Below are 52862 nucleotides of genomic sequence, written 5' to 3'. Positions count from 1 at the left end.
GGCAGGAAATGGCAGTCGCTCCTTCGCTCAACTGCCTCTCCAAAGAATCCTTTCTCAGCCTAAACTCAACCCCAAAATCGCCATATGCGATTCCCCTGCCCTCAAGGGGGAGATCGGCTCGTCATCGCCGCTTTCGTGAATTTCCACCGTCGCAGGAGGAGCGGAGCATCGAAGCTGCCAATCTCCCCCCTCGTGGGGGAGATGTCCGGCAGGACAGAGGGGGGCGCTGTCCCGGGCGCTGTCCCGCCAACATCCGAAATACCTAATGCCTCCGCATCACCTTCGGCGCATGGCCATGCTCCTCCCGAAACGCCCGCGCAAAACTCGACATCGAGGCGAAGCCGCAGGCCAGCGCCACGTCGCGCACCATCAGCGTCGAATGCGCCAGGAGGTCGGCGGCACGCTTCAGCCGCAGGCGGCGGTAATAGCCGTTGGGCGAGATACTGAGTTCGGAGCGGAAATTGCGTTCGAGCTTATCGGAGGAGATACCAAGTCGCCCCGCCAGTTCCGCCATGCCGAGCCGCTCCTCCACCGCATCCTCCATGATGGCGATGGCCGACAGCACCAGTTCGTTCTGCACGCCGGTCCGCAGCCTGAGCGGCATCAGCTTGCGGTCGACGCTGGAGCGTAGCGGGCTGTGCACAAACCATTCGGCGACGCCGGCGGCCAGTTCGGCGCCATAATCGCCGGTGATGATCTCCAGCATCATGTCGAGGCTGCCGACGCCACCGGCCGAAGTGAAGCGCTTGCGGTCGATGACATAGAGATCGCGCCTCAGCTCGATGTCCGGAAACGCTTCGGTGAAGGCAGCCTGGCTGGTCCAGTGCAAGGTGCAGGCATGACCGTCGAGCAGGCCGGCCCGAGCCAGGAAGAAGGCGGCATCCGCCACCGCACCGATATGGGCGCCGTCGCGCAGGCTCCTGCGGATCCAGCTCACCGCATCGTGTGCGACGAGATGATCGGCATCACCGCCCGAGCAGACGACGACGCGATCGACCTTCGGCGCGTCATGGGCGGCAAAGCCGGGCTGGATGATGACGCCGTTCGAGGCCTCCACCGGGCCTTCGGCGGCGCCGACGATGATCCAGCGGTAGCAGTTGCGCTTCGCCAGCACGTTCGCCGCGCGCAACGGCTCGATGACCGAGCTGAACGCCATCATCGGAAAGCCGGGGAAGACGAGGATGGCGAAGGTGAGCGGGGTATCGCTTGCCGTCGGTTGGTTGCGTTGTCGGTTGTTCATAGCTTCCGGAGCCAGGCAGCAAGGTGGATCAGGAAGCTACAATTCTGCCAGATGGCGCCAAGGTCAACGGAATAGAATGTAAGACACATGGATATGGATGCAGAATAAGCGCCGCTCGTTCGTGATCCTTCACGCCCCCTCTGTCCTGCCGGACATCTCCCCCACAAGCGGGGAGACGGCAGCTTCGCCGTCCCGTCCGTGTTTCAGCGTTGGAGGTTGGCGAAAGCGCAAGATGACGGCCAAATTCCCCCCTCGTGGCCGAGATGCCCGGTAGGGCGGAGGGGGGCGCTGTCCCGCCGACGTCTCGCTATCCGGCTCAACTGGCCAGCGCCTGATCCAGATCCGCGATCAGATCGTCGCCATCCTCGATCCCGGCCGACAGCCTTACCAGCGAATCCGAAATCCCGATCTCGGCGCGTTTTTTCGCCGGGATCGAGCCGTGCGTCATCAGCGCCGGGTGCTCGATCAGGCTTTCGACGCCGCCGAGGCTTTCGGCCAGCGTGAACAGTTGCGTATGTTCGAGGAAGCGTTTGGTGCCGGCGAGGTCGCGGTCGAGCTCGACCGTGATCATGCCGCCGAAGGCGTGCATCTGCCGCCTGGCGATGGCGTGCTGCGGGTGGCTGGGCAGGCCGGGATAGATGACACGGCGGATGTCGGGACGGCTTTCCAGCCAGTGCGCGATCTTCTGGCCGTTCGACGAATGACGCTCCATCCTCAGCGCCAGCGTCTTCAGTCCGCGCAGCGCCAGGAAACTGTCGAACGGCCCGGAAATGGCGCCGATGGCGTTCTGCAGAAATTTCAGCCGGTCGGCGAGATCCTTGTTGTCGCCGACCACGGCGACGCCGCCGACCATGTCGGAATGGCCGTTGAGGTATTTTGTCGTCGAATGGACCACGATGTCGATGCCGAGCTCCAGCGGCCGCTGCAGATAGGGGCTGCAGAAAGTGTTGTCGGCGACTGAGAGCACGCCTTTGCGCCTGGCAAGTGCTGCGACGCCTTCGAGGTCGACGACACGCAGCAGCGGGTTGGTCGGCGTCTCGACCCAGAGCATTTTGGTTTCCGGGCGGATCGCCGCCTCGACCGCGGCAAGATCGGTGAAGTCAACGAAGTCGACCTGGAGGTTGGCGGAGCGCTTGCGCACCCGCTCGAGCAGCCGAAACGTGCCGCCATAGATGTCGTCGGTGGCGACGATGTGGGTGCCGGAATCGAGCAGTTCGAAAATAGTGGCGATCGCCGCCAGCCCCGAAGCGAAGGCGAAGGCGGCTGTGCCGCTTTCGAGATCGGCCACAGCGCGTTCGAAGGCGAAGCGGGTCGGGTTCTGGCTGCGGGCATATTCAAAGCCCTTGTGCACGCCCGGGCTCTGCTGACCGTAGGTCGAAGTGGCATAGATCGGTACCATCACCGCGCCCGTCGTCGGGTCGTGGCTCTGGCCGCCATGGATGGTGCGCGTCGAAAAGGCGAGGCGGTTTTTGCCCGATACGGTGGCTTTGACGGTCATCGGGCGCGCCTCAGATGGTTGATCAGGTCGATGCGTGTTATCAGCCCGATGAATTCGTCGCCGTCGAAGACGATGGCGACCTCGTTGCGATCAAACACCGGCAGCAACGCGTCCAGCGTCTGGCTGGCTTGCAGCGTGTGCAGGGTAGAGGTCATGGCCGTACTGACCGGAGCCTTGAAGCGGTCCCAGCGGCTGTCATAGGGGCCTTCGACCTTGGCGAGGATATCGCTTTCGTCGATGATGCCGACGAGCTTGCCCTCGTCCAGCACCGGCAGCTGCGAGACGTCCGAGCGGCGCATACGGCCATAGGCGTTGAGCAGGCTTTCGTCCGGACCGACATACACGGTGTCACCGGTGCGGTGCGAACGCATCACCAGATCGCGCAAATCACCATGCTGCTCCTGCTCGGCAAGGCCCTGCTCGGCCAGCCAGAAGTCGTCGAACACTTTCGACAGGTACTTGTTGCCGCTGTCGCAGACGAAGGTGACGACGCGCTTCGGCACGGTCTGCTCGCGGCAATAGCGGAGCGCTGCCGAAAGCAACGTGCCGGACGACGAGCCGGCGAGGATGCCTTCCTTCGAAAGCAGGTCGCGCACCGCCAGCATGCTCTGCTTGTCGGGGATGGAATAGGCCTTCCTGACCAGCGACAGATCGGCATTGGGCGGGACGAAATCCTCGCCGATGCCTTCGACGGTCCAGCTCCCGGCCTCTATCATCTTGCCGGTCTTGATCAACGGCGCCAGCACCGAGCCGACCGGATCGGCCAAAATCATCTCGGTCTTTGGCGAGACTTTCGCAAAGTAGCGGCCGAGCCCGGTCAGCGTGCCGCCGGAGCCGACGCCGACGACAACCGCATCGACGTCGCCTTCGAGCTGTTGGAAGATTTCCGGTCCGGTCGTGGTTTCATGAGCCAGCGGATTGGCCGGGTTGGCAAACTGGTTGGCATAGAAGGCGCCGGGCAGCTCGGCGGCGATCTTTTCGGCCATGTCCTGATAATATTCGGCATGACCCTTGCCGACATCGGAACGCGTCATCCGCACCTCCGCGCCGAGCGCCCGCAAATGCTGGATCTTTTCGCGCGACATCTTGTCGGGGACGACCAGGATGATGCGGTAGCCCTTGGGGATGCCGACCTGGGCGAGACCAAGACCGGTGTTGCCGGCGGTCGCCTCCACAATCGTCCCGCCGCGCTTCAGTTTGCCCTGTTTTTCGGCGGCGGCAATCATCGACAGCGCGATGCGGTCCTTGATCGAGCCGCCGGGATTCTGGCTTTCGAGCTTGATGAACAGCCGGCACTTGCCGATGTCGAATTTGGTCAGCTCGACGACCGGCGTCTGCCCGATCAGGTCGAGAACCGAGGCATAAGGCGGGCGCAGGCGGGACGATGCATCGTCCGATGCCACGATCTTGTGCTTGCTCATGTCAGATGCTCCGTTGCCAGAATGAGCAACCGCCCTGGAAGACGGCAACCTACCGTCTTTTCCAGCCGTTTGCAGTTGGAAAGAAGATAGATCGTGCCAATCCGGCCGCCAGCAGGGGAATGGAATTTCGTGAAAGCTTCGTCGGCCTGCAGGCAGGGGCAAAAGATTTGCAGAACCCGCTTAGGGTTCAGGCGATCGCGGCCTGGGCTTCGATCTCGATCAGAAAATCCGGATTGCCGAGGCCGGCGACGCGCAGCACCTTGATGATCGGCGGCGCGCCACGGTTTGCCAGAACGCCATCCAGGCGCCGAAGGCCGGCCCTATGTCCAGGTCGCCGGCGATATAGACCGAGAGGCTGACGAGGTCTTCAGGCTTTGCCCCACCGGCTTCCAGCACCTTTGCCAGGTTGGAAAGCGCCTGAGCGGTCTGCGCAGGGAGATCGTCCCTGGCGACGATCCGGCCTTGCGCGTCGACGCCATTCTGGCCGCCGACCAGCACGATGCGCGCGGATGCCGGCAGCGACACGCCTTGTGAATAGGCCGGATTGCTGTGCATGCCCTCGGGGTTCAGCCTTTCGATGGTCACCGCACTTTTTCCTCCTCTTCAGCAAAAATTATCCCGCGGCCGCCCATAGGATCAACGGCAATCGTGCGGGCGTTTCAACGCACCATCTCGTTCGTTGCAGCCGCCGATTCGGCCATGCTACCCGGCGCTGGGCGAACAGCAATACAAGGAACGGCCGATGAAGATTCTTGCCTATGACAATTTCAAGCCCGGCGTCACGCTCGACGATTTGCGGCCTTATCTGCGCGACGAAGTGTCGAATGTCTGGCGGCTCTGGAAGGCGGGGATCGTGCGCGAGAATTATGCGCGCGCCGATATTGGCGGCGTCATCATCGTCTTCGAGCTCGACAGCGTCGCGGAAGCGCGGCGCTACACCGAGGACTTCCCGCTGTCCAAGGCCGGGCTGCTAGAATGGCACTTCATCGCCTTCGACGCGCCATTGCCGCTGGAATTCCTGTTCGATCCGACGGTCGATATCGCCAAGCCATGGGACCGGACTGCGGCATGATCCGGTCGAGCGACGGGATCGAAATCCCGGCCAGCCTGGCTGAGTGGTGCGATCCGCGCCGCACGGCGCTGGTGGTCTACGACATGCAGGTCGGCATCTGCCGGCAGGTGGCCGGCGCCGCGACCATCGTCGAGCGTACCGGCACGGTGCTGGAAGCGGCGCGCGGGGCCGGAATGCGGGTGGCGTTCACGCGCCACCTGTCGCTGCCGCGCAAATGGATGGGCGCGACGCAGCTGCGCACCGCCATGGCCTGGCAGCGGCGCGACAGCCCCGACACGGTCGAGCCGTGGTTCCCGCGCGACGCCGAAGCGACGCGGATCGTGCCCGAGCTGGACCCCCGCGCGGACGAGGCGGTATTCGACAAGCTCACGATGTCGGCCTTCGATTCCACCGCGCTCGGCTTTGCCTTGCGCGATTGCGGCGTGCGCACGATAGCGCTCGCTGGCATCGCCATGGAGATCGGCATCGAGCCGACCGTTCGCCAGGCGACCGACAATGGCTTTGTCGCCGTGGTAATCGAGGATGCCTGTGGCTTCGGCAACCGCGAAGCGCGCGACCGCTCGATGGCAACGCTACGCTTCCTCGGCGAAGCCGTCGTCACCGATGTCGCAAGCTTCTGCAGCGCGCTTGCCGGCGCGGGTTGAGCAATCGGCTTGCCGCGCGACCCACCGTTTCACGGCAACGCCGAACCGCTCCATCGCTTTGTCTTCACACATTGCGGACGGAAAACCGCTCCGCGCTTTTCCCGGAATTGATCTAGGTGGTGGCTGCGCTGTCGGTGCGAAAACGCACGCCCTCGGCGCGGCCGTGCACGCTGCCCCAGTCGTAGAGCGCCTGGAGCGCGGCGGCGAGACCTTCGCCGCGCCCGGTCAAGGCGTAGCGCCCCTTGCCGTCGGGCGACGTCTGGAGCGTGACGAAGCCGATCTCGACAAGCTCGGCCAGGCGCTGCGTCAGCATCTTGTCCGAGAGTGAGGGAATCAGCCGGCGCAGGTCGGAATAGCGCATCGGCTGTTCCTTGATGCGCGCCAGGATCACCGTCTTCCATTTGCCCCCGAGCGCGTCGAGCGCGAACTCGACCGGACAGCCGTAGAGTCTTCCGCGTTGGGTCATGCGCCATGGTAGGCAAGGCACGGTGACGACGAAAGCAGAATTTGCCCGGCCATCTGGCCAGGGTCGCGGCTCACGGCCTCGCCGACTACAAAATCCATGGAGGAGAACGAAGACGAGCGTGCGCGACATCAATCCGGTCGATGCGAGACGGCCGAAACGTGTGGCGTCATCGCCTGGCTGTCTCGACCACCACAGGCTGCTGGTCGGCTCTGGTGGAGCGAGCTCCCGCACCCCTGGTTCGCCTTCACCGAACGCGGCTATGCGGTCGAGATCTTTTCACCCGGCGACAGCGGTCTTGCATCCGAGATCGCGTCAAGACAGAGGCGGCCTCATCCGAGCAAGCGCTTGCTCAGCCGCGCGCACTGCACGCGAATATCGGGAATGGCGTCGATTTCGAAGAAGGTGCCGCGCGTCAGTGGCCCGACGGCGAGGATATTGGCGAATACCGTGCCGTCGCCGGCGATGACCTCGCAGTTCGCGGTCACGTCGAGGCCGAGGCGCAGCGGATCCGGCCGTGACAGTCCACGCTCGACCAGCGACCGCACCACGCTGTTCGAGGTGGTCGAGATGTCCCTGGCGATGCCTGTGCAATCATAGATGCGGGTGACGTCGAACCTTTCGAGCTGCTGCGTGTGGCGCGACTGGACCTGTACGCTGAAGCCGTCGCCGGCGGCGATCTCGACGACGCGGCCGGCGACAAGGCGGATGCGGCCCGCTTGCACCGCCTCGGCAACGCGGGCGTAGACTTCCGGCGCCATGCGATGGCGGTGGATGTCCCACCAGGCCTTGGTGTGCTCGACGAAGCGGCGCTTGGCCGAGGACGGCCAGTTCTGCCAGATCTTCTGGTTGAAGGGTCTCAGACCGTCGACGACGTCGCGCCAGTCGATGCCGGCCTTCTGGTTTTCCCGGATCAGGTCGCGGAACCAGCCGACGAAATAGGAAAGCTGGGTGCCGAGCGGAATGTCGGCAACGTCGAGCTTGATCGGATTGCCCTTGCGATGCGGCGAAGGCAGCAGGCCGCGCCGCGACACCGCGACGATCGCGCCGCGGTGGCCGCGCTGCTCGAGCGACAGGAAGGCATCGACCATGCTCAAGCCGGTACCCAGCACCAGGACTCGGGCTTCGGGGTCGAGCGCAGTGTCCGCCTCGGATCCCATCCTGATCGCATGCCCCTGCCCCGCCCCCGGCTCTTCGTCGTGGCCGGTGGCGAGCACGGCAAGATGCGCAACCACGCTGGTGCCGTTGGCCAGCGCCACTTCGACGCCTGACGCGGTCGGCGAGATCGACAGGCTCTCCTCGCGGATCAAGCGCAGCCGGCCCGTCTGCTGCTCACGCGCCTCGAGCTCGTCGAGCAACTCCTTGAGATAGCGGGCGTAGACGCTGCGCGGCGCATAGACCGGCGCCTGTTCCGGCGTTGCCAGGCCGCGTTGAAGCAGCCAGCGCGAGAAATTGCCGGGATCGTCGGCATAGGCGCTCATGCCCGACGCGCTGACATTCAGCACATGCGCCGACAGCAGCGTTGAATAGGCCATGCCTTGCCCAAAATGCGGGCGTTTTTCGATCAGGCTGACACGTAGATCGGGATTGGGCGACTTCAGCAGATGCGCGGCAAGCACGACGCCGCTGGCACCGCCGCCGACAATGATGATCGAACTTGGCGTAGCGCGCACGGTCATGCGCACACCAGCTGTCCTGGCGATCGTCGCCGGCTCAGGAGAGATTGGTTCAGGCCTGGATTTTCAACGCCGCCGAAAAATCCTCGTCGCCGGCGATGTCGCGCATTTCGGCGAGGCTGCGCTGGTCCAGCACCTCGGCGATGGCCTGCCGGACCTCCAGCATCAGGTGTCGGACTTGGCATGTCGCCTCGTTGCAGTCTTCGCAGCGCTGATACTGGGTGCGGCTGGCGCAAGGAATGGGGGCAAGCGGTCCGTCGAGCACGCGCACGACGTGGCCGACCTTGATCTCGTCCGCTGGGCGTGCCAGCCGGTAGCCGCCTTCCTTGCCCTTGCGGCTCTGAACGAAACCGGCATTGCGCAATTCGCCAAGGATGGCATCGAGGAACTTCTTCGGAATATTGTTTCCTGTGGCGATGTCGTTGACGAAGGCGAGCTGTCCAACCGGCAGGCGCGCCAGATGGACGAGCGCCTTGAGGCCGTATTTACCTTTTTTCGTGAGCATAACCCGCACGTTTCTCTGTCATGCGATGGCGCAAGGCCACCGGTTGCGAAACGCCTGGCGTGCCTCCCCGCCGCGTCCAAGCTGTCACTACAGATAAATTCTAGTGACATGATATACAAGCCGAGAAACGTTGATTTTGCTTCGTTTTCACGCCGCAATGGCCATTTTGGCCGGGGCCTGTGCTCTTGCGAGCACAGGAGCCACCGCGAATGACACACCGGCAAACTGGCCGGCGGCAGGAATGTCCCGATCGGCGAGAATACCGACAGCAGCTTCTGCACCTGAATTTGAAGGCCAAAGCATGCCGCGCGCGGCAACAAGGAGGGTGGCGTCGCTCATCGTCCTCTCCAATCCTTCAATGTCGATAAGGATACTAGACTTAACCGCGAACACAGGGAACTTGTTTCCAATTTCTTGGCTATCCACAGCATGGATTTGCCGATGCAGCCGCGAAAACGGGAAAATCCTTGTTGCGCGCAAGGACGACGTGGAAGAGGTTCCCGGGCAAGGACGATGGTTCTCACCCGAGCCGTCACCCAAAAGCGCGCGAACTGCCATAGCCAGATGACTTTTTCTAACAAGACCGCACCGATTGGAAGGATTTAACTCTACAAGAACGATAGAGTTAGATGACTATGAAACGCAATCCTGGTTTTCCTCGTTTCCAAGGAGCGTTTCATGTCCACCATTTCGCGACGTATCGTTCTCTTGTCCTCGGCGGCCTTGGCTGGCGCCGCCTTTCTCGGCCCAGCCGATGCGCAGGACCTCAAGATCACTATCGGCTACCAGACGGTCGTCGAGCCCTCGAAGGTGCCGCAGGCCGACGGCGCCTATGAGAGCGCGACCAAGGCGGCAATCGACTGGCGGAAATTCGATTCCGGCGCCGACGTGATCGCCGCCATCGCTTCCGGTTCGGTCGACATCGGCTATGTCGGCTCGAGCCCGCTGGCGGCGGCGGCGAGCCGCGAGCTACCAATCCAGACAATCTTCATTGTCGGGCTGATCGGCGAATCCGAGGCCCTTGTCGCCCGCAACGGCGCCGGCATCGAGAAGGCCGCCGACCTTGCCGGCAGGAAGGTGGCGGTGCCCTTCGTTTCGACGACGCATTACAGCCTGCTTGCCGCGCTGAAGCATGAGGGTGTCGACCCGAAGTCGGTCGATATTCTCAATTTGCGGCCACCGGAGATCGCGGCGGCATGGGCGCGCGGCGACATCGACGCCGCCTATGTCTGGGATCCGGCACTCGGCCAGATCAAGACTTCGGGCAAGGTCGTGCTGGATTCCTCGCAGGTCGCCGCCTGGGGCGCGCCGACCTTCGACGCCTGGATCGTGCGCACCGATTTCGCCGAAAGGAACCCGGAAGCGGTGCGCGACTTCGTCAAGGTGACGGGCGCGGTCTATGCCGAGTTCCTGGCCAAGCCGGACGCCTGGTCGGTGACGTCGCCGCAAGCGGCGAAGATCGCCACGATCACCGGGGCCAAGCTGGAGGACGTGCCGCAACTATTGAGGGGCTATGTCTTCCCGACGCTCGAGGAGCAAGCCTCGGACAAGTTCCTCGGTGGCGGCACGGTCAAGGCGGTCGAGGCGACATCGGCCTTCCTCAAGGAGCAGGGCAAGATTGATGCCGTGTTGCCGGATTATTCGAAATACGTGTCGTCGAAATATGTCAGCGAAGCGCTTGCCTCGAACTGACGCCAACGCGCGCGGTTCTCCTTCCCTGACGCCGCGTGCTCCCTGCCCCGAACCGCTTGCGAGGAGCGGCTTCGGGGCAGACAGATTCGGAATATCGGCGAGGTTCCCATGACGCATCTCGTGCTCGACAAGGTCTCGGTCCACTATGACGGTCAGCCGGCGCCGGCGGTCGAAAATGTGTCGATTGAGATCGCCAAGGATGACTTCGTTGTCCTGGTCGGCCGCTCCGGCTGCGGCAAGACCTCGTTGCTCAACGTCGCTGCGGGCCTGGTCGAGCCTGTGCGCGGACGCGCCACGATTGGCGGCCGGCCGATCACGGCGCCAGGCTCTGACCGCGCCGTCGTGTTCCAGAACGACGCGCTGTTTCCGTGGCTGACCGCGCGGGAAAATGTCGCCTTTGCGCTCAGGCTGCGCGGTGTCAGGGCCGCGGAACGGGCGCGGACTGCCGACGACCTTCTGGCGCTGGTGAAACTCGACGGCGCCGGCGACAAGCGCATCTGGGAGCTTTCCGGCGGCATGCGCCAGCGGGTCGGCCTGGCCCGGGCGCTGGCGGCCGAGCCGCAATTCCTGCTGCTCGACGAGCCGCTGGGCGCGCTCGATGCGCTGACACGCGAACGCATGCAGACAACGCTGCTCGATCTGTGGACGGCGAGCCAGGTCGGCGTGCTGATGGTCACGCACGGCATCGAGGAAGCCCTGGTGCTGGCAACCCGTATCATTGTGCTCGCTCCCGGCCCTGGCCGGGTGGTGTGGAGCTTCGAGACCGGCTTCAGCCGGCGCTATGCAGCCGGCGAGGCCATTCGCAGCATCAAGGCCGATCCCGCCTTCGCCGCAGCGCGCGGCGAGCTGACCGACGCGATCTTCGAAGGGGAGGCAGCATGACCGTTACCTCCTATACCGAGCGGCCGCAGCGCAAGGTCGACGACGGAGCCGACGCGCTGTCGGTGCCATGGTCGCGGCCGCGGCCGAGACGCAGCCGCGTTTCGGCCCGCGTGGTTAGCGCGATCACCATTCTGATGATGCTGGCGGCGTGGACGGCATCGGCCCGCCTGCAATTGGTGTCGCCGGTTTTCCTGCCGTCGCCTGTGGCAGTCTGGAACAAATTTGTCGTCGTCGCCCGTGACGGCTTTGTCGACGCAACGCTGCTCCAGCATATCGCCGCCAGCCTGTGGCGGGTGTTTGCGGCGCTGGTCGCGGCCGTTTTCGTCGGCGTTCCCATCGGGCTGGCTATCGGCATCAGCACGATCGGGCGCGGCATCTTCGATCCGCTGCTCGAATTCCTGCGGCCGATCCCGCCGCTCGCCTATCTGCCGCTGATCATTATCTGGTTCGGCATTGGCGAGCCGTCCAAGATCCTGGTGATTGCCATTGCCATGCTGGCGCCGGTTGCGCTGTCGACGGTATCGGGTGTTCGCGGCGTCTCGCAGGAGCGCATCAATGCAGCGCGCTCGCTTGGCGCCACGCAGCGCCAGGTGATCAGGCACGTCATCCTGCCCAGCGCGCTGCCCTCGATCCTGACCGGGCTGCGCATCGCGCTCGGCGCCGGCTGGTCGACGCTGGTCGCCGCCGAGCTGGTGGCCGCGACGCGCGGGCTTGGATTCATGATCCAGTCCGCTGCCCAGTTCCTCGTCACCGACGTGGTGGTGATGGGCATACTGGTGATCGCTGCCATTGCCTTCGTGCTCGAATTCATCATCCGCAGTATCGAGCGGGTTCTCGTCCCGTGGGCGGGGCGGGAGTAACCGGACCGGAGACGTGACGATGCCCCATTCCACCGCTGTACTGTTTGCGCATTTCGGCCATTGGCTCCGCCTGATCAAGGCCGGAGACAAACAGCCGCCTGACGGCGAACGCAAAACGCCGACACCGGTGCATCTGGACGCCGAGCGCAACCGCCTGCCGCCGCGCGACGAAAGTTTCTACTGGGGCTGGCAGTACTGGTCGCGGTGAGCGGCCGCCACGGGTCCGCTGTGTGCTGCTCCGGCGGGCGCCTGAGGATCGACGCCTGTTCAACCACGCGAGCGGTTTGCCCAGGCCAGGCCGACCAAGCCGACCAGCACGGTCACGATGCCGGCATAGAGCCATTGCGACTGGCCGGTCATGAAGCTGCCCTGGACCCAACCGATGCCTTGCAATGACCACAGCACGCCGATCGCGAGCACAATCAAGGCCAGCAGATTTTTGATCAATCTCATCGCTAGAACTCCTCTCCAAGTCGATCATCAGCCGCATTCCGGCCGAAATGGAACAGCTAAAAGAAGCAGCCCAATCACGCCAACTTCTACTTAGATGCTAACCTCTGATCCTGCGCAAGACATGCGGAGATCGGTGGAAAGATCATCAAGGAAGCTGTGCCGCGCTGCGGGAAATCTCTGACAAATTGTTTCGCGTCGACTCCAAACGTGTAACATTGCCATGGAACCGACAGATCATTGCCGCATTTGCTGCCTCATTCGTCCCTAACCGCTGCGGGTCTGTCAACGGAGCCAGTCCCCAACACATGAACAAAAGCAACCAGACCGCGCTTGTCGCGGCCACGATCGCGGCTGGCCTGATGGTCGGCGCATCCACTGCCAGCGCCGCCGCGCAGTGCGGCCGTGCCTCCTGGTACTCACTGCATTCCAGAACCGCTTCCGGCGAACGCATGAACCCGTCGGCGCTGACCGCCGCGCACCGCAGCCTGCCGTTCGGCACCAAGCTGAAGGTGACCAATCGCAACAATGGCCGCAGTGTCGTCGTGCGCATCAACGACCGCGGCCCGTTCATCAAGGGGCGGATGCTCGATCTGTCGAAGGGCGCCGCCAGTCAGCTTGGCTTCATCAGCTCGGGCCATACGGCCGTCTGCATGGCACGGGTCTAACGGCCGCCACGGCCGGACACCGCCTCCGACGCTCGTCCCAATAGCCGTGCTGCCTGCCTGGCCTTCGCAGGTGCACATTGAGCCGGCTGTTGCCGTTCCAGGCGGATTCTCAACGCCTTGGACGAAAGAACGAGCCTAAATCACGCAAGTTGACGTATTGCATCGCAGCAGATTGTTGCTAACTTCCCCGCAAGGCATTCAAGGCTCGGCGCTGCTCGTCGGCCCTTCGATCGCAGTCGGCAGCGGGGTTCTCGATGTTCTACCAGCTCTACGAACTGAACCACGCCGCCTTGCAGCCGGCGCGCCTCTATGCCGATGCGGTGCGCCTGTTCTACTCCAATCCGCTCAACCCGGTCTCACACACGTCCTGGGGTCGCTCGGTTGCGGCAACGGCCGAACTGTTCGAGCGCACGACGCGCCGCTACGGCAAGCCGCAATTCGGCCTGACCAAGACCGTGGTCGACTGGAAAACCGTCGAGGTCAGCGAACATACCGTCTGGTCGCGGCCGTTCTGCAACCTGGTCCGTTTCGAGCGGGCGGTTCCTGCTGGGCGCCGACCGGATCCGAAACTGTTGATCGTCGCGCCGATGTCTGGCCACTACGCGACGCTGCTGCGCGGCACGGTTGAGGCGATGCTGCCCTATGCCGACGTGCATATCACCGACTGGGTCGACGCCCGCATGGTGCCGCTGGCCGACGGCAGCTTCGATCTTGACGACTATATCGACTACATCGTCGACATGCTGCATGCGCTGGGTCCCGACACCCATGTGATGGCGGTGTGCCAGCCTTCGGTGCCGGTGCTGGCGGCGGCGGCGCTGATGGAAGCCAAGGGTGATCCGTTCGTGCCCTCGACGATGACGCTGATGGGCGGGCCGATCGACACGCGCCGCAATCCGACGGCGGTCAATCTGCTGGCGCAAGAAAAGGGCATCGACTGGTTCCGCGACAACGTCATCATGCGCGCGCCCTGGCCGGTGCCGGGCTTCGGCCGCGAGGTCTATCCTGGCTTCCTGCAGCTTTCGGGGTTCATGAGCATGAACCTCGACCGCCACATCATCGCCCACAAGGACTTTTTCATGCATCTGGTGAAGCATGACGGCGACAATGCCGAGAAGCACCGCGAGTTCTACGATGAATATCTGGCGGTGATGGATCTGACGGCGGAATTCTACCTGCAGACCGTCGACACCGTGTTTGTCCGCCAGGCCTTGCCCAAGGGCACGATGACGCATCGCGGCGTGGCGGTCGACCCTTCGGTGATCCGCAATGTCGCCCTGTTCACGGTCGAGGGCGAGAACGACGACATCTCCGGCCTCGGCCAGACCAAGGCTGCGCACGACCTGTGCATCAACATCCCGGCCGACAGGCACGCCCATTACATGCAGCCGGCGGTCGGCCATTATGGTGTGTTCAACGGCTCGCGCTTCCGCTCCGAAATCGTGCCGCGCATCGTCGACTTCATTACCAGCTACGGCCGTCAGAACCGTGTTGCGGTCAAGCCCAAGCTGGTCAGGGCCGGCAAGAAATAGGCGACCAGTGATGATGCCCGTCAATCCGCATCAGGTCGGTCAATGCCAAAATCATCGGTTGGCGGGGCCGTGCGGCCGGTCGACCTGTTGCACAATAGTCGCGTTGGCGCCACGCGGGTAACCATGCCGCAAAAATCAATCCATCCTCATAATTGACACGGACTGTAAATACCCCTTAACGTTTCGTTAACAACAAGGGACAAGCGGGGACAATGATTTCCTCACCAATGGCGAGAACGCTGCGCCTGTGTGCGCTGGCCGGACTTACTGTGGCGGCAGGTTGGGCCGGTTCGGCCTCGGCAGCCAGCCCGATGATAACAGGTGGCCCGACCTCGCAGCCGATCGGCCATTATGATTTCTGCAAGAGCTACGCGTCCGAATGTTCGATCCGCCCGAAGGATCTGTCGCCCGCCAGCCTGACCGGCTCGCTGTGGCGCAAGCTGCTCAGCGTCACGACAAGGGTCAACGCCGCCGTCAAGCCGGAGAGCGACTTCGACATCTACGGCAAGGACGAGGTCTGGGCCTATCCCGACAAGGGCGTCGGCGATTGCGAGGACTATGTCCTGGAAAAGCGCCGTGAGCTGAACCGGCTGGGCGTCTCGTTTTCCGATCTGCTGATGACCGTCGTGCGCAAGCCGGATGGCGAAGGCCACGCCGTGCTGACGGTGCGCACCGACAAGGGCGACTACATCCTCGACAATCTGACCGACCAGGTCCGTTCCTGGGACCAGACCGGCTATCGTTTCCTCAAGCGGCAGGCGATCGACAATACCGGCCGCTGGGTCTCGATCCGCGGCGGCCAGCAGGTGCTGGTCGGCTCTGTCCAGTAACAAGGCAGCTCATTTCGGTCGTGCCAGTGCGGCGCGGAGCGACGCAATGATGCGGCGAAGCTCGGCTTCGTCAAGCTTTTCGATGTTGTCGGCCAGGAGATTGGCAAGCTCGGTCGCCGCAGGGCTAAGACCCGACGTGTCGAGCTTGACGCGCGGATGCGAGGTTTCGGCCAACCGCGCCAGTTCCTCGGCCTCGTCCCAGATGATGTTGAAATAGCCGATGATCTTCTGGATCAGCGTCCAGCTCGGCGCACCGCGGCGGCCGTGTTCCAGCGCCGAGAGATAGGCTGCGCTGACGCCGATCGCCTTGGCCATGTCCTTCTGGCTGACGCCGCGCTCGTTTCGCAGCACGCGAAGCTTTTCGCCGAACGGGGTCACAAGCGCACCTTCATGGGTGCATCCTCATAGGTGCGTCCCTCATCGGCGTTTCCTCATGAGCGCGCCCGCCGCAAGCGGATATAGAGCGCACCCGAGCCGCCATGTTTGCGGGCGGCATGGTCGTGGCTGGAGACGAGGGGCCGGAAGGCGGGTGTCGACAGCCATGACGGCACGGCGCGCCGCAAGACGCCATCGCCGCCCGACGAAGAGCCCTTGCCGGTGATCACGAGGACGTAGCGGATGCCGCCGGCATGCGCCCGGTGCAGAAAGGAAAACAGCAGCGAATAGGCTTCGTCCTGCGTCAGGCCATGCAGGTCGACGCGGCCCTCGATCGGCAGCCGGCCCTTCGACAGCTTGTCCAGCGTCGGTTCGTCGAGTGCGTGGGAGACATGCTGCGCCTTCGGCTTTGCGGCCGTGGCAGCATTGCCCGCGACCTGTGCCCGCGGCGGCGCCTGCCTGGTCTCGTCGGTCTCCGGCCCGACGTGCGGAATTTCGACGGCGGTTCTGCCCTTCAGCGGTTTTGCCGTGTGCGCCACCAGGTTCCACAGCACCCGGTCGTCCTCGCTCAGCCTGTCGATGCGCCGGGTCATCGGCCTGCTCCTGAAACCAGCGGCCGGGGGATCAGCGCATAAAAATCTGCGGCGTTGCGGATAACGCCGGCGATCTCGCCGGCAGCATCGCCCGACCCGGCAAACAGATCGCCGCGGGCCGGCCCGGTGATCGCCGAGCCGGTGTCCTGCGCGATCATCAGCCGCCGGAACGGTTTTCCGTCGAAAGCGGTCAGCGACGGCGCATCGATATGGAAGGGCGTGCCGAACGTGTGCAGCAGTCGGTCGACGGCGATCGAGCGGCCGGGGGTCAGCGCCACCTTGGCGGCAGCGATCGGGCCGAGCTCTGAGTCGTCGACGCCCATCTCGCGGAAGAAGATGTAGGAGCGGTTGCGCCAAAGGATCTCGTCGACGCGTTCCGGATGCGCCTTGAACCAGGCACGGATCGACTGCATCGTCACTTTCTCCAGCGGGATCTCGCCTTCCTCGCTCAAGATCTTGCCCGGTCCGGTAAAGCGCTGGCCGGATTTGGCGGCATAGGTGATGCGGCGAAGCCTGCCGTCGGTCATCTTGAGGCGTGCCGCGCCCTGCACGTGAATGAAGAAGGCGTCGACCTTGTCGGCGAGCCAGGCGATTTCCAGCCTTTTTCCGGCAAGCGCGCCGCGTTCGATCTCGCCGCGGTCGAAATATTCGACCGGGCCGTTCGGCGCCGCACGAGCAAAGGCGAGATAAGGATCCAAGGCTGAAGGACGATTGCCGTCGTCGATGTCGACTAGGTCGGCCGGGCACGCCAGCAACGGCACCGAAAACCGTTGCGTGCGTACCGGCGAGGCTTCGACCTCCGGCTCATAAAAGCCGGTGACCAGGCCGGGACCACCATCTTCGGCATCGATACGGGCCGGAACGAAATGGCGCTCGAAAAAGCTTCGAGCCTGCGACCGATTCGCCGGCGAAACGGTGCGCGCTTCGGCATAGGCGTCGGCAAAGCCATTGTAGTCGACGCCGAGCGCGCCGGAGCGGTAGGGTTTGCTCAGGATATGAAAGGCTGAGCGGCGAAAGGCGTCAAAGGCAGGGAGATGGTCGTCCTCACCCCAGCCCGGCAATTCGCCAAAGGATTTTTCGCTGAAGGCTCGAGAAAGCGACACGACAGCCTCCGCCGCCGTCCAGTTCAGTCTTCTTCTTCGGTGGCGACGAGCTTCCAGTTCGGATCGCGCGAGCGCGCGTCACGAGCGAAGGTCCAGACATCCTTGACCTCGGCGACGGTTTCGGGATCGCCGTCGATGACGGCGCCGGCCTTGTCGCGGGTCGCCGAAATCAGTTCGCTGACAATGCGCAGCGTGATGTGGGCCTCGCTGCCCTTCATCTCGGCCGAAACGATGTCGGCCTTGTCGATGCCGACGAAGGAGGACTGGATCTTTTCGGCTTTCGCCTCACGGTCGCCGATGGCCGCGACGAAGCCGTCATAGACCTCGCGCGACAAAAGGTTCTTCAGCGTTTTGCGGTCGCCATCGGCGTAGGCCATGACGATCATCTCGTAGGGCATCTTGGCGCCGTCGACGAAGGTCTTCGGGTCGAAGGTCGGATCATTGTCCTTGATCGCCCGCAGGCCCCGGTTGAGATCGGTGTCCGGCTTGGCAAAGGCATCGATCGCCACATAGGCATCGGCCGCCGGCTCTCCCGCCAGGCGCTTGCGCGGCAGCGAGACCACGTTCTCGGGTTTCTGGGCGGCATCCTTGTCGTTTTTGCGCGCTGCCGTATATGGATCGAAGGGTGGGCGCTCGTTGCCCGTGCGTCGGCCAAGCACGTTGCGCAGCTGGAAGAAGATCACCACCGCCGCAATCAGAAAGAAAATCGTGCCGAAGTCGAAGAAGCCCATATCTTGCGCCAATCAATCCCTGCTTTGGCCGGACCAGCGGCCAAGCAAGGGCCGCGATCACATAGCGTTCAGTATCCAAAGCATATAGAACGCATGGCGCAATCATTCAAATCAAAGGCAGCCATACCTATCTAACAGCTCTGGTGCCAGCGGCGATTGCTCGCCGGCCGGCAAAACATCGAAAACGATCGGTCAAGATTTGCGTATCTCGCTGCTTCCCCTGTTCATTCTCGCGCTTCCGCTGCTGGAGATAGCCGGTTTCGTTATTGTCGGCCGCCAGGTCGGCGCGCTGGCGACAGTCGGCTTGGTGATGGCCTCGAGTGTCGCCGGCGCCCTGCTGCTGCGGCACCAGGGTTTTGGCGTCATGGCCAGGGTCCGTGCCGAAATGGATGCCGGGCGTGATCCGAGCGGCCAGCTTGCGCATGGCGCCATGATCGTGCTGGCAGCGATCCTTTTGATCATCCCCGGCTTCATCTCGGATATTTTCGGCCTTCTGCTGTTCCTGCCGCCGGTGCGCGATCTTGCCTGGCGGATGCTGAAAGGCCGCATCGTGCTGGCCACCGATTTCAGCAGTGGTTTGCGGGCAAGGCAACGCGGCAAGACCATCGATCTCGACGACGGCGACTATTCGCGGGCCGACGACCATACGCGCGGACCGGGTTCTCCCTGGCGCCGCCTCAAGGACGAGTAGCTGCAAGGCAACCGGTGTCTTTTGCAAACTTGTCTTGTCGGGCCGGCCATGATAGCGAACGCCCGAATTTCAATCCGGTCAGCAACGCTGCCCAGGCAAAAGGACCACAGCTTATGGCCAGCAACGACGACGCGCCGACCGGCGCAGCCAACGGTAATGGAAATGCGGCGCAGCCTTCGCTCAACGTGCTTGCGCAATATGTGAAGGACCTGTCCTTCGAAAGCCCCGGCGCACCGAACTCGTTGCGCGGCCGCGACAAGGCTCCGGGCATCGCCATCAATGTCAACGTCAACGCCAACCCGCTTTCGGACAAGCAGTTCGACGTCAATTTGACGCTGAACGCAAAAGCGTCGTTCGACCAGGAAGTGCTGTTCAACGTCGAGCTGGTCTATGGCGGCGTCTTCTCCATCAGCGGCTTCCCGCAGGAGCACATGCTGCCGATCCTGTTCATCGAATGCCCGCGGCTGCTGTTCCCGTTCGCCCGGCAGATCATCGCCGAGGCAACACGCAACGGCGGCTTCCCGCCGCTGATGCTAGACCCGATCGATTTCGCGCAGATGTTCCAGCAGAAGCTGACCGAGGACCAGGCTGCCGCCGCCAAGGTCAAGGTGAGCTGAGGCTGGTTGGCTCGCAGCGTTTGAAAAACCCGGCGCGAAGCCGGGTTTTTTGTTTGAGACGCCGGCGGGGCAGTACCCCCCTCTGGCCTGCCGGCCATCTCCCCCTCAAGGGCAGGGCAATCGCATTTGGATTCTTACGAAGATGGACCCCCACCCTAACCCTCCCCACAAGGGGGAGGGAACGCTGCCGCCCGCCCTTACTTCCCCTTTTGGCGCCGAAAGGCAGGCAATTTGCCGAGGTCAGCGCCAACGAAAGTCTCCCTCCCCCTTGTGGGGAGGGGCTAGGGGTGGGGGTACGTCGTAGAGCGAAAGCCTCGGCTTTCCATCTGCGATAGCCCTGCCCTCAAGGGGGGGAGATCGGACTTCACGTCAGCCTTCGCCAATCCTTCATCGCCGCAGGAATGAGCGAGACGCTGGGTCTGCCAATCTCCCCCCTTGAGGGGGAGATGTCCGGCAGGACAGAGGGGGGCGCGAAGGATCACTCCGGTCAAAATCACTGTGCGGCGGAACTCGCTTCCGGGGGGACGCGCAGCCACAGCGCTTTTTCGCCGAGGCTGCCAACCATGCCTGCGTGTGCTGCGCGCTCGGCATCGGTCAGGCGCGACGGCAAGGCGATCGGCCGCACACCGATCGAAATATCGATGTCGTCGACATTCTGCCTGCCGCCCGCCGGAGTCAGGATGCTGTCGAGGATAAGGCTTGCCTGCTTGCCGCCGATGAGCTCGATATAGACCTCGGCCAGCAATTCCGAATCGAGCAGCGCGCCGTGCTTGGTGCGGCGGCCGTTGTCGATGCCGTAGCGGCGGCAGAGCGCGTCGAGCGAATTGGGGCCCATCGGATGCTTGCGGCGCGCCAGCGCCAGCGTGTCGACGATCCGTCCCGGATCGATGGCCGGATGGCCAAGCCGGCCGAATTCGAGATTGAGGAAGCCGATGTCGAAGCCGGCATTGTGCGCGACCAGTTTGGCGCCGTCGATGAAGGCCAGAAACTCCTCGGCGATCTCCATGAAAGTCGGCTTGCCCTGAAGATCGGCGGCGCTGATGCCGTGCACGGCCTGCGCCTCGTGATGGATCTGGCGGCCTTGCGGGTTGATGTATTTGTGGAAGGTTCGGCCGGTCGGGAAGCGGTTGACCAGCTCGACGCCGCCAAGCTCGATGACGCGGTCCTCGCGCGTGTCGAGGCCGGTGGTTTCCGTATCGAAGATGATCTCACGCATCGAATCAGTCCACTGGTGCTGGCATCATTCTAGCCGAATCACACCAGGAACAAAATGGCAACAAGTAATGTGGGTCTGCAAGCCTCTTAACCAGGCCTGGCTGCCTTATCCACGACTAGTTCGGCGATGATGGCCTTGACGGCCGCGCGAGTGGCGTCAAAGCCCTGACCGGTGTCGATGACAAAGTCGGCGCGCCGGCGCTTTTCGGCGTCGGGAACCTGCCTGGCCAGGATCGACGCCAGTTTCTCCTCGTTCATACCCGGCCGCGCCAGCACGCGGGCGCGCTGGACTTCGGGCGGCGCGGTGACGACCACGACCTTGTCGACGCGATCGCGGCCGCCGGTCTCGAACAGCAGCGGTATATCGAGCACGGCAAGCGGCGCGCCGGCGGCACGATGTTCAGCCAGGAAGGCATCGGCATCGGCACGGACCAGTGGATGGATGATCGCTTCCAGCCGTTTCAGCGCGGGGGCGTCGCCGAGCACCCGCTCCGCCAGTGCCGCGCGGTCGACCGCACCGGATCGGGTGGTGCCGGGAAAGGCCGCCTCGACCAAGGGCGCGGCCTTGCCGGCATAAAGGCGATGCACAGCCTCGTCGGAATCATGGACCGGCACGCCGGCCTCGGCGAACATCTTGGCCGCGGTCGATTTGCCCATGCCGATCGATCCGGTGAGGCCGAGCACGATCATTTTATCGCGCCGATATCGGCAATAATTATTTGCCGCAGTTCGGCGGTGACTTCTGGCCTGATGCCGAACCACCGCTCGAAGCCGGGCACCGCCTGGTGCAGCAGCATGCCGAGCCCATCGACGGTTCTCAGGCCGCGCGCTTTGGCAGTAGCAAGCAGCGGCGTCTCCAGCGGCACGTAGACGATGTCGGTGACGATGGCGCGGTCCGGCAGTCTGCCTGGATCCGCGGACAGGCCTTCATTGCCATGCATGCCGAGCGCTGTCGTGTTGACCAGCAGGCCGGCATCTTCGAGCAATTCGCCGGTCGCCGCGAGGTTGTGGGCGGAAACGCCGGCACCGAAGCGGTCGCGCAGCTCCTGCGCCCTCGCAAGCGTCCGGTTGACGATGCGGATGTCGCTGACGCCGCGCTGCTTCAGCGCATGGATGACCGCGCGAGCGGCGCCGCCGGCACCGAGCACCACGGCGGGGCCGTTGGCCGCCCAGCCCGGTGCATATTCGTCCAGATTGGCGGCAAAGCCATGGGCATCGGTGTTGCCACCGCACAATTCGCCATTCTCGAACCACAGCGTATTGACCGCACCGATCTGTTCGGCGTCGGCGTCGCGTCGCGCCGCCAGTGCGAAGGCGGCTTCCTTGTGCGGGATGGTGACGTTGCCGCCGCGATAGCCTTGTGCCTGCAGCGCCTGCAGGAATTCGGCAAAGGCCTCCGGTGCAACGTCGATGGCCTCGTAGACGCCGTCGATGCCGTATTTCGCCAGCCAGTGGCCGTGGATCTTCGGAGACCTGGAATGCGCGATCGGGTGGCCGGTGACGAAGGCTTTTTTTGGGGCCTCAGCCATCGATCGCCCCGAACTCACGCAGCTTGGCCAGCACCGGCAAAAGTGGCAAGCCGACAATAGTAAAATAGTCGCCTTCGATTTTTTCGAACAGCTGGATGCCTTCGCCTTCGATCTGGTAAGCGCCGACGCTGGACAACGCCTTGGCGCCGACGCGCGCCAGATGGCGGCCGATGAAGGCCGGATCGAGCTTGCGCATGGTCAGGCTGGCGATGCCGACATGCCGCCACAGAACCTGGCCGTCACGGCCGAGCACGACGGCGCTGTTGAGATGATGCGTCTTGCCCGACAGCGCCAGCAGATGACGGCGCGCTCCTTCCATGTCGGCCGGCTTGTGGAACAGCTCGTCGCCGAGCGACAGCGTCTGGTCGCAGCCGAGCACCAGGGCGCCGGGCTTGCGCTCACTGACGTCGGTGGCCTTGGCTTCGGCGAGCACCAGGGCGACGTCCTCCGGCGACACGCCAGTGTTCTGCAGCGGCGCCTCGAGCGCGCGCTCATCGACAGAAGCCGGAACCGCTTCGACAGTGACGCCGGCATTGACGAGCAGCGCTTTGCGGAACGGGCTGCCCGAGGCAAGGATGATTTTTTCGGCCATTTTTTTCGCCCGTTTGCTGGCGTCACTAGGGTGCGTCGAGATTCAGGTCAGGCCGCGCCGAAAATGGTGGCTTCCGAGAACCGGAGCGGAGCGTACATTTCGTACGTGAGCACCGGAAGCGCAGGAAACCGCCGTTTGCAGGCCGGCATCACCTGAATATCACACGCCCTAGCGCGTCTTGCCGCGCAGGGCAACGATGGCCGCCGCCGTCTCCTCGATCGAACGGCGGCTGACGTCGATCATCGGCCAGCCGTGCCGCGTGCATATCTGGCGGGCATAGGCGAGCTCTTCGGCGATCGCGGCGCGGTCGACATAGTCGGTCGGTTCGTAGGCGCTGGTGCCGAGAATGCGGTTCTGCCGGACCTGCGAGATCCGTTCGGCGGTGGCGACCAGGCCGACGATCAGCGGCCTCGTGGCATTGACCAGGCTTTCGGGCACCGGAACGCCGAGCACGATCGGGATGTTGGCGGTCTTGATGCCGCGATTGGCGAGATAGATGCTGGTCGGCGTCTTCGAGGTGCGGGAGATGCCGACGAGCACGATGTCGGCATCATCCATATTGGCCGGCAGCTGGCCATCGTCATGCTCCATGGTGAAGTTGAGCGCGTCGATGCGGCGGAAATATTCGGCGTCCAGCACATGCTGGGCACCGACGCGGCGGCCGGCCGGCGTGCCGAGATAGGACTGGAACACCGTCAGCACCGGTTCCAGCACCGAGACGCAAGGCAGGCCCATGGCCGCGCAGCGTTCGTCGATGCCGCGGGCAAGCTTCTGGTCGACCACCGTATAGAGGATGATGCCCGGCTCCTCCTCGATATCCTCGAACACCTTCGTCACCTGCTTTTCGGTGCGGATGAGCGGGTAGATATGTTCGATGGCGCGCGCGTCCTTGTATTGCGCGGAAGCCGCGCGGCCGGCGGCCAGCAGCGTTTCGCCGGTGGCGTCGGAAATCAGGTGAAGGTGAAAGAAGCTCTGCGGTTTGTTCACAGGATACATTCCAGGCTGTGGGCCGATGTGGATAAGCCGGGCGGGAAACTCGGCCACCGCAAAGCGACTGTATCAGATGGCGGTTTGTCCACAATTCGATGTGCTGTCGGCTTCTCCGGGCGGTTGGGGACAAGTCCGGGGACGGAGCTTTTTGCCTTCGCTTCATCCACAGGGGCAATTTCCCTGGCCTGGCGGCAACGCATTGACTCCAGTCGTAAATTCCCGACTTTCCACAAAGTCCTGCAATCCCGTTGGAGAAGCGCGCGACAATATGCTGGCTGGTCTTTTCGAGGGCAAAGCGGGACAGGAGACAACCACCACAACCAACAGACTCTTAGAATCATAAGATTCCTAAAAATAGAATATTTAATTATAGGGAAGCCTGGAAAGGCGAGCGCTCAATGCCTCAAGACCGGATCGTGCTGGACGTGTTGAGAGGCAAGGCGGCGTTTCCGCCACCGCTCTGGATGATGCGCCAGGCCGGCCGCTATCTGCCGGAATACCGGGAGACGAGGAGACGGGCCGGATCCTTCCTCGATCTTTGCTACGACCCGGATCTCGCCGTCGAAGTGACGCTGCAGCCGATCGAACGCTTCGGCTTCGATGCATCGATCCTGTTTTCCGATATTCTTGTCGTGCCGCATGCGCTCGGCCGCGACGTGCGCTTCGAGGAAGGACGCGGCCCGCTGCTGACGCCGATCACGGCTGCGGAAATTGCGGCTCTCGACGGCGAAACGTTTCACGTGAATCTCGAGCCGGTCTACGAGACGGTGCGGCGGTTGCGCGCCAGACTGCCTGATGAAACGACGCTGATCGGCTTCTGCGGTGCGCCCTGGACGGTGGCGACCTACATGATTGCCGGCCACGGTACGCCCGACCAGGCGCCGGCCAGGCTGTTCGGCTATCGCGAGCCGGCGGCCTTTCTTAGGCTGCTGAAGGTGCTCGCCGATCATTCGGCTGCCTATCTGATCCGCCAGATCGAGGCCGGCGCCGACGTGGTGCAGATCTTCGATTCGTGGTCAGGCGTGCTCGACGAAGCGTCTTTCGAATTGTTCTGCGTCGAGCCGGTGGCCTCGATCGTCCGGCAAGTGAAGGCTGCCCATCCCAATGTTCCGGTCATCGGCTTTCCCAAGGGCGCGGGAGATCACTATCGAAGCTATCGCCGGAAGACCGGCGTGACCGGGCTGGGCCTCGACTGGACCGTGCCGTTGTCGAGCGCGAAGGAATTGCAGCGTGACGGCGCCGTGCAGGGCAATCTCGATCCGCTGCGGCTTGTAGCCGGCGGCAAAGCGCTTGCCGACGGCGTGGGGGCGATCCTGAAGGCGCTGGGCGACGGACCACTGATCTTCAACCTCGGCCACGGCATCACGCCGGAGACGCCGCTGGCGCATGTCGAGCAGATGGTGAAACTGGTGCGGAGCGCATCGTGACGATGATGGGCGCAGACAATGCGAACGGCACCAACACCGGTAAGGGCGCGATGCGCCGCGCGGCAATCGCGATCGCCATCTTCCTGGTGCTGGCCGGGCTGCTGTTGCTGTTCGGGCCCGATGATTTCTATCCCTGGGCGAAGGCGATCCATGTGATTGCCGTCATCTCCTGGATGGCTGGCATGCTCTATCTGCCGCGCTTGCTGGTCTATCATGCCGATGCCGAAAAAGGCTCCGTCCAGTCGGAGACTTTCAAGGTGATGGAGCGCCGCCTGCTGCGCGGCATCATCAATCCGGCAATGGTGATCACCTGGGCATTCGGCCTGTGGCTCGCCTGGAAAGGCTTTGGTTTTCAAGGCGGCTGGCTGCATGCCAAGATCGCTGCGGTGGTTGGCCTGTCGGCCGTGCATGGCTATCTCGCCGGCGCCGTCCGGACATTTGCCGAAGACCGCAATGAAAAATCGGCAAGGCACTGGCGGATCGTCAATGAGATCCCTACATTGCTGATGATCGTCATCGTCGTCCTGGTAATCGTGAAACCGTTCTGACGTCTTCGGTTGCCCGCAAAAGGCGGCTTGCTCTTTCAACCGACCGACGATAAAAGACGGGTCTTCCTTCCCGTCATGCGCCGCCCATTTGTCGCTTCGGCCGCGCCCGGCATTTGTCGCATCCCGCCGATATTTTTCCCAAAGCTTACTCAGAGTCCGTCTAATGATGCAAGAAATGAAGCTCACAGAGTTCAAGAACAAGAAACCGCCAGAGCTGATCGCTTATGCGGAATCGCTCGAAGTCGAGAATGCCAGCGTCATGCGCAAGCAGGAGCTGATGTTCGCGATCCTGAAGAGGCTGGCGACCCAGGATATCGAGATCATCGGCGACGGCGTCGTCGAAGTGCTGCAGGACGGCTTTGGCTTCCTGCGCTCCGCCAATGCCAACTATCTGCCGGGTCCCGACGACATCTATATTTCACCGTCGCAGATCCGGCGGTTCTCGCTGAAGACCGGCGATACGGTCGAAGGGCCGATCCGCAGCCCGAAAGAGGGCGAGCGCTATTTCGCGCTGCTCAAGGTCAACACGATCAATTTCGACGACCCGGAAAAAATCCGCCACAAGATCCATTTCGACAATCTGACGCCGCTTTATCCGACCTCGCGGCTGAAGATGGAGATGGAGGTTCCGACCTCGAAGGACATTTCGGCGCGCGTCATCGACCTGGTGGCGCCGCTCGGCAAGGGCCAGCGCGCCCTGATCGTGGCGCAGCCGCGCACCGGCAAGACGGTGCTGCTGCAGAACATCGCCCATTCGATCACCACCAACCATCCGGAATGCTATTTGATCGTGCTTCTGATCGACGAGCGGCCGGAGGAAGTCACCGACATGCAGCGCTCGGTGAAGGGCGAGGTGGTGTCCTCGACCTTCGACGAGCCGGCGGTGCGCCACGTCCAGGTTGCCGAAATGGTCATCGAGAAGGCCAAGCGCCTGGTCGAGCACGGCCGTGACGTCGTCATCCTGCTGGATTCGATCACCCGCCTCGGCCGCGCCTACAACACCGTCGTGCCGTCATCCGGCAAGGTGCTGACCGGTGGTGTCGACGCCAACGCGCTGCAGCGGCCGAAGCGCTTTTTCGGTGCTGCCCGCAACATCGAGGAAGGCGGCTCGCTGACCATCATCGCCACGGCGTTGATCGATACCGGCAGCCGCATGGACGAGGTCATCTTCGAAGAGTTCAAGGGCACCGGCAATTCGGAAATCGTGCTCGACCGCAAGGTGGCGGACAAGCGCATCTATCCGGCCATGGACATCCTCAAATCCGGCACCCGCAAGGAGGACCTGCTGGTTCCGCGCCAGGACCTGCAGAAGATCTTCGTGCTGCGCCGCATCCTGGCGCCGATGGGAACGACCGACGCCATCGAGTTCCTGATCGACAAGCTCAAGCAGACCAAGACCAACGCGGATTTCTTCGATTCGATGAATACGTAAAGGGGGCAAGGCGCTGTCCCGCCGGCGTTCCGGTTCTGTGCACCTCGACCTATCGACGGCGCAACTGCCGCTCGAGTTCCTCAGCGTCGGTTATCACCGGCAGGCAGACCTGCCCCGTGCAGAGCCAGGCGCCGGGCTCGGCCGTTGGCGGCAGGACGCCGCCTGGCAAGGCCGGCAGATTTGTCGCCGAGCCAACAGGCACGACGATGTCCACCCGGCGCGGGTCTGGATTTCGATTCGCAACCGGAACAAGCCTTAGAGTCTCGGGTCTATCCACGATCACCAGCTTCAGCGGTTCAAGCGCCAAGGCGCAGGCATTGACTATACCCGCCTGGCCATAGCCCTGGTGCTCCGCCCGCCCGCCCGCGTGCTCTGCGACTGTCCAGGCTTTGTCCCAGAGATCGAGATCGCCCGAAAGCGACGACAATCGGACCAGAGCCTCGATGATCTGGCCGGTAGCGGAAGGAATGGCTTCGTCGACATCGCCGCGGATGCGGATCGGCACATCCGCGCTGTCGGACGCGGTCAGATAATAGCCGGTCTTGTCGCTGTCCCGGTGCCAAAGATCGAGTTGCTCAATGAAGTTCCCGGCGTGATCGATGTAGCCGGGATTGCCGGTCGCCTCGAACAGTGAGATGGCGGCGTTGGCCATGGCGGCATAGTCGCTCGACAGAGCCGGAAACAGCTTCTTTGCGCCGAGCATCGAATGCGGCAGGCGGCCGTCACGTCCGGCAGCCGCAATTGCGGCAAAGGCCGCTGCCGCCGCTTCGATCCAGTCGGATCGGCCAAGCGACCGTCCGGCCTCGGCAAGGGCTGCGATCATCAAGCCGTTCCAGTCGGTCAGGGCCTTGCCGTCACGCCCGGGCCGCACGCGCTGTTCCCTCGCGGCCAGCAGCCTTTGCTTGAGCGGAACCAGAAGGTCACGATCGACGACGCTCTGCGCCTGTTGAGCATCAGTCTGGCAAATGATCGGCTTGCCTTCCCAACCATGCGGATCGGCAAGCGTGAAGTATTTGAAAAACAATGCTGAATCGTCGCCACGGGCTGCCTCGAGCTCATCCCTGCTCCAGGTGTAGAACAACCCCTCCTCGCCCTCGCTATCGGCATCAAGGCTGGCGGCGAAGGCATCGCCCTCGACTCGCATTTCGCGCAACAGCCAGGCAATGGTCTCTTCGATTCGCAGCCGGAACAATTCCTCGCCGGTTGACGCATAGGCCCAATTGCACAAGCGGATGAGCTGGGCATTGTCGTAGAGCATTTTTTCGAAATGCGGGACCAGCCATTCGGCGTCGGTCGAGTAGCGGCTGAGTCCGCCGCCAATATGGTCATAGATGCCACCGGCCAGCATCTTTTCGAGGCTGAGGAGAACGGCGTCGCGGTGCGATGCGGTGCCGTCGCGCAGCCAGGTCAGCCAGAGGCTCTGCATGAACGGCGCGTTGGGGAATTTCGGCGCGCCGCGCAGACCGCCCAAATCGCGGTCGATCATGCCGTCAATCCCATTGGCGAGGTTCGCCAGCATGCCGCGGTCGAGCACGGCCTTGCCATGGCTGCCAGCCAGCCGCGTCTCGACATGCGTGGTCAGGCCGTCGGCACTCTGGTTAACGCTTTCTTTCTTCTCCCGCCAAGCCTTGTCAACCGCCTCCAGCACCTGGACGAAACCCGGCCGGCCGTAGCGGGTTTCGCGCGGAAAGTAAGTGCCGCCCCAGAACGGCTTGCCGTCCGGGGTCAGGAACATGGTCAGCGGCCAGCCGCCCTGCTCGCCCATCGAGGACAGCGCCGCCATGTAGATCTGGTCGATGTCGGGGCGCTCCTCGCGGTCGACCTTGATATTGACGAAGAGACGGTTCATGACGGCGGCGACGTCGTCGTTCTCGAAGCTCTCATGCGCCATGACGTGGCACCAATGGCACGCGGCGTAGCCGACAGAGAGCAGGATCGGACGCTGCAGCACCTTTGCTTCGGCCAGAGCGGCGGGCGACCATGGCCGCCAGTGCACGGGATTGCCGCTGTGCTGCTGCAGATAGGGGCTGGCCTCTTCGGCAAGCAGGTTTTGTGCAGGCAATGTCACGGCACTACTCGATGCGGATTGAACAGGCATAGCTAGGGCGCTTCGGCAGAGCGGGCAAATGATTTCAAAAGACTCCATCGTGGCGCTGTCGAGCGGGCGCCTGCCGGCCGGTATTGCGGTGATCCGCATTTCCGGGCCGCATAGTCGATTCGTAGTCGAAACGATTTCCGGACCGACGGTGCCAAACCGCGTTGCCAGCTATCGCAAGTTCCGGGCGCCCGACGGATCGGTGCTGGACAGCGGCCTGGTCGTCTTCTTTGCCGGCCCCGACAGTTTTACCGGCGAGGACGTTGCAGAGTTCCATGTGCATGGCGGGCGCGCCGTTGTGGCGAGGATGCTGGAAACGATCGCCTCCTTCGACGGCGTCAGGCATGCCGAGCCTGGCGAATTCACCCGCCGCGCCTTTCTCAACGGCAAGCTCGATCTGGTCGAAACCGAGGCGCTGGCCGATCTCATCAACGCCGAAACCGAGGCGCAGCGGCGCTTTGCCGTTCACAACGCCCAAGGCGTGCAGAGCGAACTCTATCTGGGCTGGCGCCGACGGCTGATCCACGCCCGCGCGATGATCGAGGCCGAGATCGATTTTGCCGACGAGGACGACGTGCCGGGCTCGGTCGCCGACACAGTCTGGTCGGATGTTCAGGCCGTGATCGACGAAATCGAGCGCCATGTCGCAGGCTTCCGGGCTGCCGAGATCATCCGCGACGGGTTCGAAGTCGTCATCCTCGGCGCACCGAATGCCGGCAAATCCAGCCTGTTCAACGCCCTGGCGCGGCGCGAAGCGGCCATCGTCACCGACGAGCCGGGCACGACCCGCGACCTGCTCGAGGTGGTACTGGACCTGCAAGGGGTGCGGGTCAGGGTAACCGACACCGCCGGTCTGCGGGAGGCGCCCGGCAAGATCGAGGCGATCGGCATCGAGAAGGCCAGGACCAAGGCGCACAGCGCTGATCTGCTGTTGCTGCTGGAGGATCTGGCGGAGCCAATCGCGATCGGTATGCTGCCGGGCGACATTCAGGCGCTGAGGGTCGGAACAAAAATTGACCTGCTGGGGGGTAAATCGCCCTCGCCTGCGGTGCACTATGATTTCGCTATCTCGACGCGGGACGGCACGGGTCTGGCCGAACTGCTGGACGAGATCGGGCGTCGTGCCGCAGTCCAGATCGGCAAGGCCGGCGATGTCCTGCCGTCGCGGCTGCGGCACGTCGAGCTGCTCAACGAGACGAAACGCTTCCTGCTCGCAGCAGTGGTCAGTGGTGATCGCGGGCAGGAGCTACGGGCCGAGGAACTGCGCCTGGCGGCGGATCGGCTTGGACGCATCGTCGGGACGGTCGATGTCGAGGATATGCTGGACGTTATTTTTTCGCAGTTCTGTATCGGCAAATGACTCACGTGAAACATTGCCAAGTACCGAGATGCGGGCGTGTCGCTAGCTTGCTCGCTTAGTGGGGGGAAGCCGGTGATGATTCACGTGAAACACGTAGCGATGAACGCAGACGGAATTGTTTCACGTGAAACGACTAGTGGGTGTCCTTGACAGTGCAGGCTCACGGGCACATGTGTCGGCGGATTTGAATCGGAATATACAAATGACCAATCACTATGATGTGGTGGTGGTGGGCGGCGGTCATGCTGGTTGCGAGGCGGCTAGTGCGGCCGCGCGGGCTGGCGCCAGGACCGCGCTGGTGACGCTGTGCTTCGACACGATTGGCGTGATGTCCTGCAATCCGGCGATCGGCGGCCTCGGCAAGGGCCATCTGGTTCGTGAGATCGACGCCATGGACGGGCTGATGGGCCGCGTTGCCGATGCGGCCGGCATCCAGTTCCGTTTGCTCAACCGCCGCAAAGGGCCGGCGGTGCGCGGGCCACGGACGCAGGCCGACCGAAAACTCTATCGGCTCGCCATGCAGGCGGCGATTCGCGAACAGGCTGGCCTCGATGTCATCGAAGGCGAGGTGCTGGATTTCGAAATCAACATCCGGGAAATCGACGACGGACGCATCGCGGCGGTGCTGCTGGCGGATGGAAGCCGGCTCGCCTGCGGCGCCGTGGTGCTGACGACCGGCACTTTTCTGCGCGGGCTGATCCATATCGGCGAAAAGAAGATCGTCGCCGGCCGCATGAACGAGCAGGCGAGCGTCGGCCTGTCGGCGACGATGAGCCGCGCCGGCTTCAAGCTCGGGCGGCTGAAGACCGGCACGCCGCCGCGGCTGGACGGCAGGACGATCGGTTGGGCGTCACTGGAGAGCCAGGCGGCGGACGAGGACCTCGTGCCGTTCTCGCTGCTGACCGAGCGCATCGAAAATCCGCAGATCCATTGCGGCATTACCCGAACGACCAATGCGACGCACGAGCTGATTCGCGCCAATCTCGGCCGCTCGGCCATGTATTCGGGCTCGATCGAAGGCGTCGGGCCGCGTTATTGCCCGTCGATCGAAGACAAGATCGTCAAGTTCGGTGACCGCGAAGGCCACCAGATCTTTCTGGAGCCGGAAGGGCTGGACGACGACACGGTGTACCCGAACGGCATTTCGACCTCGCTGCCCGAGGACGTGCAACTCGACATCCTGAAGACCATTCCGGGGCTGGAGCGGGCAACCATGCTGCAGCCGGGCTATGCCATCGAGTATGACCATGTCGATCCACGCGAGCTCAAGCCGACGCTGGAAACCAGGCGGATCGCCGGCCTTTTCCTCGCCGGCCAGATCAACGGCACCACCGGCTACGAGGAGGCCGGCGCGCAAGGGCTGCTTGCCGGCTTGAATGCAGCGCGCAAGGCGTCGGCGAGCGAGGAAATCGTGCTCAGCCGCACCGAAGCCTATATCGGCGTGATGGTCGACGATTTGACCAGCCGCGGCATCGCCGAACCCTACCGCATGTTCACCTCGCGGGCCGAGTTCCGGCTATCGCTGCGAGCCGACAACGCCGATGAGCGGCTGACGCCACTGGCGATAAGGCTGGGGATTGCCTCGCCGGAGCGGATGCAGCGGTTCAACAATAGTATGCAAGACCTTGAGAAGGCGCGACAGCTCGCCCTCGGCACCACCATGACCCCCAATGAGGCAGCGCGCCATGGGCTCGAAATCAACCGGGACGGCGTCCGCCGCTCGGCCTATGAGTTGCTGGCCTATCCCGGCGTCGACATCGCCTGGCTGGCGCGGGTCGAGCCGGCTTTCGCGGCGATCGACAGCAAAACGGCCGAACGTCTTGAAACGGAAGCCAAATATTCTGTCTATCTCGACCGCCAGCAGGCCGATGTTTCGCAGATCAGGCATGAGGAGAGCAGGCTTATTCCCAAATCGCTCGACTTTGCTTCTGTTCCCGGCCTGTCGAATGAGTTGAAGCAGAAGATGCTGGCACGCCAGCCGCGCTCGATTGCCGATGCGCAACGCATGGAAGGCATGACGCCGGCGGCGCTGGCGATTATTGTCGCCCATGTCCGCAATGCCGAGGCGGCCGCGCGAAAGCAGGTCGCGTGAGCGCTGCGTCCTGGGCAAACCTGCAGGCGGCAGCGGGCCCGGTTTCACGTGAAACATTCGATCGCCTGGTCGAGTTCGAGGCCGTCTTCCAGAAATGGAACCGCCGGATCAATCTGGCCGCGCAATCGACGCAGGACGATGTCTGGCGCCGCCACATCCTCGACAGCGCGCAGCTGGCGCGAATCAAACCAGAGGCGAAGCGCTGGGTCGATCTCGGCTCCGGCGGTGGGTTTCCCGGCCTTGTGCTGGCCTTTTTGCTTGCCGAGCGGGACGGCGCCGGTATCGACCTGGTTGAAAGCAATCGGAAAAAAGCATCGTTCCTGCAAGCGGTCATCGGACAGTTCAGCCTGCCCGCCAAGGTTATCGCGCGCCGCATCGACGACAGCTATCCTCTTGTTCCTGCACCGCAAATCGTCACAGCCAGGGCACTCGCCTCGCTGCCCGACCTGCTCGACCTTGCGGCACCGTGGCTGACCAAGGGGTCGCGCGGCCTGTTTCACAAAGGCCGGGATTACCGCGCCGAAGTGGCAGAAAGCGCTCAACGATGGTCTTTCGATCTGGTAGAACATGCCAGTGCAACCGACGCACAGGGCGTCATTCTCGAAGTATCCGACTTGCGACAGCACCCTGGCTTGTGACCGGCGACCCAAATGAATTTCTGGCATAGACCCATGATGAAGAACGGCCCCCGAATCATCACCGTCGCCAACCAGAAGGGCGGCGTCGGCAAGACGACGACCGCCATCAATCTGGCCACCGCGCTGGCGGCCATAGGCGAACAGGTGCTGATCGTCGATCTCGACCCGCAGGGCAACGCCAGCACCGGGCTTGGCATCGACCGGCGCGACCGCACCGTCTCGTCCTATGATGTGCTGACCGGCGAGCTGGATCTCGAAGCGGCGGCGATCCCGACGGCGGTGCCTGGCCTGTCGATCGTACCGTCGACGCTCGACCTACTCGGCATCGAGATGGAAATCGCCTCGGCGCCGGATCGGGTGCTGCGGCTGCGCAACGCTCTGCGGGCTTCGGCTGAGCGCTCGGCCAATTTCGGCTATGTGCTGATCGACTGCCCGCCGTCGCTCAACCTGCTGACACTGAATTCGATGGCTGCGGCCGATTCGGTGCTGGTGCCGCTGCAGTGCGAGTTTTTCGCGCTGGAGGGCCTGAGCCAGCTTTTGGAGACGGTCGAGCAGGTGCGCCGCTCGATCAACCCCGACCTGACGATCCAGGGCATCGTGCTGACCATGTTCGACGGGCGCAACAATCTCGCCAACCAGGTGGTGCAGGATGTGCGGGCGCATATGGGCGACAAGGTCTATGAAACCGTCATCCCGCGCAATGTCCGCGTTTCCGAGGCGCCGTCCTATGGCAAGCCGGCGATTCTCTACGACCTCAAATGCTCGGGCAGCCAGGCCTATCTGCAGCTTGCTTCGGAAGTCATCCGCCGCGAGCGCAAATTGCGTGCTGCCTGAACAATAAGCCGATTCGACACCGAAACGATCTGGACGGACAATGAACGAAGACCCTTCGAGGAAAAGACTGGGACGAGGACTGGCGGCGCTGATCGGCGAAATCGATCGCCCGGCGGCACCGGAAAAGCCCGGGCTGGCGGCCGACGGCAAGGTGCCGATCGAGTTCCTCAGCCCTAACCCGAAAAACCCGCGCCGGCATTTTGGCGACGCCGACCTGACCGACCTCGCCCAGTCCATCCGCGAACATGGCGTGGTGCAGCCGGTGGTGGCGCGGCCGTCGAAAACCCAGCCGGGCCGCTACGAGATCATCGCCGGCGAGCGACGCTGGCGCGCGGCGCAACGCGCCGGGCTGACCGAAATCCCGATTATCGTGCGCGACGTCGACGATCGCACGGCGCTCGAACTGGCGATCATCGAAAACGTCCAGCGCACCGACCTCAACCCGGTCGAGGAGGCGCTCGGCTACCAGCAGCTGATCGACGACCATGGCTATACCCAGGCCGATCTCGGCCAGGTGATCGGCAAGAGCCGCAGCCATGTCGCCAATACGCTGAGGCTGCTCAAGCTGCCCGACGTCATCCGCGACATGCTGGTCGACGGGGCGCTCTCTGCCGGCCACGCCCGTACCCTGGTGACGGCCAACGACCCGGCCGGGCTTGCCAAGCGGATCATCGACGAGGGGCTTTCGGTGCGCCAGGCCGAGGCGCTGGCGCAAATGCCGGTCGGCGCGCCGGCGGCAAAGCGCCAGCCCGCGCCCCCGCCGCAAAAGGATGCCGACACACTGGCGCTGGAGCGGCTGATGACCAGCACGATCGGCATGATCGTCACGATCGAGCACAACCAGCGCGGCGGCGTGATCAGCGTCGCCTACCGGACGCTGGAGCAGCTCGACGAGCTTTGTCGAAGGCTGAAGCGGGAGTAGGTAGGTTGCTAAAATTAGCCGGCAAAGAACGTTTTGCTGCCGCGCGGTGATTGGCGAAATCGTCGAAGTAGTTAATCTCCTTGAGGGGGAGACGGCCGGCAGGCCAGAAGGGGTCGTCAAATTTCAAGCGCCCACGTCCTCTGTCTTCGCGGAAGGGGCTGGTGTTTTACGCGCTGTGACCCCCTCTGTCGCCTTTGGCGACATCTCCCCCTCAAGGGGGAAGATCAGGTGCGCTGCGCCAGCCTTGCGCTCTCCACTGCGATGCCGAGCAGGGCCTGGCGTGCCAGCGCGACCGACAGATCCGGCCGCCGGCGTGTCTGCAGCACCGCCGTCTGCAGGCGGTTGAGGGCGCGGCCGAGCGCCTCGCTGCTCCAGCGTTCGACGGCTTTCTCGACCAGCTTGCGCCTGGAGAAAAACACCGGCGGGCGCGCCGCGGCAACGACCGAAGCGGCATTGCGGCCGCCGGCGTCCATCAGGCCGCGCATCGCCTGGATCGCCTGCAACTGCCGCATCGCCGATGAAAGTACCAGAAAGGGCTGGCCGCCGGACTGGCAATGGCGGGTGAAGGCGGTGTCGAAGTCGGCGATCCTGCCTTCGAGCAGGGCGTCGACGGCCGCATCGAAGGAGAGGCCGGACACATCGCCGGATGTCGCCTTGACGTCGTCGAGGCCGATTTCGGCCTGGCCATGCGCATAAAGCACCAGCTTTTCGATTTCACCGCGCGAGGCCAGCCGGTCGCCGCCGAGATTGCGGCGCAGCGCCTGCCGCGCTTCCAGTGTCATCGACATGCCGGCCTTGCGCAGTTCGTCGTCGATGACCGTATCGATATCCCTGGCCTCATCGGCGTAGCAAGGCAATGCCATGGCATTGTCCGCCGCCTCCACCACGGCGCGCAGGCCGACGCCCTTCTTCAGGTCGCCGGCCTCGATGAGGATGATGGCGTCCCGCGCGGGCTCCGACGTCAGCGCCTTGACGTCATCGGCAAGCGCCTTCTGAGCGCCGGCGTTGCGCACCCATAGCAGGCGCCGCTCCGAAAACATCGGCACGGTGCGCGCCTCGTCGAGCAGACGGCCCTCGTCGCGATCGACTTCCGATCCGTCCAGCCTGACGACCGAGAACGGATCGTCGAGCGGCAGGCCGGTCTTGCCGGCAAAGGCCTTTGCCCGCTCGGCAACCAGCCCGCGATCGGGACCGTAAAGCAGCACGATCGAGACGCGCGGATCCGGCTTCGCGAGCCATGCATCGACCTCGTATGCTTTCTTTTGTGCCATGGGCGCTGATTAGCATGACGCGGGCGCGGGGTGAACGGCGCCGCCCTCCTTTCCTTCTCCCCCTTGTGGGAGAAGGTGGATTGGCGCGCAGCGCCAAGACGGTTGAGGGGTGCTGGACGGAGCACTGTTGGTGCCAAGCTGGAACACCCCTCATCCGACCGAGCTTCGCTCGGCCACCTTCTCCCACAAGGGGAGAAGGAGGTGCTCGCGCCGCCCAACCCGACGCATTGCCTTATCTGGCGGGAAACCCGCGCAATCATCTCCCAAATTGCGCGCCGGCGCGGAAGATCGACAAGAAATTTCGCCGACATATCTCCATCCTGTCTGCCGCGGGCAGCAGCCAGCGGCAGCGAAGCCTCGCCCGACGAATTGGCACTGGTCTGGCGGTGTGCAAGTATCCTGGCCGGGCAACAGTGGAGGACCGAGATCATGGCCGATGCCGGAATGCTGCGCTTCCATGTTCCGGAACCGGAAGTGCGGCCGGGCGGGACGCCGGATTTCTCCAATGTGAGCATTCCAAAAGCTGGCTCGGTGCCGCGCCCGAAGATCGACGTCGACCCGCGCGACATCCGCGATCTGGCCTTCTCGATCATCCGCGTGCTCAACCGCGCCGGCGAGGCGGTCGGGCCGTGGGCAGGGCTGCTTTCGGACGACGAGTTGCTGGAGGGGCTGCGCCATATGATGACGCTGCGCAGCTTCGATGCGCGCATGCAGATGGCACAGCGCCAGGGCAAGACCTCTTTCTACATGCAGCATCTCGGCGAAGAGGCAGTGAGCTGCGCCTTCCGCAAGGCGCTGTCGCGCGGCGACATGAATTTTCCGACCTATCGGCAGGCCGGCCTGCTCATCGCCGACGGCTACCCGATGGTCACGATGATGAACCAGATCTATTCGAACGAGGCCGATCCGCTGAAAGGGCGGCAATTGCCGATCATGTATTCGTCGAAGGAGCACGGCTTCTTCTCGATCTCCGGCAATCTGGCGACGCAGTACATCCAGGCGGTCGGCTGGGCGATGGCCTCGGCAATCAGCAACGATTCAAAGATCGCCGCCGCGTGGATCGGCGACGGTTCGACCGCCGAGTCCGACTTCCATTCGGCGCTGGTGTTCGCCTCGACCTACAAGGCGCCGGTCGTGCTCAACGTCGTCAACAACCAGTGGGCGATCTCGACTTTCCAGGGCATCGCCCGCGGCGGCTCCGGTACTTTTGCCGCCCGTGGGCTCGGCTTCGGCATTCCGTCACTGCGCGTCGACGGCAACGACTATCTCGCCGTCCATGCGGTGGCCAAATGGGCGGCGGAACGGGCGCGCAGCAATCTCGGGCCGACGCTGGTCGAATACGTCACTTACCGCGTCGGCGCCCATTCGAGCTCCGACGACCCGTCGGCCTACCGGCCGAAGGCCGAGTCCGATGCCTGGCCGCTCGGCGACCCGATCGTCAGGCTGAAGAACCATCTCATCCAGCGCGGCGTCTGGTCGGACGAACGCCACGCCCAGGCCGAGGCGGAAATCCTCGACACGGTGATTTCGGCGCAGCGGGAGGCCGAGCGCCATGGCACGCTGCATGCCGGCGGCAAGCCCTCGACGCGCGACATGTTCGAGGGCGTCTATGCCGAGATGCCGCCGCATCTCAGACGCCAGCGCCAACAGGCAGGGGTCTGACCATGCCGCGGCGGACCATGATCGAGGCGATCCGCGACGCCATGGACGTGTCGATGGCACGCGACAGCCAAGTCATCGTGTTCGGCGAGGATGTCGGCTTCTTCGGCGGCGTCTTCCGCTGCACGCAAGGCCTGCAGGCGAAATACGGCAAGAGCCGCTGCTTCGATGCGCCGATCAGCGAATCCGGCATTGTCGGCGCGGCCATCGGCATGGCCGCCTACGGGCTGAAGCCTTGCGTCGAAGTGCAGTTTGCCGACTATGTTTATCCGGCCTATGACCAGATCGTCTCGGAAGCGGCGCGGCTGCGCTACCGGTCGAACGGCGATTTCACCTGCCCGATCGTCGTGAGAATGCCGACCGGCGGCGGCATTTTCGGCGGCCAGACCCACAGCCAGAGCCCGGAGGCGCTGTTCACCCACGTCTCCGGCTTGAAAGTCGTGGTGCCCTCGAATCCGTATGACGCCAAAGGCCTTTTGATCGCGGCGATCGAGGATCCGGACCCGGTGATCTTCCTGGAGCCGAAGCGGCTCTACAACGGCCCCTTCGACGGTCATCACGAGCGGCCGGTAACGCCATGGTCGAAACATGAGCTCGGCGAGGTTGCCGACGGCCATTACACGGTGCCGCTCGGCAAGGCGGTGATCCGACGGCCGGGTGCGGCGGTCACCGTGCTTGCCTACGGCACGATGGTCTATGTCGCCCAGGCGGCGGCCGAGGAGACCGGCATCGATGCCGAGATCATCGATCTGAGGACACTGCTGCCGCTCGACCTCGAGACGATCGTCGCCTCGGTCAACAAGACCGGGCGCTGCGTGGTCGTGCACGAGGCGACGCTGACATCGGGGTTCGGTGCCGAACTTTCGGCGCTGGTCCAGGAGAACTGCTTCTACCATCTGGAAGCGCCGGTGGCGCGGGTCACCGGCTGGGACACGCCCTATCCGCATGCGCAGGAGTGGGACTATTTTCCTGGTCCTGCCCGGCTAGGCCGCGCGCTGGTCGAAACGATGGAAGCCTGAGGGGGAACGATGGGCGAATATGTCATCAAGCTGCCCGATGTCGGCGAAGGCGTCGCCGAGGCCGAGCTCGTCGAATGGCAGGTCAAGGTCGGCGATCTCGTGCGCGAGGACGCCGTGCTTGCCGCTGTCATGACCGACAAGGCGACAGTCGAAATTCCGTCGCCCGTCGATGGCGAGATCGTCTGGTTGGGCGCCGAGATCGGCGACACGGTGGCGATCGGCTCGCCGATTGTCAGGTTGAAGGTGGCCGGCGAGGGAAATGTGAACGCAGGCGCGAAATCGGCGGAGGGTGAGGCGGCACCTACCCCCACCCCTAGCCCCTCCCCACAAGGGGGAGGGGGACGAGCTTCGGCCGCCAAAGCCGAAGCCAGGTCCAGCTCGCCCTTGGTCGGGCATGTGCCAAGAACCGAGGGCGCACGAACGGCGGATACGGAGTCCCCCTCCCCCTTGTGGGGAGGGGTTAGGGGTGGGGGTATTGCGCCGGCTTTCGGGGGTATAGCGCCGGTCGGTGCGCCGCGCCCCGAGGGCGAAAAGCCACTGGCCTCGCCGGCCGTCCGCCTCAGGGCGAAAGAGGCCGGCATCGACCTTCGGCAGGTCCCGGGAACCGGCCCGGCCGGCCGCATCCGGCACGAGGATATCGACGCCTTCCTGGCACGCGGACCGCAGCTCGCGAAGGCTCCTGGCCTCGCCCGCAACGAGGCGGTCGAGGACATCAAGATAATCGGGCTCAGGCGAAAGATCGCCGAGAAGATGACGCTGGCCAGGTCGCGCATCCCGCATATCACCTATGTCGAGGAGATCGACGTCACCGCGCTCGAGGATTTGCGCGCCGCGCTCAACAAGGAGAAGCGGCCGGGCGCGGACAGGCCGAAGCTGACGCTGCTGCCGTTCCTGATGCGGGCGATGGTCAAGGCAATCGCCGACCAGCCCAATGTCAACGCACTGTTCGACGACGAAGCCGGCATCGTCCACCAGCATGGCGGCGTCCACATCGGCATCGCCGCGCAGACAGCTTCCGGGCTGATGGTGCCGGTGGTCAAGCACGCCGAGGCGCGCGACATCTGGGACTGTGCAGCCGAGGTTGTCAGGCTGGCCGAGGCGGCAAAATCCGGCACGGCGACGCGCGACGAGCTCTCGGGATCGACCATCACCATCACTTCGCTGGGCGCCATGGGCGGCGTGGCGACGACGCCGGTGATCAATCATCCGGAAGTGGCGATCGTCGGCGTCAACAAGATGATGGTGCGGCCGGTATGGGACGGCAGCCAGTTCATCCCGCGCAAGATGATGAACCTGTCCTCCAGCTTCGACCACCGCGTCATCGACGGCTGGGATGCGGCGGTATTTATCCAGCGGATAAAGACGCTGCTGGAGACGCCGGCGCTGATTTTTGTGGACTGATGAGATGAGAACGGTCGCAAAGGCCCCCTCGCCCGGCAGCATGGGGCGCCGGGACGCTGGCTCCCCCTTCTCCCCTTGTGGGAGAAGGTGTCGCCGAAGGCGACGGATGAGGGGTGCTCCAGCTTGGCACCTACCGCACTCCGTCCAACACCCCTCATCCGTCTCGGCGCTACGCGCCGATCCACCTTCTCCCACAGGGGGAGAAGGAAAGGCGCGCAGCGGCCGGATGGTGGGGCATTTATCCCCGAAAGGACGCAGCTGACATGAAGGAAATCTCCTGCAAGCTGCTGGTCATCGGCGCCGGTCCGGGCGGCTATGTCTGTGCCATCCGCGCCGGGCAGCTTGGCATCGACACGGTGATCGTCGAGGCAGGCAAACCGGGCGGCACTTGCCTCAATGTCGGCTGCATCCCGTCAAAGGCGCTGATCCATGCAGCCGAAGAGTTCGAAAAGCTCTCGCACATGGCCGGCGGCAAAAGTCCACTCGGCATAACGGTCGCGGCACCGTCGCTTGATCTCGCCGCCACCATCGCCTGGAAAGACGGCATCGTTAGCCGGCTGAACAACGGCGTCGCCGGCCTGCTGAAGAAAGCTGGCGTGAAGACGGTGCATGGCTGGGCGACATTTCGCGACGGCAAGACCGTTGCCGTCGACACCGAGATCGGCATGCAGGTGATCCGCGCCGAAACGGTGGTGATAGCGACCGGCTCGGCGCCGGTCGAGCTGCCATCGCTGCCGTTCGGCGGTCCGGTCATTTCGTCGACCGAGGCGCTGGCGCTGAGCGAAGTTCCGGAGAGGCTGGCGGTGGTCGGCGGCGGCTATATCGGGCTGGAACTCGGCATCGCCTTTGCCAAGCTGGGCGCCAAGGTGACCGTGGTCGAGGCGTTGCCGCGCGTGCTGGCGCAATATGATGCGGAACTGACCCGGCCGGTGGTGAAGCGACTGGCCGAACTCGGCATCGAGGTGCTCGTGAACGCCAAGATCAAGGGGCTGTCCACTAAGCGCGACGCGCTGCTGGTCGAGACGAATGGCGGCAAGAACGGCAAGATTGCCGCCGACAAGGTGCTGGTCACGGTCGGTCGCAAGCCGGTGACCGAAGGCTGGGGGTTGGAGCAGATCGACCTCGACATGGCCGGACCCTTCATCCGCATCGACGACCAGTGCCGCAGCTCGATGCGTGGTATCCTTGCCATTGGCGACGTCACCGGCGAGCCGATGCTGGCGCACCGGGCGATGGCGCAAGGCGAAATGGTCGCCGAGATCGTCGCCGGCCACAAACGCAGCTGGGACAGACGAGCGATCCCGGCTGTCTGCTTCACCGACCCGGAGCTGGTCACCGCGGGCCTGTCGCCGGAGGAGGCCAAGACGCGTGGCGAGATCAAGGTCGGCCTGTTTCCCTTCACCGCCAATGGCCGGGCGATGACGAAGTTGGGCGAGGACGGATTCGTCCGGGTAGTGGCGCGGGCGGACAGCCATCTGGTGCTTGGCATCCAGGCCGTCGGCCAGGGCGTGTCGGAGCTGTCCACTGCGTTTGGGCTGGCGCTGGAGATGGGTGCGACGCTGGAGGATATCGCCGGGACGATCCATGCCCATCCGACACAGGGCGAGGGTTTTCCGGAAGCGGCGCTGAAGGCGCTGGGGCACGCACTGCATATCTGAGGGCTCGCGCTCTCCCCCCTTGAGGGGGAGATGGCCGGCAGGCCAGAGGGGGTCGGTTCGACTGGATGCGACCTCCCTTGCGACAGATGGAGGTTGACGCTCTACGCGAGGCGACCCCCTCTGTCGCCTTCGGCGACATCTCCCCCTCGAGGGGGGAGATTACGCAGCTCACCCCGCAAGCCGGCTAACCATCTCGTGCTGCGCATAGGCGCGGCCGAAGCGGTTGGCCAGGAACGCGTCGAGCGCGATGTCCTCCTGCTTGATGAAGCCCCTGGCCGGCAAGCTGCCGTCGGCGAGCATGTCGAGCACCGCGCAGATGGCCGATGCGGTGGTGATCTGGATGGCGCTGCGCACCGTTTCGCCGTCGCGCCTGGCGTAGATCTTGTTGGCGTAGGTCTCCTGCAGCAGACGGCCGTTCTTGCGGCCGCTGACGGTGACGAAGACGATAACCACGTCCTGCAGCGTTGCCGGCAGGGCGCTTTCGAAAATGTCCTTCAGCATGTCGCGGCGGTGGCGCAGGCCGAGGTCGTTGAGCAGCGCCTTCATGATCGCGGCATGGCCGGGATAGCGGATGGTGCGATAGTTCAGCGTGCGCACCTTGCCCTTCAGCGTTTCGGCCAGCGTGCCCAGCCCGCCCGAGGTGTTGAACGCCTCGTAGGTGACGCCGTCGAGCGAGAATTCTTCACGCTCCTCCAGCGGCGGCACTTCGATCAGCTCGCCTTCGACGATCGCCTCGCAAGGCTCGCAATATTCGTTGATGACGCCGTCGGTGCTCCAGGTCAGATTGTAGTTCAGCGCATTCGACGGGTATTGCGGCAGCGCGCCGACCCGCATGCGCACGCTTTCCAGCGTGTCGAAGCGGCTGGCGAGATCGTTGGCAACGATCGAGATGAAGCCGGGCGCCAGACCGCATTGCGGGATGAAGGCGCTGCTGCCGGAACGCGCCAGTTCCTTGACCCGCCTGGTGCTGACAACGTCTTCGGTCAGATCGAGATAGTGCACGCCGGCGCTGGCCGCCGCCTCGGCGATGCGCGTGGTCAGATGGAAGGGCGCCGCGCTGAGCACCGCGAATTTGCCGGCCAGGGCCGATTCGAGGGTGCCGGCGGCTTCGATGTCGAGTTCCAGCGTCTCGACCGTTTCAGGCAGTTCGGCCGCGCCGAGCTGCGCCGCCGAGCGGTCGACGAGCGTAACATGGTAGTTGCCCGTGGAAGCCAGCATCTCGGCAATGGTCGAGCCGATCTTGCCGGCGCCGACGACGATGATTTCCTTCATGACCGGTCCCTCGCACCAATGCTAAATTCACGGTTAGAATCGCAGCTTGCCTGTCGAAAGGAAGCGTGAGATTGTACGAAACGCAGCCTCTCTTTGGGCAATGTGACGGTAAGGTTCGTCGAAATGCTCAGCGATGCCGACCAGGCTCTGCTTTCCCTGCTGCGCACCAATGCGCGCGCCTCGACCGCAGAACTGGCGCGGCGGCTCGGCGTCTCACGAACGACGGTGCAAAGCCGGATCGAGCGGCTGGAAGAGCGCGGCATCATCGCCGGCTACGGGGTCAGGCTGTCGCCGGATTACGAGCAGGGGCTGGTCAGGGCGCATGTCCTGCTCACCGTCACCCCCAAGCTTGCCGACAAGGTGGTGCGCAGCCTGCAGGCGCTGGCACCGGTTCGCACGCTGCACTCGGTTAGCGGCAATTTCGACATGATCGTCATCGTCGAGGCGCCGTCGATCAGGGATCTCGACACGCTTCTCGACCAGATCGGCGCCATGGACGGAGTCGAGCGCACGTCGTCGTCGATCATCCTGTCGACGCGGATCGACCGCTGAGCGGGCTGGTGTCGCGGGTCCAGATGCTGGCGCGAAGGATCACCGAGCGCAGTGATCGTTCTGGCGCTCTCGCGGCAAAGCGATATAGGCTTCGAAGATGTTGGATGAGACTCGCAGAGAGGCCGCGTCCTCTCGCGCCAAGCTGACAAGTCGCTCGGTCACGCAACGATTTCCAGAGGAGGCCTCCTTGCCCAAGCAGTGTTTTGGAAAATCCCATGTGCCGTTGTCGCCGGCGGTCAGGGCCGGCGACTTCGTCTATGTCTCAGGCCAGGTGCCGGTCGGCACAGACGGGCTGGTGGTCAAGGGCGGCATCGCCGAACAGACCGAGCAGGTGCTGTCGAACGTCAAGGCGGCACTGGCGCTGGCCGGCTGTACCCTCGACGACGTAGTCAAGACGACGGTCTGGCTCGAAGACGCCCGCGATTTCGGCATCTTCAACACCGTCTATGCCAGGCATTTCCCGAAAGACCCGCCGGCGCGCACGACAGTGGAGTCGCTGCTGATGATCGACATCAAGATCGAGGTCGAGGCCGTTGCCTACAGGCCGGCCTGACGGGAAAATGGAGACAGGCGCGATGCAATTCGATCTCCTGATAAAAGGCGGCCGCCTCATCGATCCGGCCTCCGGCCTCGACGCGCAGCGCGATCTGGCGATTGCCGACGGCCGTATCGCCGCGATCGACACCGAAATCCCCTTCGAACGTGCCGCCCGCGTCATCGATGCCACGGGCTCGATCGTCGCGCCGGGCCTGATCGACCTGCACAGCCATGTCTATTGGGGCGGCACGTCGCTCGGCGTCGATGCCGACCGGCTCGCCGCAAAGAGCGGCACCACCACCTTCATCGATGCCGGAAGTGCCGGTGCCGGCAATTTCCTCGGCTTTCGCCGCCACGTCATCGAGCGCTCGAAAGTCCGCATCCTGGCCTATGTCAACATTTCCTTTGCCGGCATATTCGGCTTCTCGCAGACCGTGGCGGTCGGCGAGTGCAGCGACCTCCGGCTCTGCGAACCGCGCGAGACGGTAGCGGCGGCTCGCGAGCACGCGGACGTGGTTGTCGGCATCAAGGTCCGCTCGGGTCGCCATGCCGGCGGCACCAGCGGCATCGCGCCGGTCGATCTCGCGCTCGAAGCCGCCGACAAAGCCGGCCTGCCGCTGATGGCGCACATAGACGAGCCGCCGCCGGGCCGCTCGGAAGTGCTGCCGCGGTTGCGCAAGGGCGACATTCTCACCCACTGCTTCCGGCCGTTCCCCAACGCGCCGGTCTTCGCTTCGGGCGCGGTGCGGCCGGACATGCGGCTGGCGCGCGAGCGCGGCGTCATCTTCGATATCGGCCACGGCATGGGCTCGTTCGATTTCGAGGTGGCCAAGGCGATGCTCGGCGAGGGGCTGGCGCCGGACGTGATCAGCAGCGACGTGCATCTCTACTGCGTCGACGGGCCGGCCTTCGACATCCTGGTCTGCATGTCGAAGCTGCTGGCGCTCGGCATGCCGCTGGTCGAGGTGCTGCGCGCCGCGACACAGCGGCCGGCCGAAGCGATCGCCAGGCCCGATCTCGGCAGGCTGGCGGTGGGTGCGGTCGGCGACATCGCGGCGCTGCGGCTGCGTCCGGGCCGCTTCACCTTTGTCGATTCGGTCGGCGCCTCGCTGGTCGCCGAGCAAAGGCTGGTCTCGGACGGAATCGTGGTCGGCGGCAGCTGGTGGCCGAACGAGGCGGTGGACGATCTCGGCGAAACCGAGCGTTTCGAAGCGCATGCGCACGACACGCATGTCGAGGTGGCGAGCCGGCATTTCGGGCGTGGGTGATCTCCCCCCTTGAGGGGGAGATGTCGCCGAAGGCGACAGAGGGGGTCGGTTCGACCGGGCTCGTCTTCCTGCAACGGATGGAGGCTGGCGCTCGACGCGCGGCGACCCCCTCTGGCCTGCCGGCCATCTCCTCCTCGAGGGGGGAGATCACAGCTTCACCGCCCCGCCGCTCCATAAACCGGCGTCGCAATGCCTTCCATCCTCGCCTTGATCTGCAGCGCGACGAACTTCGAATAGAAGCGCGACAGCGCCAGATTGCCGCCGTGGAACCACAGCGCTTCCTGTGCCGTCGGCTTCCACATGTTGCGCAATTCGCCTTGCCATGGACCCGGGTCGCCTTTCACGCCCGAGCCAATCCCCCAGCACGGGCCGACCTTGTTGGCGACTTCGCGCGAGACGATCGCCGCCACCGTTTCGTTCATCGAGAGATAGCCGGTGCAGGCGATGATTGCGTCGGCCTCCAGTTCGGTGCCGTCGTCGAAGAGGATGCCTGTCGGCGTCAGCGACTTGATCCCGACGCCGCTGCGGATGCCGATCTCGCCGTCGATGATCAGGTCGCAAGCGCCGACATCGATGTAGAAGCCCGAGCCGGTGCGGTAGGCCTTCATCAGGAGCCCGGTCTCGTCGTCGCCGAAATCGATGGCGAAGCCGGCGCCGCGCAAACGATCGTAGAAGGCCGCGTCGCGCGCCTTGATGATGTCGTAAAGCGCCCGCTGGCCTTGCGGCAGCAGCGCGAACGGCGTCGAGGCGACGATCATGTCGGCCTTCTCGGTGGTGATGCCGCGGGCCAGCGCCTTTTCCGAAAAGATCTCGAAACCGATCTCCATCAGCGTGTCCGACTTGACCACCGTCGTCGGCGAGCGCTGGACCATCGTCACCTGGGCGCCGCTCTCCCAGAGGTCGACGCTGACGTCATGGCCGGAACTTGCGGCGCCGATGACGGCGACCTTTTTGCCGCGGAATTTCTCGCCGCTGGAATACTGGCTGGAATGCAGGATTTCGCCGTTGAAGACATCGGCACCCGGCAGGTCGATGCGCCTGGGCGGGCCATAGGCGCCGGTCGCAAAGACGATATGCTTCGGCTTTAGCGTGATGCGCTCGCCGGCGCGGTCGAGCTCGACCGTCCAGACCTTTTCGGTCTCGTCATAGGACGCGCTCACGCATGTCGTGGAGGTCCAGTAGTTGAGCTCCATGACGCGCGTATACATCTCCAGCCAGTCGCCCATCTTGTCCTTGGGCGTGAACACGGGCCAGTTCTCGGGAAACGGGATGTAGGGCAGATGGTCGTACCAGACCGGGTCGTGCAGCACGAGCGAGCGGTAGCGATTGCGCCAGGAATCGCCGGCCTGGGCGTTCTTCTCGATGACTATGGCCGGCACGCCCAATTGCCTGAGCCGCGCCCCGAGCATGATGCCGCCCTGGCCGCCGCCGATGACCAGGCAGTAGGGCTGTTGGCTAACGCCGAGGTCACGCGCCTCGCGGCGCCTCGCCTCCAGCCAGGTCTCGCGTTCCGGATCCGCCTTGTGGCGGACGCCCTGCGGCCGCGCCGGGCCCTTGCGCTCCTCAAACCCCTTGAGATCGCTCATCGCGGTAAACAGTGTCCGGCATTTGCCGTCCCTGAGGCGCATGATGCCTTGGCCCCACGCCGATGACGTCTCGAAAGAAAACCAGGCTTCGATCGTGCCTTCGTCCGAAGTCGCTTCGCCGCTGAGCTGCCACCGGGCAGGTTTTGTCGTTGCCAGCGTCGCCGCCAGCATGTCGCGGATCGCGACGCGGCCCTCCATCGTCCTGACGTTCCAGGTGAAGGTCAAGAGATCGCGCCAGTAGCAGTCCTCGACGAACAAATTGGTTGCCGCCTCGACGTCGCCGGCCTCGAGCGCCCGGGCAAAGGAATCGAGCCAGGTGGCCGCCTGTTTCGTCGGTGCGATGTCGAGCATCTGTCTTCCTAACTTCCAGTGGCCTTTGCGCTGCCCTCATTCTTACCCTTTCCCGGATCTTTGCGGGAGAGGGTGAGGGCAGCGCAAACAGTCCGGAAGCTAAGGGCGCAGCGTAGGCCGAAGCGACTGCCGCTGCCGTCAGGCCCGCGCGCGGGCCTGATCCGAACCGCTATCCAGCCATGCAAGATCGTCCGGCGAAAGTGAAATGTCGAGCGCCTGGAGGCTGTCTTCCAATTCGTCGAGCGTGCGCGGTCCGATCAGCGGGACGGACGGAAACGGCTGCGCCAGCACATAGGCGAGCGCGACGTGGATCGGGCTTTTGCCCAGCCGTCTGGCGAGCTCGATGGCGCGGTCGCGACGGCCGAAATTCCTCTCCGAATACCAGACCCGGACCAGCTCCTCATTGTCGCGCCGGTCGCGGCCGGCGCGGTCGGTGAAGAAGCCGCGGCCCTGGCTCGACCAGGCGAAATTCGGCATCTGCCGGGCGGTAAGCCAGGCCTTCCATTCGTCGCTGGAGGAGGTGACGCAGCCTGCCCAGATCGGCTCCAGCATCTCGGCCAGCGAGAAATTGTTGGAAAGCGCGCCGGGCTTCTGCTTGCCGGTGCGCTCGGCGTAGGCAATCGCCTTGTCCATGCGTTCCATCGTCCAGTTCGAGCCGCCGAACGGACCGCGAATGCGGCCGGCCTTGACCTCGCGGTCCATCGCATCGACGAATTCGTCGACCGGCACGTCCGGATTGTCGCGATGCATGAAATAGACGTCGATATGGTCGGTCTGCAGCCGTTCGAGCGACTGGGTGAGCTGCTTGCCGATGACGTCGGGATAGCAGAGCGGCGAGTGCGCGCCCTTGCCGATGACCACCGACTGCTCGCGCACGCCGCGGTTCTTCAGCCACTGGCCGAGCAGCGTCTCGGTATAGCCGGAACCGTAGACGAAGGCGGTGTCGAACAGATTGCCGCCGGCCTCGAAATAGGCATCGAGCAGGATGGCGCCCGACGAAAAGGTGCGGAAATCCTCGAAGCCGAGCGCCAGGCACGAGGCCGGCCGCGGCAGGCCCGGAATGCTGCGCTTGGGGATGGCGGTTCCGCCGGAGCGCAGCTTCCGTCCGGAGATCGTGTTGACGCGCTTTGCCGGTTTCTCGATGTCGTATTCGAGCCCGATCGCGGCCCGCCATTTGTCGAGCACGCGCAGATTGCCGAGACTGTCGGCCCAGCCCATGCCGGGCCAGGCGAACTCCTGCTTTCCGCCGAGAATGGCCTCGCCGGCGGCGTCGACCTCAAATGCGTACAGCCAGCCGTCTTCCGTGACCTCGACCACCTCGGTGTCACCCGGACGGATGATGCGGATTTCGCCGGTGCCGCCTTGCTGGCCGCCGGCATACCAGAAATCCGCCACCTCGATGCGGCCTTTGCTGCCGACAATACGCAAGACATTGTCCTGAGCGAGCGAGATGCTGCAGGACACTTCCGCGACGATGCCGCCCGGAAAATGCAACAGCGCCGACGCCCATTCGTCGACGCCGGATTGGCCGAGATGCGCAGCGCCGACGACTTTGTCCGGCTCGGCGAAGGGCTTTCCCACTGCTGCGCCGGCAATCAGCCGCGCCATCGAGACGGGATAGCCGCCGACATCGAGAATGCCGCCGCCGGCGAGATCCTTGGCGTAAAGCCGGTGCTCCGGCATGAAGCCCGGCATGGCGAAGCCGAAGCTGGATTTGATCATCTTGATGTCGCCGATCGCGCCGGCCCTGATCAGCTCGACCAGCCTGGCCGTCTGCGGATGCAGCCGGTACATGAAGGCTTCGCCGAGAAAGGTGCCGGCCTTGCGCGCGGCATGGATCATGGCGTCGGCTTCGAATGCGGTCAGGCCAAGCGGCTTTTCGCAAAGCACGTGCTTTCCGGCCTCGGCCGCCTTGATCGCCCATTCGGCATGGCTCGGATGCGGCGTCGAAATATAAATCGCGTCGACATCCGGATCGCCAACCAAAGCCTCGTAGCCGTCCAGGATGCGGGCGCCGGGGAAAGCCTCGGTGAGCCCCGCCTTGCCGGGATTGCGCGCCCCTAAGGCGACCAATGTGCCGGTGCGCGAATGGGCGACGCCCCCGGCAAAAGCCTTGGCGATGTTGCCGGGCCCAAGAATGCCCCAGCGAACTTTTTCTGGTTTGGACGTCATGTCAAATCTCCGTGGGGTGGCCGCGAGCAATCGCGTTCGGACAAAAGAAAGATGGGTTAGCGAACGCGTGCGCCGGTGGCGTCGAAGAGAAGCGAGCGGTCGGCTTTGATCGACACCACCAGGTCGTCGCCGTTCGCGCGATGCCGCGAGGCCTCGCGCTCGATGATCAGTTCCTCGCGTCCGCCCCCGGTACCGGAATTGGCATAGACATAGCTCACCGATCCCAAGTGCTCGGCGACGTCGGCCTTGAGGGTAAGGTCGCAATCGCCCTGGCCGGCGTCGAAGAAATGCTCCGGCCGCACGCCAAGCACAACATCGCCGCCTGTTGCAGGCAAGGCATCCGAAAGCGGCTTGCGCAGTCGCGCGCCGCGATGATTGACCAGTTCGACGACCGCCGCACCGTTGTCGGCCCCGACCATTTTTGCCGCCAGGAAGTTCATTTTCGGCGAGCCGACGAAGCCGGCAACGAAGCGGTTGGCGGGGTCGTCGTAGAGATCGAGCGGCGCGCCGATCTGCTCGATATTGCCGGCGTTGAGCACGACGATCCTGTCGGCCAGCGTCATTGCCTCGGTCTGGTCGTGCGTCACATAGACCATGGTAACGCCGAGCTCCTTATGAAGGCGCGATATCTCGACGCGCATCTGCACCCGGAGCTCGGCATCGAGATTGCTGAGCGGTTCGTCGAACAGGAACACTTGCGGCTCACGCACGATGGCGCGGCCGATGGCGACGCGCTGGCGCTGGCCGCCCGACAATTGCCGCGGCCGCCGCTTCATCAGCTCGGCGATGCGCAGGATTTCGGAAGCCCGCTTCACCCGCCGCTCGGTATCTGCCTTGGGGTTGCCGGTCATTCTCAGGCCGAAGCTCAGGTTCTGCTCGACCGTCATGTGCGGATAGAGCGCGTAGGACTGGAACACCATGGCGATGCCGCGATCGGCCGCCTCGACGTCGTTCACCACCTTGCCGCCAATGGCGATCTCGCCGTCGCTGATGTCCTCGAGTCCGGCGATCATCCGAAGCAGCGTGGACTTGCCGCAGCCGGAAGGGCCGACGAAGACGACGAATTCGCCATCATCGATGTCGATATTGGCACCGTGGACGATCTCGAAGACGCCGAAGCGCTTGATGACGTTTTTGAGTGTGACTGCCGCCATGCTGATCCTTACTTGATGGCGCCGGCGGCGATGCCGGCAACGAAATGGCGCTGCAGAAGCACGAACACGACGAGCATTGGCGCCGTCAGCATCACCGCGCCCGCCATGATGCCGCCCCAGGACACCTTGGTGAGACCGATCAGCGTGCCGAGCGCCACGGGCGCGGTCATCGCGCCCGGCTTGGAATTGATCAGCAGCGGCCAGAGATAGTTGTTCCAGGAGGCAAGGAAGAGGATGATGGCGAGCGCCGCCAGCATCGGCCGTGCCAGAGGCAGTGCGACGAACAGGAATATCCGCCATTCCTTGACGCCCTCGACCTTGGCGGCGTCGAACAGCTCGTGCGGCATCATCGAAAAACTCTGCCGCATGAAGAGCACGCCCAGCGAATTGAACAGCGGCGGCACGATCAGCGCCACCCAGGTGTTGGCGAGCTTGAAGTCGCGCGCCACCATGATGAATTGCGGTATCAGCACGACCGCATAGGGCAGCGTGATGGTGCCGAAGATGATGGCGACGACCATGCCCTTGCCGAAGAAGTTGTAACGCGCCAGCGCCCAGCCGGCCATCGAGGTCAGCATCACCGACAGGAAGGTATAGGTCACCGCCACCGAGACGGAGATGCCGATGGCGCCGATGAAATTGGTGCCGCGCTGCAGATTGCTGACATTGTCGAGGAAATTGCCATGCGGCAAAAGCTCGATGTCGGGGCTGAAGATGCCGTTGTCGGGCATCGTCGAAAAAACCACCATCATCCACAGCGGAAACAGCCAGACCAGTGCCAGCGGCGTCAGGAACAGATGCAGCGCGATGCTGCGTCCCAATCTGGCCTGGGAGCGGCTGACTCTTGAGTGCGAGGTCATTTCGGTTCCCTCGTCAGCCATATCTGCACCAGCGAAATGGCAATCGCCAGTCCGGCCATGGTGTAGGCGACGGCCGAAGCGTAGCCGAAATTGAGCGACCGGAAGCCCTGGCGGTAAAGCAGCAGCCCGAGCGTTTCGGTGCCGCCGCCCGGCCCGCCGCGCTCGGTGATCAGGAAGGGCTCGGTGAACAGCTGCATGGTGCCGATGATCGACAGCACGGCGCAGAACACGATGATCGGCTTGAGCAGCGGCAGCGTGATGTAGAAGAACTGTTTGACCTTGCTGACCCGGTCCAGGGTCGCCGCCTCGTATACATCCTCGGGAATCGACTGCAGGCCGGCGAGCAGGATGATGGCGTTATATCCGGCCCAGCGCCACGTCACCGCCATCATGATCACCGCCATCGCCGGGGTGACGTTGGTAAACCAGTCGACACTGGGCAGGCCGATGCCGTTCAGCAACTTGTTGATGATACCGTAGTCGAGATTGAACATCAGCCGGAAAACCGCCGAATAGGCGACCTCGCCGACCACGACCGGCGCGAAGAAGGCAAAGCGGAACAGGCCACGGGCCTTGAGCAGTGGCGAATTCAAAAGCACCGCCATCACAATCGCCAGCGAAATCATCACCGGCACCTGGATGACAAGGATCAGCAATGTGTTCTTCAAGGCATTGAAGAAGGCCGGATCGCCGATCAGCCGGCCCCAGTTGAAGGTCGGCGCGAAGCGCCACGGCACGGTGCGCGTCGCCTGGAACGAGATCAGGAAGGAATCGATGATCGGCCACAGCCAGAAGATCGAAAAAATCAGCAGATACGGCGCGAGAAAGCGATACGCCGTGGCGTTCTGGTAGCGCATCGTTTCCCTCCTTTCTGCTTTCAAGTTC

Annotated in this window: 52 protein-coding genes; 26 read left to right on the top strand and 26 right to left on the bottom strand. The window is 64.0% G+C overall.

Going from position 1 to position 52862, the window contains the following annotated elements:
- Positions 1 to 262: 262 nt before the first annotated feature.
- From NKJ15_RS24495 to NKJ15_RS24480, 4 genes are all read right to left on the bottom strand, one after another.
- Positions 263 to 1240, bottom strand: coding sequence for a GlxA family transcriptional regulator (locus NKJ15_RS24495; protein ID WP_352818078.1), 978 nt, complete (start codon positions 1238 to 1240; stop codon positions 263 to 265).
- 316 nt (positions 1241 to 1556) lie between these two features.
- Positions 1557 to 2738 (bottom strand): cystathionine gamma-synthase, encoded by a 1182-nt coding sequence (locus tag NKJ15_RS24490; RefSeq protein WP_352818075.1) that lies wholly within the window; start codon positions 2736 to 2738, stop codon positions 1557 to 1559.
- Positions 2735 to 4159: a pyridoxal-phosphate dependent enzyme gene (locus tag NKJ15_RS24485; RefSeq protein WP_352542812.1), complete on the bottom strand. Its 1425-nt coding sequence runs from the start codon at positions 4157 to 4159 to the stop codon at positions 2735 to 2737. The genes NKJ15_RS24490 and NKJ15_RS24485 overlap by 4 nt, the downstream gene beginning before the upstream one ends.
- Positions 4160 to 4378: 219 nt before the next feature.
- Positions 4379 to 4744, bottom strand: coding sequence for a RidA family protein (locus tag NKJ15_RS24480; RefSeq protein ID WP_352818072.1), 366 nt, complete (start codon positions 4742 to 4744; stop codon positions 4379 to 4381).
- Positions 4745 to 4901: 157 nt separating this feature from the next.
- Between NKJ15_RS24480 and NKJ15_RS24475 the strand changes: the two genes are divergently transcribed.
- Positions 4902 to 5231, top strand: a complete 330-nt coding sequence (locus NKJ15_RS24475) for a hypothetical protein (RefSeq protein WP_352458586.1) — start codon at positions 4902 to 4904, stop codon at positions 5229 to 5231.
- Positions 5228 to 5875 (top strand): cysteine hydrolase family protein, encoded by a 648-nt coding sequence (locus NKJ15_RS24470; RefSeq protein WP_352818069.1) that lies wholly within the window; start codon positions 5228 to 5230, stop codon positions 5873 to 5875. Before NKJ15_RS24475 ends, NKJ15_RS24470 begins: the two co-directional genes overlap by 4 nt.
- Positions 5876 to 5987: 112 nt before the next feature.
- Here the strand turns inward: NKJ15_RS24470 and NKJ15_RS24465 are convergent, their stop codons facing one another.
- The 4 genes from NKJ15_RS24465 to NKJ15_RS24450 form a co-directional block, all read right to left on the bottom strand.
- Positions 5988 to 6341 carry a winged helix-turn-helix transcriptional regulator gene (locus NKJ15_RS24465; RefSeq protein ID WP_352458584.1) on the bottom strand — a complete coding sequence of 118 codons (354 nt, stop codon included), beginning with the start codon at positions 6339 to 6341 and terminating at the stop codon, positions 5988 to 5990.
- A 329-nt stretch (positions 6342 to 6670) separates the two neighbouring features.
- On the bottom strand, positions 6671 to 8017 hold the full coding sequence (locus NKJ15_RS24460; protein ID WP_352818066.1) for an FAD/NAD(P)-binding protein: 1347 nt from the start codon (positions 8015 to 8017) through the stop codon (positions 6671 to 6673).
- A 49-nt stretch (positions 8018 to 8066) separates the two neighbouring features.
- Positions 8067 to 8519, bottom strand: a complete 453-nt coding sequence (locus NKJ15_RS24455) for an RrF2 family transcriptional regulator (protein ID WP_023675902.1) — start codon at positions 8517 to 8519, stop codon at positions 8067 to 8069.
- Between the two features lie 147 nt (positions 8520 to 8666).
- Complete coding sequence (locus tag NKJ15_RS24450) at positions 8667 to 8858, bottom strand: hypothetical protein (RefSeq protein WP_352458582.1); 192 nt, start codon at positions 8856 to 8858, stop codon at positions 8667 to 8669.
- 339 nt (positions 8859 to 9197) lie between these two features.
- On the opposite strand from NKJ15_RS24450, the gene tauA reads away from it, so the two are divergent.
- From tauA to NKJ15_RS24430, 4 genes are all read left to right on the top strand, one after another.
- Positions 9198 to 10211, top strand: coding sequence for a taurine ABC transporter substrate-binding protein (gene tauA, locus NKJ15_RS24445; protein WP_352818063.1), 1014 nt, complete (start codon positions 9198 to 9200; stop codon positions 10209 to 10211).
- A 108-nt stretch (positions 10212 to 10319) separates the two neighbouring features.
- On the top strand, positions 10320 to 11093 hold the full coding sequence (locus NKJ15_RS24440; RefSeq protein ID WP_352686551.1) for a taurine ABC transporter ATP-binding protein: 774 nt from the start codon (positions 10320 to 10322) through the stop codon (positions 11091 to 11093).
- Positions 11090 to 11953, top strand: coding sequence for an ABC transporter permease subunit (locus NKJ15_RS24435; protein WP_352818060.1), 864 nt, complete (start codon positions 11090 to 11092; stop codon positions 11951 to 11953). The genes NKJ15_RS24440 and NKJ15_RS24435 overlap by 4 nt, the downstream gene beginning before the upstream one ends.
- A 19-nt stretch (positions 11954 to 11972) precedes the next feature.
- Positions 11973 to 12161 carry a hypothetical protein gene (locus NKJ15_RS24430; RefSeq protein ID WP_023675907.1) on the top strand — a complete coding sequence of 63 codons (189 nt, stop codon included), beginning with the start codon at positions 11973 to 11975 and terminating at the stop codon, positions 12159 to 12161.
- 59 nt (positions 12162 to 12220) lie between these two features.
- Here NKJ15_RS24430 and NKJ15_RS24425 read toward each other — a convergent pair whose 3' ends face one another.
- Entirely contained in the window at positions 12221 to 12406 is a 186-nt protein-coding gene (locus NKJ15_RS24425; protein ID WP_352491244.1) for a hypothetical protein, read from the bottom strand.
- Between the two features lie 305 nt (positions 12407 to 12711).
- Here NKJ15_RS24425 and NKJ15_RS24420 point away from each other — a divergent pair, with 305 nt between their 5' ends.
- From NKJ15_RS24420 to NKJ15_RS24410, 3 genes are all read left to right on the top strand, one after another.
- Positions 12712 to 13071, top strand: a complete 360-nt coding sequence (locus NKJ15_RS24420; protein WP_352473985.1) for a septal ring lytic transglycosylase RlpA family protein — start codon at positions 12712 to 12714, stop codon at positions 13069 to 13071.
- A 254-nt stretch (positions 13072 to 13325) separates the two neighbouring features.
- Positions 13326 to 14603 carry a polyhydroxyalkanoate depolymerase gene (locus NKJ15_RS24415; protein ID WP_352818057.1) on the top strand — a complete coding sequence of 426 codons (1278 nt, stop codon included), beginning with the start codon at positions 13326 to 13328 and terminating at the stop codon, positions 14601 to 14603.
- A gap of 212 nt (positions 14604 to 14815) precedes the next feature.
- Positions 14816 to 15433 carry a transglutaminase-like cysteine peptidase gene (locus NKJ15_RS24410; RefSeq protein ID WP_352473987.1) on the top strand — a complete coding sequence of 206 codons (618 nt, stop codon included), beginning with the start codon at positions 14816 to 14818 and terminating at the stop codon, positions 15431 to 15433.
- A gap of 9 nt (positions 15434 to 15442) precedes the next feature.
- Here NKJ15_RS24410 and NKJ15_RS24405 read toward each other — a convergent pair whose 3' ends face one another.
- From NKJ15_RS24405 to NKJ15_RS24390, 4 genes are read right to left on the bottom strand one after another with little or no spacing between them, the layout of a single operon-like run.
- On the bottom strand, positions 15443 to 15811 hold the full coding sequence (locus tag NKJ15_RS24405) for a helix-turn-helix domain-containing protein (protein WP_352818054.1): 369 nt from the start codon (positions 15809 to 15811) through the stop codon (positions 15443 to 15445).
- Positions 15812 to 15864: 53 nt separating this feature from the next.
- Complete coding sequence (locus tag NKJ15_RS24400; RefSeq protein ID WP_352818052.1) at positions 15865 to 16401, bottom strand: Smr/MutS family protein; 537 nt, start codon at positions 16399 to 16401, stop codon at positions 15865 to 15867.
- Positions 16398 to 17504 (bottom strand): murein transglycosylase A, encoded by a 1107-nt coding sequence (mltA, locus tag NKJ15_RS24395; protein WP_352818050.1) that lies wholly within the window; start codon positions 17502 to 17504, stop codon positions 16398 to 16400. The genes NKJ15_RS24400 and mltA overlap by 4 nt, the downstream gene beginning before the upstream one ends.
- A gap of 23 nt (positions 17505 to 17527) precedes the next feature.
- Positions 17528 to 18235, bottom strand: coding sequence for a Tim44/TimA family putative adaptor protein (locus tag NKJ15_RS24390; protein ID WP_352818048.1), 708 nt, complete (start codon positions 18233 to 18235; stop codon positions 17528 to 17530).
- 199 nt (positions 18236 to 18434) lie between these two features.
- On the opposite strand from NKJ15_RS24390, the gene NKJ15_RS24385 reads away from it, so the two are divergent.
- Together NKJ15_RS24385 and secB are read left to right on the top strand one after the other, a co-directional pair.
- Positions 18435 to 18926 carry an FxsA family protein gene (locus NKJ15_RS24385; RefSeq protein ID WP_352491248.1) on the top strand — a complete coding sequence of 164 codons (492 nt, stop codon included), beginning with the start codon at positions 18435 to 18437 and terminating at the stop codon, positions 18924 to 18926.
- A gap of 113 nt (positions 18927 to 19039) precedes the next feature.
- Positions 19040 to 19543 carry a protein-export chaperone SecB gene (gene secB / locus NKJ15_RS24380; protein ID WP_352491249.1) on the top strand — a complete coding sequence of 168 codons (504 nt, stop codon included), beginning with the start codon at positions 19040 to 19042 and terminating at the stop codon, positions 19541 to 19543.
- A 493-nt stretch (positions 19544 to 20036) separates the two neighbouring features.
- Here secB and dnaQ read toward each other — a convergent pair whose 3' ends face one another.
- From dnaQ to NKJ15_RS24355, 5 genes are all read right to left on the bottom strand, one after another.
- Positions 20037 to 20759: a DNA polymerase III subunit epsilon gene (gene dnaQ, locus NKJ15_RS24375; protein ID WP_352473994.1), complete on the bottom strand. Its 723-nt coding sequence runs from the start codon at positions 20757 to 20759 to the stop codon at positions 20037 to 20039.
- A gap of 86 nt (positions 20760 to 20845) precedes the next feature.
- Positions 20846 to 21448 carry a dephospho-CoA kinase gene (gene coaE, locus NKJ15_RS24370; protein WP_352818044.1) on the bottom strand — a complete coding sequence of 201 codons (603 nt, stop codon included), beginning with the start codon at positions 21446 to 21448 and terminating at the stop codon, positions 20846 to 20848.
- Complete coding sequence (locus tag NKJ15_RS24365) at positions 21445 to 22287, bottom strand: shikimate dehydrogenase (RefSeq protein WP_352818042.1); 843 nt, start codon at positions 22285 to 22287, stop codon at positions 21445 to 21447. The genes coaE and NKJ15_RS24365 overlap by 4 nt, the downstream gene beginning before the upstream one ends.
- Positions 22280 to 22879 carry a Maf-like protein gene (locus NKJ15_RS24360; protein ID WP_352473997.1) on the bottom strand — a complete coding sequence of 200 codons (600 nt, stop codon included), beginning with the start codon at positions 22877 to 22879 and terminating at the stop codon, positions 22280 to 22282. The genes NKJ15_RS24365 and NKJ15_RS24360 overlap by 8 nt, the downstream gene beginning before the upstream one ends.
- A 168-nt stretch (positions 22880 to 23047) precedes the next feature.
- Positions 23048 to 23866: a pyruvate, water dikinase regulatory protein gene (locus NKJ15_RS24355; RefSeq protein WP_254817949.1), complete on the bottom strand. Its 819-nt coding sequence runs from the start codon at positions 23864 to 23866 to the stop codon at positions 23048 to 23050.
- A gap of 401 nt (positions 23867 to 24267) precedes the next feature.
- Between NKJ15_RS24355 and hemE the strand changes: the two genes are divergently transcribed.
- From hemE to rho, 3 genes are all read left to right on the top strand, one after another.
- A complete protein-coding gene (gene hemE, locus NKJ15_RS24350; protein ID WP_352818040.1) occupies positions 24268 to 25296 on the top strand; it encodes a uroporphyrinogen decarboxylase in 1029 nt (342 codons plus the stop codon).
- A gap of 2 nt (positions 25297 to 25298) precedes the next feature.
- The gene (gene hemJ / locus NKJ15_RS24345; RefSeq protein WP_502906942.1) at positions 25299 to 25844 is read left to right on the top strand and encodes a protoporphyrinogen oxidase HemJ; all 546 of its coding nucleotides are present in this window, start codon (positions 25299 to 25301) and stop codon (positions 25842 to 25844) included.
- Between the two features lie 166 nt (positions 25845 to 26010).
- Positions 26011 to 27276 carry a transcription termination factor Rho gene (gene rho / locus NKJ15_RS24340; RefSeq protein ID WP_023675925.1) on the top strand — a complete coding sequence of 422 codons (1266 nt, stop codon included), beginning with the start codon at positions 26011 to 26013 and terminating at the stop codon, positions 27274 to 27276.
- 49 nt (positions 27277 to 27325) lie between these two features.
- Here the strand turns inward: rho and NKJ15_RS24335 are convergent, their stop codons facing one another.
- Positions 27326 to 29344, bottom strand: a complete 2019-nt coding sequence (locus NKJ15_RS24335) for a thioredoxin domain-containing protein (protein WP_352818037.1) — start codon at positions 29342 to 29344, stop codon at positions 27326 to 27328.
- 58 nt (positions 29345 to 29402) lie between these two features.
- Between NKJ15_RS24335 and mnmE the strand changes: the two genes are divergently transcribed.
- From mnmE to NKJ15_RS24310, 5 genes are all read left to right on the top strand, one after another.
- On the top strand, positions 29403 to 30731 hold the full coding sequence (gene mnmE / locus NKJ15_RS24330) for a tRNA uridine-5-carboxymethylaminomethyl(34) synthesis GTPase MnmE (protein ID WP_352818036.1): 1329 nt from the start codon (positions 29403 to 29405) through the stop codon (positions 30729 to 30731).
- 202 nt (positions 30732 to 30933) lie between these two features.
- Positions 30934 to 32823, top strand: a complete 1890-nt coding sequence (mnmG, locus tag NKJ15_RS24325; RefSeq protein WP_352818033.1) for a tRNA uridine-5-carboxymethylaminomethyl(34) synthesis enzyme MnmG — start codon at positions 30934 to 30936, stop codon at positions 32821 to 32823.
- Positions 32820 to 33461 (top strand): 16S rRNA (guanine(527)-N(7))-methyltransferase RsmG, encoded by a 642-nt coding sequence (gene rsmG, locus NKJ15_RS24320; RefSeq protein WP_352570098.1) that lies wholly within the window; start codon positions 32820 to 32822, stop codon positions 33459 to 33461. The genes mnmG and rsmG overlap by 4 nt, the downstream gene beginning before the upstream one ends.
- Positions 33462 to 33494: 33 nt before the next feature.
- Positions 33495 to 34295, top strand: coding sequence for a ParA family protein (locus NKJ15_RS24315; protein WP_084642633.1), 801 nt, complete (start codon positions 33495 to 33497; stop codon positions 34293 to 34295).
- A gap of 40 nt (positions 34296 to 34335) precedes the next feature.
- Entirely contained in the window at positions 34336 to 35217 is an 882-nt protein-coding gene (locus NKJ15_RS24310) for a ParB/RepB/Spo0J family partition protein (protein WP_352614674.1), read from the top strand.
- 224 nt (positions 35218 to 35441) lie between these two features.
- Here the strand turns inward: NKJ15_RS24310 and holA are convergent, their stop codons facing one another.
- Positions 35442 to 36488 carry a DNA polymerase III subunit delta gene (holA, locus tag NKJ15_RS24305; protein WP_352818030.1) on the bottom strand — a complete coding sequence of 349 codons (1047 nt, stop codon included), beginning with the start codon at positions 36486 to 36488 and terminating at the stop codon, positions 35442 to 35444.
- Between the two features lie 429 nt (positions 36489 to 36917).
- Between holA and NKJ15_RS24300 the strand changes: the two genes are divergently transcribed.
- The 4 genes from NKJ15_RS24300 (at position 36918) to lpdA (ending at position 42225) form a co-directional block, all read left to right on the top strand.
- Positions 36918 to 38150: a 3-methyl-2-oxobutanoate dehydrogenase (2-methylpropanoyl-transferring) subunit alpha gene (locus NKJ15_RS24300; protein WP_352818028.1), complete on the top strand. Its 1233-nt coding sequence runs from the start codon at positions 36918 to 36920 to the stop codon at positions 38148 to 38150.
- 2 nt (positions 38151 to 38152) lie between these two features.
- Positions 38153 to 39166 carry an alpha-ketoacid dehydrogenase subunit beta gene (locus NKJ15_RS24295; protein ID WP_352784330.1) on the top strand — a complete coding sequence of 338 codons (1014 nt, stop codon included), beginning with the start codon at positions 38153 to 38155 and terminating at the stop codon, positions 39164 to 39166.
- A 9-nt stretch (positions 39167 to 39175) separates the two neighbouring features.
- Positions 39176 to 40567 carry a dihydrolipoamide acetyltransferase family protein gene (locus tag NKJ15_RS24290; RefSeq protein WP_352818025.1) on the top strand — a complete coding sequence of 464 codons (1392 nt, stop codon included), beginning with the start codon at positions 39176 to 39178 and terminating at the stop codon, positions 40565 to 40567.
- A 263-nt stretch (positions 40568 to 40830) separates the two neighbouring features.
- Positions 40831 to 42225, top strand: coding sequence for a dihydrolipoyl dehydrogenase (gene lpdA, locus NKJ15_RS24285; protein WP_352818024.1), 1395 nt, complete (start codon positions 40831 to 40833; stop codon positions 42223 to 42225).
- Between the two features lie 168 nt (positions 42226 to 42393).
- Here lpdA and NKJ15_RS24280 read toward each other — a convergent pair whose 3' ends face one another.
- A complete protein-coding gene (locus NKJ15_RS24280) occupies positions 42394 to 43497 on the bottom strand; it encodes a saccharopine dehydrogenase family protein (protein WP_352818021.1) in 1104 nt (367 codons plus the stop codon).
- Between the two features lie 123 nt (positions 43498 to 43620).
- Here NKJ15_RS24280 and NKJ15_RS24275 point away from each other — a divergent pair, with 123 nt between their 5' ends.
- The 3 genes from NKJ15_RS24275 (at position 43621) to NKJ15_RS24265 (ending at position 45854) form a co-directional block, all read left to right on the top strand.
- Complete coding sequence (locus tag NKJ15_RS24275; RefSeq protein WP_352770106.1) at positions 43621 to 44049, top strand: Lrp/AsnC family transcriptional regulator; 429 nt, start codon at positions 43621 to 43623, stop codon at positions 44047 to 44049.
- Between the two features lie 187 nt (positions 44050 to 44236).
- Positions 44237 to 44602, top strand: a complete 366-nt coding sequence (locus tag NKJ15_RS24270; protein WP_352818018.1) for a RidA family protein — start codon at positions 44237 to 44239, stop codon at positions 44600 to 44602.
- A 22-nt stretch (positions 44603 to 44624) separates the two neighbouring features.
- A complete protein-coding gene (locus NKJ15_RS24265) occupies positions 44625 to 45854 on the top strand; it encodes an amidohydrolase/deacetylase family metallohydrolase (RefSeq protein ID WP_352818016.1) in 1230 nt (409 codons plus the stop codon).
- A 155-nt stretch (positions 45855 to 46009) separates the two neighbouring features.
- Here the strand turns inward: NKJ15_RS24265 and NKJ15_RS24260 are convergent, their stop codons facing one another.
- The 5 genes from NKJ15_RS24260 to NKJ15_RS24240 all read right to left on the bottom strand — a co-directional run bounded on the left by NKJ15_RS24260 (position 46010) and on the right by NKJ15_RS24240 (position 52834).
- Complete coding sequence (locus tag NKJ15_RS24260; RefSeq protein ID WP_352818013.1) at positions 46010 to 47791, bottom strand: NAD(P)-binding domain-containing protein; 1782 nt, start codon at positions 47789 to 47791, stop codon at positions 46010 to 46012.
- A gap of 138 nt (positions 47792 to 47929) precedes the next feature.
- On the bottom strand, positions 47930 to 49963 hold the full coding sequence (locus NKJ15_RS24255; protein WP_352818010.1) for an aldo/keto reductase: 2034 nt from the start codon (positions 49961 to 49963) through the stop codon (positions 47930 to 47932).
- A 56-nt stretch (positions 49964 to 50019) separates the two neighbouring features.
- Positions 50020 to 51117: an ABC transporter ATP-binding protein gene (locus NKJ15_RS24250; RefSeq protein ID WP_352541928.1), complete on the bottom strand. Its 1098-nt coding sequence runs from the start codon at positions 51115 to 51117 to the stop codon at positions 50020 to 50022.
- An 8-nt stretch (positions 51118 to 51125) separates the two neighbouring features.
- Positions 51126 to 51977: a carbohydrate ABC transporter permease gene (locus tag NKJ15_RS24245; RefSeq protein WP_023675945.1), complete on the bottom strand. Its 852-nt coding sequence runs from the start codon at positions 51975 to 51977 to the stop codon at positions 51126 to 51128.
- The gene (locus NKJ15_RS24240; protein ID WP_023675946.1) at positions 51974 to 52834 is read right to left on the bottom strand and encodes a carbohydrate ABC transporter permease; all 861 of its coding nucleotides are present in this window, start codon (positions 52832 to 52834) and stop codon (positions 51974 to 51976) included. Before NKJ15_RS24240 ends, NKJ15_RS24245 begins: the two co-directional genes overlap by 4 nt.
- Positions 52835 to 52862 lie beyond the last annotated feature (28 nt).

The sequence above is a fragment of the Mesorhizobium sp. M0207 genome (assembly GCF_040321995.1).
GTDB lineage: Bacteria > Pseudomonadota > Alphaproteobacteria > Rhizobiales > Rhizobiaceae > Mesorhizobium.
This window is presented reverse-complemented; position numbering and strand designations above follow the sequence as displayed.

What these genes read in the sequence shown, in the direction of transcription:
- NKJ15_RS24495 (WP_352818078.1), bottom strand. Translation starts at nt 1,240, where the DNA reads ATGAACAACCGACAACGCAACCAACCGACGGCAAGCGATACCCCGCTC.
- NKJ15_RS24490 (WP_352818075.1), bottom strand. Translation starts at nt 2,738, where the DNA reads ATGACCGTCAAAGCCACCGTATCGGGCAAAAACCGCCTCGCCTTTTCG.
- NKJ15_RS24485 (WP_352542812.1), bottom strand. Translation starts at nt 4,159, where the DNA reads ATGAGCAAGCACAAGATCGTGGCATCGGACGATGCATCGTCCCGCCTG.
- NKJ15_RS24475 (WP_352458586.1), top strand. Translation starts at nt 4,902, where the DNA reads ATGAAGATTCTTGCCTATGACAATTTCAAGCCCGGCGTCACGCTCGAC.
- NKJ15_RS24470 (WP_352818069.1), top strand. Translation starts at nt 5,228, where the DNA reads ATGATCCGGTCGAGCGACGGGATCGAAATCCCGGCCAGCCTGGCTGAG.
- NKJ15_RS24465 (WP_352458584.1), bottom strand. Translation starts at nt 6,341, where the DNA reads ATGACCCAACGCGGAAGACTCTACGGCTGTCCGGTCGAGTTCGCGCTC.
- NKJ15_RS24460 (WP_352818066.1), bottom strand. Translation starts at nt 8,017, where the DNA reads ATGACCGTGCGCGCTACGCCAAGTTCGATCATCATTGTCGGCGGCGGT.
- NKJ15_RS24455 (WP_023675902.1), bottom strand. Translation starts at nt 8,519, where the DNA reads ATGCTCACGAAAAAAGGTAAATACGGCCTCAAGGCGCTCGTCCATCTG.
- NKJ15_RS24450 (WP_352458582.1), bottom strand. Translation starts at nt 8,858, where the DNA reads ATGAGCGACGCCACCCTCCTTGTTGCCGCGCGCGGCATGCTTTGGCCT.
- tauA (WP_352818063.1), top strand. Translation starts at nt 9,198, where the DNA reads ATGTCCACCATTTCGCGACGTATCGTTCTCTTGTCCTCGGCGGCCTTG.
- NKJ15_RS24440 (WP_352686551.1), top strand. Translation starts at nt 10,320, where the DNA reads ATGACGCATCTCGTGCTCGACAAGGTCTCGGTCCACTATGACGGTCAG.
- NKJ15_RS24435 (WP_352818060.1), top strand. Translation starts at nt 11,090, where the DNA reads ATGACCGTTACCTCCTATACCGAGCGGCCGCAGCGCAAGGTCGACGAC.
- NKJ15_RS24430 (WP_023675907.1), top strand. Translation starts at nt 11,973, where the DNA reads ATGCCCCATTCCACCGCTGTACTGTTTGCGCATTTCGGCCATTGGCTC.
- NKJ15_RS24425 (WP_352491244.1), bottom strand. Translation starts at nt 12,406, where the DNA reads ATGAGATTGATCAAAAATCTGCTGGCCTTGATTGTGCTCGCGATCGGC.
- NKJ15_RS24420 (WP_352473985.1), top strand. Translation starts at nt 12,712, where the DNA reads ATGAACAAAAGCAACCAGACCGCGCTTGTCGCGGCCACGATCGCGGCT.
- NKJ15_RS24415 (WP_352818057.1), top strand. Translation starts at nt 13,326, where the DNA reads ATGTTCTACCAGCTCTACGAACTGAACCACGCCGCCTTGCAGCCGGCG.
- NKJ15_RS24410 (WP_352473987.1), top strand. Translation starts at nt 14,816, where the DNA reads ATGATTTCCTCACCAATGGCGAGAACGCTGCGCCTGTGTGCGCTGGCC.
- NKJ15_RS24400 (WP_352818052.1), bottom strand. Translation starts at nt 16,401, where the DNA reads ATGACCCGGCGCATCGACAGGCTGAGCGAGGACGACCGGGTGCTGTGG.
- NKJ15_RS24390 (WP_352818048.1), bottom strand. Translation starts at nt 18,235, where the DNA reads ATGGGCTTCTTCGACTTCGGCACGATTTTCTTTCTGATTGCGGCGGTG.
- secB (WP_352491249.1), top strand. Translation starts at nt 19,040, where the DNA reads ATGGCCAGCAACGACGACGCGCCGACCGGCGCAGCCAACGGTAATGGA.
- dnaQ (WP_352473994.1), bottom strand. Translation starts at nt 20,759, where the DNA reads ATGCGTGAGATCATCTTCGATACGGAAACCACCGGCCTCGACACGCGC.
- coaE (WP_352818044.1), bottom strand. Translation starts at nt 21,448, where the DNA reads ATGATCGTGCTCGGCCTCACCGGATCGATCGGCATGGGCAAATCGACC.
- NKJ15_RS24365 (WP_352818042.1), bottom strand. Translation starts at nt 22,287, where the DNA reads ATGGCTGAGGCCCCAAAAAAAGCCTTCGTCACCGGCCACCCGATCGCG.
- NKJ15_RS24360 (WP_352473997.1), bottom strand. Translation starts at nt 22,879, where the DNA reads ATGGCCGAAAAAATCATCCTTGCCTCGGGCAGCCCGTTCCGCAAAGCG.
- hemE (WP_352818040.1), top strand. Translation starts at nt 24,268, where the DNA reads ATGCCTCAAGACCGGATCGTGCTGGACGTGTTGAGAGGCAAGGCGGCG.
- hemJ (WP_502906942.1), top strand. Translation starts at nt 25,299, where the DNA reads ATGATGGGCGCAGACAATGCGAACGGCACCAACACCGGTAAGGGCGCG.
- rho (WP_023675925.1), top strand. Translation starts at nt 26,011, where the DNA reads ATGCAAGAAATGAAGCTCACAGAGTTCAAGAACAAGAAACCGCCAGAG.
- mnmE (WP_352818036.1), top strand. Translation starts at nt 29,403, where the DNA reads ATGATTTCAAAAGACTCCATCGTGGCGCTGTCGAGCGGGCGCCTGCCG.
- mnmG (WP_352818033.1), top strand. Translation starts at nt 30,934, where the DNA reads ATGACCAATCACTATGATGTGGTGGTGGTGGGCGGCGGTCATGCTGGT.
- NKJ15_RS24315 (WP_084642633.1), top strand. Translation starts at nt 33,495, where the DNA reads ATGATGAAGAACGGCCCCCGAATCATCACCGTCGCCAACCAGAAGGGC.
- NKJ15_RS24310 (WP_352614674.1), top strand. Translation starts at nt 34,336, where the DNA reads ATGAACGAAGACCCTTCGAGGAAAAGACTGGGACGAGGACTGGCGGCG.
- holA (WP_352818030.1), bottom strand. Translation starts at nt 36,488, where the DNA reads ATGGCACAAAAGAAAGCATACGAGGTCGATGCATGGCTCGCGAAGCCG.
- NKJ15_RS24300 (WP_352818028.1), top strand. Translation starts at nt 36,918, where the DNA reads ATGGCCGATGCCGGAATGCTGCGCTTCCATGTTCCGGAACCGGAAGTG.
- NKJ15_RS24295 (WP_352784330.1), top strand. Translation starts at nt 38,153, where the DNA reads ATGCCGCGGCGGACCATGATCGAGGCGATCCGCGACGCCATGGACGTG.
- NKJ15_RS24290 (WP_352818025.1), top strand. Translation starts at nt 39,176, where the DNA reads ATGGGCGAATATGTCATCAAGCTGCCCGATGTCGGCGAAGGCGTCGCC.
- lpdA (WP_352818024.1), top strand. Translation starts at nt 40,831, where the DNA reads ATGAAGGAAATCTCCTGCAAGCTGCTGGTCATCGGCGCCGGTCCGGGC.
- NKJ15_RS24280 (WP_352818021.1), bottom strand. Translation starts at nt 43,497, where the DNA reads ATGAAGGAAATCATCGTCGTCGGCGCCGGCAAGATCGGCTCGACCATT.
- NKJ15_RS24275 (WP_352770106.1), top strand. Translation starts at nt 43,621, where the DNA reads ATGCTCAGCGATGCCGACCAGGCTCTGCTTTCCCTGCTGCGCACCAAT.
- NKJ15_RS24265 (WP_352818016.1), top strand. Translation starts at nt 44,625, where the DNA reads ATGCAATTCGATCTCCTGATAAAAGGCGGCCGCCTCATCGATCCGGCC.
- NKJ15_RS24260 (WP_352818013.1), bottom strand. Translation starts at nt 47,791, where the DNA reads ATGCTCGACATCGCACCGACGAAACAGGCGGCCACCTGGCTCGATTCC.
- NKJ15_RS24255 (WP_352818010.1), bottom strand. Translation starts at nt 49,963, where the DNA reads ATGACGTCCAAACCAGAAAAAGTTCGCTGGGGCATTCTTGGGCCCGGC.
- NKJ15_RS24250 (WP_352541928.1), bottom strand. Translation starts at nt 51,117, where the DNA reads ATGGCGGCAGTCACACTCAAAAACGTCATCAAGCGCTTCGGCGTCTTC.
- NKJ15_RS24245 (WP_023675945.1), bottom strand. Translation starts at nt 51,977, where the DNA reads ATGACCTCGCACTCAAGAGTCAGCCGCTCCCAGGCCAGATTGGGACGC.
- NKJ15_RS24240 (WP_023675946.1), bottom strand. Translation starts at nt 52,834, where the DNA reads ATGCGCTACCAGAACGCCACGGCGTATCGCTTTCTCGCGCCGTATCTG.